We start from the raw sequence: 41,419 nt of genomic DNA on the forward strand, positions 1-41,419 counted from the left end.
ACCGCAGCCTGCAGGAAAACGCCGGCGCGGCCGTGGACGGCGTGATCACCTGCAACCCGGCGATGCAGGCCACCTGCCAACAGATCGCCCGGTTCGCCCGGGCGGACCTGAGCGTGTTGATCGTGGGCGAGAGCGGCACCGGCAAGGAGCTGCTCGCCCGCGGGCTGCACCAGATGGCCGGCGGCACGCGCAAGGGCGAGTACGTCGGCCTGAACTGCGCGGCGATCCCGGAGAACCTGCTGGAAAGCGAGCTGTTCGGCTACGAGAAGGGGGCCTTCACCGGCGCGCACAAGACCAACCCGGGACGGATCGAACAGGCCCAGAACGGCACCCTGATGCTGGACGAACTGGGCGACCTGAGCCTGCCGCTGCAGGTCAAGCTGTTGCGGGTGCTGCAGGAACGCAGTTTCGAGCGGGTCGGTGGGCGCAAGTCGATCCCGTTCGACACCCGCATTGTCTCCGCCACCAACCGGGACCTGACCGCGATGGTGGCCGAGGGCACCTTCCGGGAAGACCTGTATTTCCGTCTGGCGGAAGCGGTCGTCCACGTCCCCGCGCTACGCGAGCGTCCTGAGGATATCCTGCTGATCGCCCAGCACTTCCTGGCGCAGTGGTGCCAGGAGCAGAAATTGGCGGCGCGCAGCTTTTCGGCGGAAGCGCTGGAGGCATTGAACAACCACACCTGGCCCGGCAACGTCCGCGAACTGCAAAGCCGGATCAAGCGCGCGGCCGTCGCGGCCGACCGCGTGATCACGGCGGAAGACCTCGGCCTCGCCGCCGCGCCGGTAATCGACGTCGAGAGCCTGAAGACGATCCGCGGCCGGGCGGAGCGGGAAGCCGTGCGCCGCGCGCTGGCGCAGTCGGAGGGCAACATCTCGGAAGCCGCCCGATTGCTCGACGTCAGCCGGCCAACCCTGTACCAGCTGCTGCGCGAACAGGGGTTGCGTTAGCAAAGCAACCACACTGACCGGCCCGTTGCCGGGTCATGGGCGCGGCTGTAGGGTGACGGCTAACCCCCGTCCCCTGCATGGCCGAGTTCTGCTGGCATGCCCCCTTCCGCCACCATGTCGCCCACCCCCGGCGCCGACGAGCCAATCCCGCTGTTCGACCCGCGCAGGCAATACCAACGCCTGCAGACGGAGATCGACGCGCGGGTCGCGGCGGTGCTGGCGCATGGCGCCTACGTCAACGGCCCCGAAATCGCCGAGCTGGAAGATGCGCTGTGCCGCAGCACCGGCGCGACGGCGTGCGTCGCCTGCGCCAACGGCACCGACGCGCTGGTGATGAGCCTGCTGGCCCACGGGATCGGCCCGGGCGATGCGGTGTTCGTCCCCGCCTTCACCTATGTCGCCACCGCCGGCGCCGTCCGCCTTGCCGGCGCTACACCAGTGTTCTGCGACGTGCTGGAAGCGACCGCGAACCTGGATCCAACCGACCTCGACCGGCAAGCGGCGCGGGTGCGCAAGAGCGGGACCCTGAGACTGCGGGCGGTGCTGCCCGTCGATCTGTACGGCCTGCCCGCCGACTACGCTGGGGTGCAATCGGTCGCCGACGATCATGATCTGCTGGTGATCGCCGACGCCGCGCAGTCGATGGGCGCCGCACGCGAAGGCGTGGCGGTCGGCGCGCTCGCACCCACGACGACAGTCTCCTTCTTCCCGACCAAGCCGCTCGGGTGCGCGGGCGACGGCGGTGCGATCCTGACCAGCGACGGCGCGCTGGCCGAGCGACTACGACTGCTGCGCACCCACGGCACGGATGCCAGTCGCACCGCCGTCGCACTCGGCATGAACAACCGGCTGGACACGCTGCAAGCGGCAATCCTGCTGGCCAAGCTGCCGCATCTGACGACCGAGCGGGCGCACCGCGAGCAGCTTGCCCAACGCTACGACGACCTGCTGGCGAAGGCCGTCGAGCCCGCGCCGCGGGACCCTGGCTGCACCAGCGCCTGGGCGCTCTACACCCTGCGCAGCGAGCGGCGCGACGCCATCCAGCAAGCGCTCTCCGACCAGCAGATCGGGGCGGGCGTCTACTATCATGCGCCCGTGCACCTGCATCCGGCCTACCAGGCGTTCGGCGACGGCCCCGGCAGCCTACCGGTCAGCGAGCGGCTGGCGGCGCGCGTTCTGAGCCTGCCGCTGACCGCCGAGATGACGGAGGCCCAGGTGACGCGCGTCGCCCAGGCGGTGTGCGCGGCGGTGGCCGGTTGACCGCGCGCCGCTATCGGATCGCCGCCATCCCCGGCGACGGCATCGGCGCGGAAGTCGTCGAGGCCGGGCTGGAGGTGCTGCAGGCGCTGGCCACGCGCGACGGCGGCTTTGCCCTCGACGTGACCCGCTACGACTGGGGCAGCGCCCGCTACAAGCAAACCGGGGCGATGATGCCGGCCGACGGCCTCGACCAGCTGCGCGACGCCCATGCCATCTATTTCGGCGCGGTCGGCGACCCGGGGGTGCCGGATCACGTGACGCTGTGGGGCCTGCGGCTCAAGATCTGTCAGGGGTTCGACCAGTACGCCAACATTCGCCCGGCGCGCGTGCTACCGGGCATCACCCCGCCGCTGCGCACCGCAGGCGCGGAAGCGATCGACTGGATGATCGTGCGCGAGAACAGCGAGGGCGAATACGCCGGCGCGGGCGGACGGGTCCATCAGGGCCACCCGGAAGAAGTCGGCACCGAGGTCGCGGTGTTCACCCGCAAGGGCGTCGAGCGGGTGATGCGCCAAGCCTTCGAAATCGCCCGCAACCGCCCAGCGAAACACCTAACCTGCGTGACCAAGTCGAACGCCCAACGCCACGGCATGGTGCTGTGGGACGAGGTGTTCGCGACCGTCGCGGCGGACTATCCGGACGTCGCCACCGACAAGGTGCTGGTCGACGCCATGACCACGCGCATGGTGCTCAAGCCCGCGACGATCGACACGGTGGTCGCGACCAACCTGCAGGCCGACATCCTGTCCGACCTCGCCGCCGCCTTGACCGGCAGCCTGGGCGTCGCGCCGACCGCCAACCTGAACCCGGAACGCGCCTACCCCTCGATGTTCGAGCCGATCCACGGCAGCGGCTTCGACATCGCGGGCCAGGGCATCGCCAATCCGGTCGGCGCCTTCTGGACCGCGGCAATGCTGCTGGAGCATCTGGGCGAGCGCGAGCCCGCGCACGCTCTGATCACCGCCGTCGAACAGACACTTGCGACCGGCGCGGCGTTCACCCCTGACCTGGGCGGCGACGCCACCACGCGTGCCGTCACCGACCGTGTGATCGCCGCGATCCAGGGCGCGAACGCGTGAACGGTTGAGACTGGCGGCGTTGGGGCGCGGGGAGACTTACCTTCGCCCTCACCTCACCTCGGAGCTTCCCTGGTTCTCGGAACCGGACGCAGCCGGCAAATCCGGGTCCAGGATGCCGCGGTTATAGACATAAAACACCGCCGCCTCGGTCCGGTTGGCCAGGCTCAGCTTGTGCAGCAGTGCCCGTAGAGCGGCCTTGACGCGCGCTTCCGAAATGCCGACGGCAAGCGCGATTTCCCGGTTCGACCAGCCGCGCCCCAGCATGCGCAGGATCTGCATGTCGAGCGTGCCCAGCGCCCGGGCCCGCTGCAGACGCTGGCTGGAGAAGGGGTTGCCCACACCCAGCTCACCGGGCATGGCGCAATAGCCCACCATCGCGCAGGCGATCACGTCGAACGCATGGTCCGCCTGGCCGTCGGCGAACAGAAACCCATCGGCCCGTACCAAAAATTCACTTGCGCTGAGCAATTCCGCACGCTCCAGCAGCGCCAGCACAACCGCCCGGCGGGCCGCCCTGTTCAGATCGTTCAGGTAGATTTCGTTGTAGAGCACATGGTCGAGGATGACGGCATCGACCTCATCCGGGCCAGCGCCCTGAAGGGTGCGCACCGGGTCGCCGCGCGACAGGCGGCACCGGGGGTCGTGGCGCAGGCTCATCGCAACTTGCTGCGCCAGCCCCTCGCGCAGCGTCACCAGCACGATTTCGAGCGGACGCTGTTCACCCTCGCCGAACCAGTCCCGACGGCGCGCCGGTTCGGTCCGCGCGCCCCGCCCAGACGACGCACGCTCCTCAGAGCTCGCCAACCCGGGCGGGCCATTGGTCCCTTGGCGGGGGGATTGCATACTTCAGACCTCCTGTCGGCCGGTCACCCGGTACTGCTCGCCCGGTACTACGCGACACGCGAGGTCCCCGCCCGCCAGTCGCTCACAGGGCACGCAAGCCCCATTCACGGAACGCGCCCAGACTGACTCTACTCAGATTTCCTGCGGTAGGCCGTCTGGCATTGGCATAGTCCACCGATTTTGAGGTATTAAACCTTTCGGGCGCATCTCCAGGCGGATACCCCGGTCACTGTGTTGCGGGAGTGTCCGAAACCTTGTGCGTGATCGCCCATACCGCGGCCTGGGTGCGGTTGGTGGCGTGGATCTTCCGCAGGATGTTGCGCAGATGGACCTTGATGGTCGCTTCGGTCAGGTTGTTTTCCTCGGCGATCTGCTTGTTCGACCGGCCAACCGCGAGGGAGGCCAGGATCTGGCGTTCCCGCTTGGATAGCTGCGCCGTCGCCGGGTCGGCCAGGTTTTGGTACACTTCCGGAACCGGCGTGGGGCTGCTGCCCATCCCGGGATCCTTCAGGAGTGCGCCGATCAGGCTGGCCGGAAACACCCGCTCACCCAACGCGACCAGATCTAAACATCCGGCCATCGCCTTACTGGAGATGTTCTTCATCAGACACCCATCCGCGCCGGCCAAGAAACAGGCCAAGGCGTCGTTTGGGGTCTCGGGGTCGGTAAACACGACGATGCGCGTTTCCGGGAAACGCGTGCGCGCAACCTCGAATTCGGTCGCGGGGGCTTCGGCGGTCGCGCTGGCGTCCAGCACGACGATGTCTGGCGTCTCGCCCCCACGCGCCATCTCCGCCAGGCCTTCGACCAACGTGCCTGCGGCGGCAACCACGTTGTAACCGGTATCTTCCAGAACCCGGCTCAACCCCTCTCGCCATAGCCGGTTCGGCTCCAGCAGAAGGATCCGCAAGTGGCGGCTCCCTGTCGTGTCCATCTAGATCATCCTTGATACCGCGGCGGGTCGGGTGGAGCGCGCCGCACGGGTTCCTGCCTGCCCTCTATTATGCGCCCGAGCCGCGCGGGCATTCGTTGATCCGGAGGCCTCCAATCCGCCATCCGGCAGACGCAACTAACCGCCTGAAGCGCGCGGTTCAGGCAGCATCGGTGCGCACCTTGCTATCATTGCGGCAAGCCCGCGTTAGCTGTCGACGGCGCGGGCGGCTAAACTCCAACGCACCCAGCTACGCCACTCATTCTTTTCGGCTGACAATCGATCGAGCCGGCCGTTAACCCTATCGTCGTAAAATGCGTGGATTCAGGGCGTCCCGCCGATACCCGGCGCCGGAGCATACAGCGCGCACAGGCCCTGCATGTCCTCCACATCGAGCCAGGTTGCGAGTGCCCGGCAGTAGTGCCCGCCGGCCCGCGAGGCAGCATCCGCGCTAACCTGTAAATAACGACACGCCGCGCAGGTCCCGAAGGCGCTTTGCCGCCGGGCGGCGGCGACCCAGCAGGTAACCCGCTCGACCGCCCGATCCATCTGACCCCGCAGCGTCTCGGGCAGGTTGGTCAACGCCTCGGTCAGCGCAACCGCCGGGTCCTGAGCAAGCTTCGCCCAACCAGCCTGGCTCAAGTCGATACGGGCACTGCGCGCGTCGCGGCCGAATCTGATGCGGACCAGATAGCCCTTGGATTCCAGGGCCTTCACCGTCTGCGATGCGGCCCCACGGGTGGTCACATTGTAGGCAGCGAACGCCGAGACAGTCCGGGAAAAGCGGTTGGCCTCAGCAAAATAGCGCAGAGCGGTCCACTGGTTGGCGGTCAAGCCTGCCGTGCCAGCCTCCGACTCGCTGAGACGGGCTAAATGCTTCAACGCCGCGGCCAGCGCCCGCGGAGACCGGGTGGGACGACTCGCCATGGCCAAAGCCTACGCGCGTCGATCCATATTGACAACGTGCATACGCGCTGGGATAGTTTTAGACTTAAACCATCCGCAGGACTAAGGAAACGGCGCCATGGTGCTCGATGGACCGTCCCACTGTGCCCTGTCCGTGATGACGCTGATCGCACTGGCGGGCCCCAACGGACCCCGCACCGCCAGGCAGATCGCTGCGGAGTTGGACCTGCCGCACGCCAGAGTTAACCGCGCTCTGCGCGATCTCACCGCCGCCCGGCTGCTGACCATTGACCTGGAGCCGGCACGGGTCGGCTACGCCGCCACGCGTCCCCCCTCCGGGATTACGATCGCCCAGATCATCGAAGCCGCCCACACACAGCAGATGTCGGCGCGCCGGGCCGGATGCGACAGAACCACCTCCGGCACTCTGGAAAACCGGGCTTTCAATGGCCATGAAACCACCGTCGAGTGGGCGCGGCGGGGCCTGCTCACCGCACTCGACCAGATTACCCTGTCCGACGTCCTCCACGCCCAATTCCGTCGGGTCAGCTTCTAGGCGGCAACAAGGCGCGGCTCAGTAGGCCGCGTAGGATTTTTCCTCCTTCAGGCGCGAGCCGGTCAGGTCGTTGATCTCGCGCTTCAGGTCCGCACGGCGGTCGTTCGTCTTGTAGACCGCACGGGCAAGCTCGATGAAGCGCGCACCAAAATCCTGGTTGCGCTCGTGCTCGCGGATCTCGTCCTCGATGTCCCAGAGTTGTTGGTTCACCGCGCGCAGACCATCAACCGCCTGATCGATCCCCGCATTCGACGGCAAATTGGCGTCGCGCGCGGCACGCAGCGTCTCCAATTCCGCCCGGACGTTGGCGAGCTTGCTCGGGTCGGTGAACTTGGCTTCCTTGATCTCCAGAATGGTGATCTTGTCCAGAAGTTCTCCGGCGGCGACCTCGACGGTGATGGCGGACGCACTCATCGGCTGGGCTGTCTCCTCGATTGTCGGTTGGCGGCGGAACCGTACAGGCTGCGCAAGTGCCGCGCGTGGCTTCTGCATACGCCCATGACACACCCGCGCTGATGAACCAAGTCAGAAGCACCGTCGTAGATCATTGTACGATTCAAGAACGGATCAAACGCATGCGTCTGGATCACCAACCATGAGCCTGAGCGACCGCGCCGTTGCGCCCGACACGCGCCTGCCCGCACGGGCATGGCGCGCGGCGGAGGCGTCGCTACTGTTCGTGGTCGCGCCGATCGTCCACGTGGCCTTTTTCGACATACTCGGCGTGTTCGCGCCGCTGGCGGTGGTGACGGCGGCCGGCGTGCTGCTGCTGGCAATCACCCCCGGCTGGCGCTGGCGCGAACTGGTCGCAGTCTCCAGCCTGCGCGGGCATGGCCGGCTGATCCTGGGATTCACGGTGGTGGCGGCGGGCGTGATCTTCGCGCTCGTGTTCGCGTTGATCCCGTATCGCCTGTTCGGCCTGCCGCGCCACATGCCGGAGACCTGGGCGCTGGTCATGGTGTTCTATCCGCTGGTCAGCGTGCTGGGCCAGGAACTGCTGTTCCGCCCGCTGTTCTTCCGGCGCTACGGCGACCTGTTCGCCGGCCCGGTTACCCTGGTGCTCGCCAACGCTGGCGTGTTCTCGCTCACCCACGCGTTTTACCAGAACTGGATCGCGCTGACGCTCACCTTCCTGGGCGGTCTGATCTTTGCCGAGGTGTACCGCCGCAGCCGTTCGTTCCCGCTGGTGTTCGTCCTGCACACGCTGGCCGGTCAACTGATCTTCACCAGCGGCCTGGGCGTCTATTTCTACCACGGGGCGATCCCGCAGTAGCCTACCCCCGCAACCGCTCTTCGAGCGCGGTCAGAAAGGCATGCACGCGGTCGGCGTTGACGCCGAGGTCGGAGATCCCGACCCGGCTTGCCGAGCGGACATCAACGCGCGTGCGCCCATCGTCTGTTTCGGTGATGCGCACGACGATGTCGTCCTTGAAGCCGAACCAGAAACTGGTCGCGGTCGCCTCGATCCGGCCCGCGGCCCGATCGGCCGTGTGCAGCGCCCAACCTTCGGCTTCGACCTGCCGGCGGGCGGCCTCGAACACGCTGTGCGGCGTCCGGTCGACCAGCAGCGGCGTGATCCAGGGATAGGCCTGCTGCTGCCGGGCCGCCGTATCGCCGCCCGGATAGGCCACCTCGTTCATCGCCGCCGCACGCTGGGGGACCACGGCCTGGAACTGCGGCGGCGTTTGCGTGTCGGTGGTGATGTCGTGGATCGCCGGGACACTGCTTGCCTGCTCCAGCAGGGACAGCGGGTAAGCGAGGATCGCCAGACCGACCAGAATGGCCGGTACCGCACGCAGGGCAAGCCGACCTTCCCGCTGCAGCGCCGCGCTCAACAGGCCGATCAGGCTCGCGACCGTGCCACCGGCGCATGCGACCACCGACCACTGCAGGATGGTGAAGCCCGCCTGGAAGCGCCACCAATCCCACCGGCTCCCCAGCCCCGAGAACGCCGCCGCGAGCCCTGCCAGGACGACCACCGCCGCGCCCAGGAAGATCAGGAACCCCGCGACATGAACGCGTCGCGGGTTGTGGTAGGCGGAATCGTCGGGCTGAGACATGGATCAGGTCCGGAAGATCAGTCTATGGAAGGGAAAATTCGCCGCCACGCTCTACCGCCGCCGCGCTCTACCAGTGTCTCAAGCGGCGGCTTCCGCGCGCTTGGCCTCGGCGCGGGCCCTCGCAGCCTCGACAAGGTCCCAGGCCTCGGCGATCCGCTCGGGCGGGGCATCGTCGGCCCGGGTGTGCTCGCTTAAATAGCGGCGGAAGTGGCGCGCGCCCGGTAAGCCGCTGGCCAAGCCCAGCATGTGCTGGGCAACACGCTTGACCTGCACGTCCGCCGCCTGCATCCGCCGGGCGTAGGCGACCATGGCGTCGACCACCTGCCGGCGATCCGCACTCGGTGCCGGGGTGCCGGCGAGCCAGGGATCAGCCTCAGCCAGCATCCAGGGATCGCCATAAGCCGCACGGCCGATCATCGCGCCGTCAATGCCGGCGTCGACCTCCGCACGCGCCCGCGCCAAAGTCTGAAGCCCCCCGTTCAAAATGATCTCGAGCTGCGGCCGGTCGGCCTTCAGCCTATGCACCCGGGCGTAGTCGAGCGGCGGCACCTCGCGGTTCTCCTTCGGGCTCAAACCCTGCAGCCAGGCCTTGCGGGCGTGCAGCGTGAACGAGGTCACGCCGGCCGACGCGACGTGGTCGACGAACGCGAGCAGATGCGCGTAGCTGTCGAGGTCGTCGACGCCGATCCGTGTCTTGACCGTGACCGGCAGGTCGCACGCGCTGCGCATCGCCGCACATGCGGCGCGCACCGTCTCCGGCTCCTTCAGCAGACAAGCCCCGAACCGCCCGGTCTGCACCCGGTCGGACGGGCAGCCGACGTTCAGGTTAACCTCGTCATACCCCCAGGCTTGAGCGATCTCTGCGGACCGCGCGAGCTCGTCGGCGTCGCTGCCCCCCAATTGCAGGGCGATCGGATGCTCGATCCCATCGAACCCCAGCAGCCGTTCGCGCGGGCCGTGCAGCACGGCCCCGGTGGTCACCATCTCGCTGTACAGTAGCGTGTGCCGGGAGATCTGCCGGACCAGATAGCGATAGTGCCGATCCGTGCAGTCCATCATCGGCGCCACCGACAGCCGGCGGTCTAACGGCGGACGTGCGGACAAGGGCTTAACGCTATGCTCGGCGGACACGGTCATGGTGCCTGTCGAGGTAGCGTTTAAGCCCACGCGGTACAAGCCTTGGGCACCGGGCTCGGCGGTTGCGAACGCGCACAAGCACCGAGCGCAGACAGGTGCGTTGCTCCGGCGCCGACCGCGCAGCTAGAGTGCACCGAGCACCCCGGCGCCAAGCAATCGCCGGGATATTAACCCCGCCTGACACAAACGAAGACCTCCCTTGCGCTATCAGTCCACCCGCGGCGACGCTCCCACGCTTGGCTTCGACGACGTGCTGCTGACCGGCCTGGCGCCGGACGGCGGGCTCTACCTGCCAGACCATTGGCCACAGCTGGACCGCGACAGGCTGCTTGGCTTTGCCGGCCGCCCCTATGCCGAGGTCGCGGCCGAGGTGATGCGCCCGTTCATGGCCGGCTCCGCGGCGGTGGAGGCGATCGACCGACTGTGCCGCGAAGCCTACGGCCGGTTCGCGCGCACGGGCACCTGTCCGCTGACACAGATCGACGAGGGCACTTGGCTGCTGGAGCTGTTCCACGGCCCGACGCTCGCCTTCAAGGACGTGGCGATGCAGCTCCTGGGCGATCTGTTCGACCATGTGCTGGCCGCACGCGGCGAGCGGATCACCATCGTCGGCGCGACCAGCGGCGACACCGGCTCCGCGGCGATCGAGGCCTGCCGCGACCGCGACAACGTCGACATCGTGATCCTGCACCCCAAAGGCCGGACCAGCGAGGTGCAGCGCCGGCAGATGACCACGGTGGACGCGGCCAACGTCCACAACGTGGCGGTCGAAGGCACGTTCGACGACTGCCAGGCGTTGGTGAAGGCGATGTTCGCCGACGAAGACTTCCGCCGCGACGTCGGGTTGGCGGCCGTCAACTCGATCAACTTCGCCCGCATCCTGGCGCAAACGGTCTACTACGTGACCAGCGCCGTTGCGCTCGGCGCGCCGGACCGCCCGGTGAGTTTCGCCGTGCCGACCGGCAACTTCGGCAACGTCTTCGCCGGGCACGCCGCGCGCAAGATGGGCGTGCCGATCGAGATGCTGACCGTCGCCTCCAACGCCAACGACATCCTGACCCGCTTTTTCGAGACGGGGCGCATGGAGACGCAGGGCGTGGTCGCCACCCATTCGCCGTCGATGGACATCCAGGTATCCAGCAACTTCGAGCGGCTGCTGTACGAGCTGATGGACGGCGACGGCCATGCGGTCGCGCGGGAGATGCAGCAGTTCAAGCAGACCGGCGCCTTCGCGCTGTCGCAGGGCCAACTGGGCCGGGCGCGTGCCGGCTTCGACGGATTCCGCCTGAACGATCCCGGCACGCTGGAGGAGGTGGCGCGGCAGTACGCCAACACGGGCCTGCTGATCGATCCGCACAGCGCGATCGGCCTGGCTGCCGCACGGGCACGCCGGCCGGACCCGCACGTCCCCACCGTGGCCCTGGCGACCGCGCACCCGGCGAAGTTCCCGGACGCCGTGGCACAGGCGACCGGCCAGCGCCCGTCCTTGCCAGACCGGCTGGCCGACCTGTACGACCGGCCGGAACACTATACCACCCTGCCGAACGAGCTGGCGCGCGTTGAAACGCATGTGCGCGCGGTCAGCCGCCGGGCGGGCGGCGACACGGCAGCTTCCCGCGTCGGCTGTTAGCGCATAGATTCACCTATCGTCACCAACCCCGCAGGCCCGCTTGCCATCGGCGCGGCCTGCGACCCGCCTTTGCGAAGGAGCTTCATGACCGACGACAGCGTGCGCATCACGCGCCTCGACAACGGGCTAACGATTGCCACCGACCACATCCCGCACGTCGAGACGGTGGCGCTCGGCGCCTTCGTCGGTGTGGGCACCCGCCACGAACGGGCTGCGGAGAATGGCGTTGCCCACCTGCTTGAACACATGGCCTTCAAGGGCACCGCAACACGCAGCGCGCGCGACATCGCCGAGGAGATCGAAGCGGTCGGCGGCCTGCTGAACGCCTATACCGGCCGGGAAAGCACCGCGTTCTATGCCAAGGTGCTGAAGGAGCACGCGCCGCTCGCGCTCGACATCATCTCCGACATCCTGCTCAACCCCGCGTTCGACGAACAGGAACTGAAGCGCGAACGGCAGGTGATCCTGCAGGAGATCGGGCAGGCGCATGACACGCCCGACGACATCATCTTCGATCACTTCCAGGAGACCGCCTTCCCCGACCAAGGGGTCGGCCGCCCGGTGCTGGGTCGGCCGGAGATCATCGCCGAGCTCGGCCCCGAAGACCTGCGCAGCTACATGCAGCGGCACTACGGTGCGGGGAACATGGTGATCTCGGCGGCCGGCAAGATCGATCATGACGCCTTCGTCGAGCTGGCCGCCAAGGCGTTCGACGGTCTTGGCCAGGTCGCGGCCGGATCGGCGGAGCCTGCATCCTACGTCGGCGGCGACTACCGCGAAGCGCGGGAGTTGGAGCAGGTCCACGTGATCCTGGGCTTGCCCGGCGTCGGCTACCGCGACCCGGACTACTACGCCAGCGCGGTGTTGGCGACGCTATTGGGCGGTGGCATGTCCTCGCGCCTGTTCCAGAAGCTGCGCGAGGAGCGCGGCCTGGTCTACACGGTGTTCTCCTTCCACAACGCCGCCAGCGACAGCGGGCTGTTCGGTGTCTATGCCGGCACCGGTGCGGACGAGGTCGCCGAGCTGATGCCGGTGGTCTGCGAAGAGATTGCCGACGTCGCGCACACCATCGGCGCCGAGGAACTGGACCGCGCGCGGGCGCAGCTGAAGGCCTCCATCCTGATGAGTCGGGAGAGCACCAGCGGGCGCTGCGAGCAACTGGCCAATAACCTGCTGGTGTATGGCCGCCCACTGGCGACACAAGAAATCGTCAACGCCATCGAAGCGGTCGACGCACCGCAGGTCCAGCGGCTGGCCGCGCGGCTAGCGGCGAGCCGACCGACCCTGACCAGCCTGGGCCCGGTGGCGCAGGTCGAACCGTTCGAAACCGTGGCCAAGCGGTTCGCGGCCTGAACGCCAGCGGGGAGAGGAGGCACGGCAACCCTGTGGCGATGGTGGCCTGATGCTGTCCCTGTTGAAACCGGGTACGCCCGAGGAACCGTTGCTGCGCTACGGCCGCATCTACCTGCGGCCCGCCCGGCACAGCGACTGGCGCGCCTGGGCCGCGCTGCGCCGGGACAGCCGCGACTTCCTGGAACCGTGGGAGCCGACCTGGCCGTACGACGCCCTATCGCGTGCTGCCTTTCGCCGGCGCCTGCAGCAGTACCGCACGGAGATGCGCAACGAAACCGGCTATGCCTTCCTGATCTTCCGCAAGCAGGACGATCACCTGCTCGGCGGGGTGTCGATGTCGAACATCCGCCGCGGCGTGGCGCAATCGGCCAGCCTGGGATACTGGATCGGCCAACCCTTTGCCCGTCACGGTTACATGGCAGAGGCGCTGCAAGCCGTGCTCTCGTTCAGCTTCGAGACGTTGGGCCTACACCGCGTCGAAGCGGCCTGTCTTCCCGCCAACAACGCTTCGCGCGGGCTACTCGCCAAGGCCGGCTTCACGGAAGAGGGTTATGCCCGCGAATATTTGCGTATCAATGGCATCTGGCAAGATCACGTACTGTTCGCCATCTTGCGTCACGATACACGTTGAAACACCCAGAAGCCTTAGAAGTCACACCTTTGGATTGAGGCTCTCTGCCAAACTTATTCTTTTGCACGCTTACCCGTTTGGGTCACGACAATGACCTAAAGTTGTCCCAACCTAAACAACAGGGACAATGCTTGTTTTCATTTCCAGTTCTGGCATCGTCTATGTTACCTGACAAGGGGCGTTATACAGAAGCGGCCGAAAAGATAACCTAAGATAATGAACAAGATATTCCTGACCCCGATGGCCGATGAAAACGACCCGGAAGATCCTCAACACGCGGAACTGTTCCCGCAGGGCACGCAGATCGCCATGCCTGCCTGTGGGCGCGTGCAGGACCTGGCCAGCGACGTCGTCGGGGAAGTCATGCGTGCCTGTCCACGCTGCACAGGTACCGGTCCAGATTGCCTGATCGACCTGATGTACGCCGAGGCCTTTCCGAGCCAGAAACGGCACTAAACGCAACGCGTACCGCAACCGGCACACCACGGACCTGAACCAAAGGCCCGATGCACCACATGCGCCCGGCAAACGTGCGGCTGCCGAGAGCGTCAATCCACCATATAACGCGACGCGCTAGGCGTGGCCGAAATGGCCGGTGAGGCTGAACGGGTCGAAGCCAAGCTTGCCGATCGCCCGCTGCCACTTGTCTTCCAGGTCGGTGTCGAAGATCAGCTGTTCGTCCGGATCAACGTGCAGCCAGCCGTTCGCCTGAATCTCCTGGTCGAGCTGACCGGGACCCCAGCCGGCATAGCCGAGCGCCAGCAGGCTGCGCCGCGGCCCCTGCCCGCCAGCCATGTCGCGCAGGATATCGACGGTCGCCGTCAGCGCGATCTGGGAATCCACCTCCATCGAGCTGTCCTGGCGATAGTCGGTGGAGTGCAGAACGAATCCCCGGCCGGTTTCGACCGGCCCCCCAAAGTGAACGCGGATCTGGTCCGAGACGTCGGCATTGTCGATACCGAGTTGTTCCAGCATCTCCGGAAAGGTGATCTGGTCGACCAACTTGTTGATCATCAGTCCCATGGCTCCGTCTTCGCCGTGGGCGCAAACGTAGATCACCGCACGTTCGAAACGCGGATCGCTCATGTTCGGCATGGCCACCAGCAGATGACCCGCCAGGCTGTTCTCGCTGCTTTCGACGTTGTTCGCGCTGGTCTTGCTATCCGTCATCGCTCGACGTCCGTCCGTGACTGTTGGCCCCTCAGATCCGTCCGCCGCACCGTCAGCTTGCGCCCTCCAACCACGGGCCGCAAGGTGTCAGGTGATGCACTTTCGGGGCGACGCAAGGCCACGGCATCGTGACCTGACGGCGGGCTCCAATCATCCTATATAGGCGCTATCGCCACGAGTTTAACGCCTGCTGAGACACCCTTGTTCGCACGTCCGTACACCAAAACGCCCGCAGCCTCGAACGGGAGAGCCATCAGCCGCCAGACGCGGCCACACGCCAGCGTGTTGGCGCTACTGGCAGTCGCCGCCGCGTGGCTGGCCTGCGCGGCACCAGTCGCAGCCGCCAGCAGCGATTGGGCCAACAACGAACAAGGCCGCGTGCGCCTGATCTCGGCCAGCCAGGGAACCGGTGGCCAGAGCGACCTCCGGCTCGGCCTGCAGTTCAACATGGCCAAGGGGTGGAAGATCTACTGGCGCTCTCCGGGGGAAGCCGGCTACCCGCCGCAGGTCGACTGGAGCGGTTCGGAGAATCTCGCCGATGCCGAAATCCGCTGGCCGGTGCCGCACCGCTTTCAACTGTTCGGGCTGCAGACCTTCGGCTACGGCGGGGAGGTCGTGCTGCCGGTCGACGCGGTCGCCAAGGACCCTGCCAAGCCGGTGCGGGTGCACGCCAAGCTCGACTACCTGACCTGCGCGGAAATCTGCGTCCCGCGTAAGGCAACGCTGGCGATGACGCTGCCCGCAGACACCGGCGGTCCCAGCCAGCAAGCGCACCTGATCGACCGATTCCGATCCCAGGTGCCGGGAGAAGGGGCGGCCGCCGGCCTCGCGCTCACCGCTGTCGACCTGGTGGCCGACAGCAAGCAACCCGTGCTCGAGCTGACGGCCAGCGCCCAACCGCCGTTCGAAGCGCCGGACGCGGTCGTCGAGGGACTGCCGGAGACCAAGTTCGCCAAGCCGGAGGTGACGTTGACCGCAGACGGCCGGGACGCCGTGCTGCGGCTGACCGGGCAACGCGGCAAGCTGGCCGAAGGCACGCTTGCCGGCAAAACGGTGACGATCACGCTGTTCGACGGCAATCGCGGGCTGGAGCGTGAGCTCACGCTGGGCGAGGAGATCGGCGCCGGTGCGCCCGGAGCGCCGGCCGCCTCGAACGGCGGCGGGCTCAGTTGGAGCGGCCCGGGGGTCAGCCCCACCGACTTCGTCGGCATCCTGGGGCTCGCGGTGCTGGGCGGGCTGGTTCTGAACCTGATGCCGTGCGTGCTGCCCGTGCTGTCGCTGAAGCTACTCAGCGTCGTCGGCCAGGGCGGCCGGGAGCGCCGGCACGTGCGCCAGTCCTTCCTCGCCTCCGCGGCAGGGATCGTCGCGTGCTTCCTGCTGCTGGCCGCGGGCGCGGCAGCGCTCAAGGCCGCCGGCATGGCGGTGGGCTGGGGCGTGCAGTTCCAGCAACCGCTGTTCCTGGTGGCGCTGACGCTGATCCTGACGCTGTTCGCCTGCAACCTGTTCGGCCTGTTCGAGGTACGCCTGCCCGGCCGCCTCAACGACGCGCTGGCGCGCGCCGGCAGCGGTGCGGGCGATCCCAGCCACCGCGAAGGACTGGCCGGCCATTTCGCCACCGGCATGTTCGCGACCCTGCTGGCGACCCCTTGTTCCGCTCCGTTCCTGGGCACGGCGATCGGCTTCGCGCTGTCGCGTGGGTTGCTGGAAATCCTGGCGATCTTCCTGGCACTCGGAATCGGGTTAGCACTGCCCTACCTGGCGGTCGCCGCCGTCCCGTCGCTGGCGGCGAGCCTGCCGCGCCCCGGGCAGTGGATGGTCACGGTACGTCGTATCCTAGGCGTCGCGCTGGCGGGCACGGCCGTCTGGCTGCTGACCGTGCTGGCCGCGCAGGACGGACAGGTCACCGCACTGGTCGTCACTGGATTGATGATCGCCCTGGGCGGGCTGATCGCGCTGCGCCTGAAACTGGCCGGGACGCTGCGCAAGGCGGTCCCGGCCGGGGCGGCGATGCTGGCCCTGGCGGCTTTCGCCGCGCCCGTCGCCCTGCCTGGGTCCACGGATGCCGGCAACCGCGATAAGGCCGGCGCCGCGCAACAGGACAGTGCCGACTGGCGCCCGCTGGACGTGGCGGCGATCGATCGAATGGTCGATGACGGCAAGGTGGTGTTCGTCGATGTGACCGCCGACTGGTGTATCACCTGCCAGGTCAACAAGAAGCTGGTGATCGATAGCGATCGGGTGCAGCAACGCCTGAATCAGCCACAGGTCGTGCGCATGCGTGGCGACTGGACCGAGCCGTCCGACCGGATCGCCAACTATCTCGCCAGTTTCGGGCGGTACGGCATCCCATTCAATGCGGTCTATGGTCCGGGGGCACCGGACGGCCTCGTGCTGCCCGAATTGCTCAGCAAATCCGCGGTGATGGATGCGATCGCCCAGGCGAAGGACCAACAGACTGCCGCGCGCTGAACGGCCGTGATGCCTGCGACTGTCCGCGACGGCCACGCCCCTATCCAAAAGACCGCCGGACCGACCTTTTCGTGGGTCCAGGGCTCTCCTATGTTAGCGCCAGATACCCGACCCTCCGGTGCGGTTTCTGGCGCATAGCCGCTGGCGACCCACCGACGACGGCCGCACGCCGGCCGGAAAGCCATCGAAGCAAAGGGGATGAATGAGATGATCAAAGTGGGTGACGAGCTTCCAGACGCGACCCTGCGTAAGCTGGGCCAGGACGGCATCGACGAGGTCACCGCGAAAGACTTCTTCAAGGGACGCAAGGTGGCGCTGATCGGCGTGCCCGGCGCCTACACCCCAACCTGCTCGAACGAGCACCTGCCGGGCTTTGTCGAGAAGGCCAAGCAATTCCACGACAAGGGCGTGGATGAGGTCGCCTGCATGTCGGTGAACGACCCCTTCGTCCTCAAGGCCTGGGGCGAGCATAGCAACGTCGGTGACAGCGTGACCCTGCTGTCGGACGGCAATGCGGAACTGACGCAGAAAATGGGCCTGGAATTCGACGGCAGTGGCGCCGGCCTCGGCACCCGGTGCAAGCGCTTCGCGATGCTGGTCGACAACGGCGTGGTCAAGGCTCTGAACGTCGAGGACAGCCCAGGCTCCGTCGAGGTCACCAACGCCGACAAACTGCTCGCGGAGCTGTAGCCCCCACAGCGATTGATCGCCGGACGTCTGCTGGCCAGTTCCGCAGGCCAAGACGGATAAGGCCGGCAAATACGACTGCGCGCAGCCTACCAACGCCCCTTGGTCCCCGAAGCTCCGCCGCTTGGCGATCCAGGGACCAAGGGGCGGTTACGTTTTAGGCACGCTGAATTTTTTGATTGACCGCACGTCCCTCGGCTCTTGTTTGATGGTGCGCACAAGCAAGGCGTCGGGCCGCTTTTCTTATTCGACCTGATGATTTCTGCACCCTTGCGCGATCACGGCGCCAAACATGAGTCTAGCGCTGAATCTCCCGTCGACCCGCCAAACGGTAAATAAATAATTAACAAAAATAACCCTGCATTCAAGGCAAGCCTTCGCTGTTCTTAACCTCTCTTTGACAATACTATTGCTAGTTGCTTTTTCAGCGCATTCACAGTACCGTCATTTCGTACTGAGTTGCTGGGAACCGGTGTCAGCTTGGCTGGCCGAGGAAGGGAGAGAGGCGGTGGCCGACAAGCCAGTCTCACCGCAGGAAGCGCGCAGGCTGCTTGCGCGGCATCTTGAAAATCTGCGAGAGGCCCCCGGGGCCGCCGCCCGAGCGCAGACAGCGCGCGATGTGGCCAGTGGGCTGAATTCGGGCCACCTGTCGGAGTCCGAAAGCCAGCTCGCGCTGAACATCCTGGAAATGCTGATCTACGACACGGCGACCGCGGTACGCGCGGCGGTTGCCTCCGAACTCGCGCACTCCCCCGCCCTTCCGGAGACCTGGGCGCGGGAACTGGCCTGCGACGTTTCCGAAGTCGCCGTGCCGGTGCTGCGGTACGCCCAGACCCTGTCGGACAACGACCTCATCGCGATCATCGAGTATGCCGAGGCTGAGAAGCTCCAGGTGATCAGCCAGCGCGACCAGGTCAGCCAGCGGGTCAGCGGAGCGCTGATCGAACAGGGCGACCAGGCCACGGTAACGCACCTACTGAACAACGACGGGGCCGAGATCGCCAAACGCTCGCTGGGCTGGGCGCTGTCGCGCTTCCGAAACAGCGAGGACGTGCATCGCGGACTGCTGAACCGGCAACTGCCGCCCCGGGTCCTGGTGGCGCTCGTCAACTGTGCCAGCGAGGATCTGCGGCGCGAGTTGCTGCAACGTCAGGACCTCTCGGCGGCGGTGCGCGACAATGTCATGGCGCTGGGCGAGGAAGCCGCGCTGCACGTCGTGCTCGCTGGCAAGGAAAGCGACGACCCCGCGGAGACCGTGAACACGCTGGTGCAAAGCGGCAAGCTGACCGACCGGCTGTTGCTGCGGGTGCTGCTGGAAGGCCAATTTACGCTGTTTGTGCACGGCCTGGCGGCGCGGGCCGGCGATGCTTACGAAGACGCGGCCCGCAAAATAGAAGCCGGCGATGCCTTTGCCCGCAGCGGCCTCTACCGCGAGGCCGGGATCGCCGAGCGTCTGTTCAATGCCTTTAACGCGGCCTGTTCGGCAGCCCAGCCTTATCTGAAAAGTGGCCGTGCGCTCGACGATGCCTTCCGGGCGAAGGCAATCAACAACATCCGCGCGAGCTATCCGGCCATCACTGGGGATTCCCTCGCAGCGGTCTTGAGCGGCCTGTCCAAGACCACCGCCAGCGCCTGGTAAACGACTTCAGAACATTGCAAATCCGCGTCGAGGCCCCTCCAGATAGGGGTTTTCGGCGTGGACGTCGTTCTTGCCCGGCGCATAGCCCCATAATGCCGCGCGCAACGGTCCCGCCGCCACACGGCTGGGGTGTCGGGCGGCTAGTCGCTCTTGAACAGGCTCTCCGCCCCCTGCATGTAGGCGCGCTTGCGCTGGGCGACCTCGCGGACTTGGTCCAGTTCCCGTTCCAGCTTGCCGGCGTAGGCATCCAGTTCCTCGACCGACAAATCATTGAGCGGTCGCGGTTGATCCAGCCGGACGCTCGGCTCCTCGTCATCACGCATGGCCTGTCTCCTGTCGTCTCGACCGCGCTGGCGCTTGCCCTCGGCGCGCGAGGATACTAGAGCGGTCGGCGCGAGGCGAGAGCCCTGCCGCACAGCCAGGAGAACGCTGATGGCCGACCTGCCGCAGACAATGACCGCGATCGAGATTCCGCAGTCCGGCGGTCCTGAGGTGCTAACCCCGACCGAACGCCCGGTGCCCACACCCGGCCACGACGACGTGCTGATCCGCGTCGAGGCCGCGGGCGTCAACCGGCCCGATGTGATGCAGCGCCAGGGCGGCTACCCGCCGCCGGAGGGCGCCAGCGACATCCCTGGTCTGGAGATCGCGGGCGAAATCGCCGCGCTCGGCGCGAACGCGGGCGACTGGCAGATCGGCGACAAGGTGACGGCGCTCGTCACCGGCGGAGGCTACGCGCAGTACTGCACCGCGCCAGCCGCGCAATGCCTGCCCTGGCCGGCCGGCTTCGACGCCGTGCATGCCGCCGCGATCCCCGAGACATACTTCACCGTCTACTCCAACGTGTTCGACCGCGGCCAGCTGAAGGCCGGGGAATCGTTCCTGGTTCATGGCGGCTCAAGCGGGATCGGCACGACAGCGATCCAGTTGGCGCACGCGTTCGGGGCGCGCGTCTTCACGACCGCCGGCACGCCGAAGAAGTGCCGTGCCTGCACGGAGCTGGGGGCCGACCGGGCAATCAACTACCGCGAGGAAGACTTCGTCGAGGTCGTGAAGAGCCAGACGCAAGGCGGCGTCAACCTGATCCTGGACATGGTCGCCGGCGATTATATCCCGCGCGACATCAAGGCGCTGGCGCCGGAAGGCCGGCTTGTCTTCATCGCCTTCCTGGGCGGGCCGAAGGCGGAGGTCAACTTCGCCCCGGTCATGCTGAAACGCCTGACCATCACCGGTTCAACGCTGCGCGCACGGGAAGTCGCCTTCAAGGCCGACGTGGCGCGGAAACTGCACCGCCACGTCTGGCCCCTGCTGGAGCAGGGTCGCACCAAGGTGCTCGTCCATCAGACCTTTCCGCTCGAAAAGGCGGGGGACGCCCATGCCCTGATGGAAAGCTCGACCCATATCGGCAAGATCGTACTCACAATGTGAGCGCGCGTGTCAGAACGATCACGGGTATCATGGCGATCCTGTGACCTGCCTTTTATCGCGCTTGGTGCATTCCCACCTCTTGAGTGCAGTGAAAGGCTAAGACACGAAGGAGAAGCGATACGATGGCTGAAAGCAAGGACCAGTACAAAGAGCAGCTGAAAGCCAAGATCGACGAATGGAACGCGGAAATCGATAAGCTCCGCGACAAGGCCGATCAGGCAACGGCCCAGGCACGCGAGCAGTACGAAGAGCAGATCGATAAGCTGCGCAAGCAGCAGCAGCAGATGCAGGAGCAGCTCGACACCTTGCGTCGGTCGAGTGAAAGTGCCTGGAACGACGTGAAGAAGGGCATCGACAGCGCCTGGGACAACATGGACAAGGCGGTCAGGGATGCCTGGAGCCGTTTCCGCTAAGCGTTCGGCTAGGCTGTAAAATCAGCCACCGGCGACGGGATCGCAAATTCCCGCCGCCGGTGGCGCGGATCGGCCTTTCTTGCGCGTCCGTTCGCCCTTATATTTGCAACCGGTCACCCGGACATGCCGATGGTGCCGAAGTCGCTCGTGCTGGACGCACGGGCGCTTTTTGGCGTTGACGGCCGCTGAAGCGAGAGGCAACGGCCGCGCGCCGATCGGTTATCGGCCGCACCAAACCGCAAGATGCGCGCCTCTAAGGCGCTCGCGCGCGCTTGGCGTGCGGGATGCTATGGTCGCGCAAGGAGGACGAACGAAATGGCTCAGCCGTTGATGCCCAAAGCCACCGCCGTGTGGTTGGTGGAAAACACCGCGCTTACCTTCGACCAGATCGCCCAGTTCTGCGGCCTGCACCCGCTGGAGGTGCAAGGCATCGCCGACGGCGAGGTCGCCACCGGCATCAAGGGCATGGACCCGATCGCCAACGCCGAGGTGACGCGCGAGGAGATCGAGCGCTGCCAGAAGAACCCCAGCGCCAAGCTGCAGCCCGCGAAAAGCGACTTGCCGAAACCGGTCTCGCGCACCAAGGGGCCGAAATACACCCCAATCGCCAAGCGCCAGGACAAGCCGGACGGCATCGCCTGGATCCTGCGCAACCATCCTGAGGTGAAGGACGCGCAGATCTGCCGGCTGATCGGCACGACCAAGAACACCATCCAGGCGATCCGCGACCGTACGCACTGGAACTCCCCCAACATCCGCCAGCGCGATCCCGTCCTGCTGGGTCTGTGCACGCAGTCCGAACTGAACGAAACGATCGAAACCGCGCGCCGCCAACAAGCCCGCAAGCCGGGCGAGAAACAGGACGCCACGGCCGAGACCGGCGCCGAGACGGCCGCGCAACCGAACGACGACATCCCGGGAGGCGGCGGCGAGGACTACTGAGCCGCGCCCGCCACGGACGGTCGCCTGGAGCACGAAAACGGCGCGATCCGATAGGGTCGCGCCGTTTTCGTATTGAAGGGCCTTCGGCGGGCGGCACGATCTTCAGCACCGCGCCCCATTGGCTCTACGGTCGTCCACCAAGCTCTTGTGCGCGCAAGCTCGGACAAGCGCAGCTTGTCGCTAAGCCTCCTCCGGCGGCGGAACCGTGTAGTTCAGCGCGAGCCGGCCGCCGTCGGGGTAGAGGCACTGGCCGGTCATGTAGCTGGAATCTTCGCTCGCCAGGAACACCGCGACCTTGGCGACCTCATCCGGTTCGCCCAGCCGGCCCATCGGCGTTCGGGACATCAGGCCACGCCATTTTTCCGGGTCGGCGTTCACTTGGCGCACCATATCCGTGCCGATCGACCCCGGCCCGATCGCGTTGGCGCGGATGCCGTGCGGCGCCAGTGCCAGGGATTCCGCCTTGGTCAGTTGATTGATCCCACCCTTGGCCGTGACGTAGGGCGTGATCTGCGGAATCGCGAGCACCGCGTTGACCGAGGACATGTTGATCAGCGTGCCGCCGCCGCCCTGCGCCACCATCTGCTTGGCCGCCGCCTGGCCCAGCAGGAAAACGCCCTTCAGATTGACACGGATCACCCGGTCGAAGTCTTCCTCGGTCAACTCCAGAAACTCGCTGACCGCGACCAGGGCGGCGTTCGCAACGGCCGTGTCGACCCGGCCGTACAGCTCGACGGTCTTGGCGATCAGCGCATCCACCGACGCCTTGTCGCCGGCGTCACAGTGGACATAAGCGGCCTCGCCGCCCGCCTGCCGGATCGCCTCGGCCGCCTGCTCGCCCTCTTGGTCCAGCACATCGGCGAGCACGACCTTCGCGCCTTCCCGCGCGAACCGCTCGGCAATCGCCTGCCCGATCCCACGTGCGGCCCCGGTGATGACGGCGACTTTGTTCTCCAGGCGCATGACGTTGGCTCTCCCTCAGACTGATCGAACAGATACAGACGGCCGGCGTGACGGGAACACCGGATGACGGCTTGAGCATCTTGTCTGCCGAGGGCCGGAGCGTACACCCCTACGCGCGCCGCCCCAGCCAGCATCGAGACATCGGAAAGGCAGGGGCATGCGCGAAGACGTCATCATCCCTATGACCGCGCACATCCCCCAGCTGTTCACGCCCCGCGCCAGGGACCCTGCGAGCGGTTATCCGGGACCTGGGACTGCAGGCTGTCCACCAGGCTCAGGCGGGCCGCCGCCTCGCGCTGGCGCGCCCAAGCGCGCAACAAGAGGCGCAACCCGACAAGCAGGCGGCGGGGACGGCCCGAGCGTTTTCGGCGACGGCGACGCGGCATGGTTAGATTCGAAAGCCCAGGTCCTGCAGGGACAGCTTGATTTCGTCCAGGATCGCCGGATCGTCGATGGTCGGCGGCACCTCGATCTGCTCGCCATCGGCCATCTTGCGCATGGTAGCGCGCAGGATCTTGCCCGAGCGGGTCTTGGGCAGGCGGCTGACCACGGCGACGTGACGGAACGCGGCCACGGGACCGATCTCGTCACGCACCCGCTGCACGCATTCCTTCTGGATATCAGCGTTCGCACGGTCGACACCAGCGGCCAGCACGACAAGGCCGACCGGCAACTGTCCCTTGAGTTCATCGCGCACGCCAACCACCGCGCACTCGGCGACGTCCGGATGCTCCGCCAGCACCTCCTCGACCGCGCCGGTGGAAAGGCGGTGACCGGCGACGTTGATGACATCGTCGGTCCGGCCCATCACGAACAGATAGCCGTCCTCGTCGAAGAAGCCGGCATCGCCGGTTCGGTAATAGCCGGGGAAAGCCTCCAGGTAGGCCTGATGATACCGATCGCGCGCCTGCCACAGGGTAGGCAGCGCCCCCGGCGGCAGCGGCAACTTGCAGACGATTGCGCCGATCTTGCCGCGCGGCATCTCCTGGCCCTCGCCGTCCAGGACGCGGACGTCCCAGCCCGGTACCGGCACGGTCGGCGAGCCGGCCTTCACCTGGAACTGTTCGAGCCCCATCGGGTTGGCGGCGATCGCCCAGCCGGTTTCGGTCTGCCACCAGTGGTCGATCACCGGCACGTTCAGCTTGTTCTGCGCCCAGTACAGCGTGTCCGGGTCGCACCGCTCGCCCGCCAGGAACAGGGTGCGGAACTGCGGCATGTCGTAATCGCCGATCCGCTTGCCGTTGGGGTCCTGCTGGCGGATCGCGCGGAAGGCCGTGGGCGCAGTGAACAGCGAGACGACGCCGTGATCCCGGATCACCCGCCAGAAGGTACCGGCATCGGGCGTGCCGACCGGCTTGCCCTCGAACATCACGGTGGTGTTGCCGTTCAACAGCGGGCCGTAGACGATGTAGGAGTGGCCGACCACCCAACCGACGTCGGAGGCGGTCCACCAGACCTCACCCGGGTCGACGTTATAGACCGTCTTCATCGACCAGGTCAGAGCGACCGCGTGGCCGCCGTTGTCGCGCACGATGCCCTTGGGCTGACCGGTGGTGCCCGAAGTGTAGAGGATGTAGAGCGGATCGGTCGCCGCGATGCTGACGCAGTCGGCGGGGGTCGCCGTGGCCATCGCGTCGTCCCAATCGACATCGCGCCCCGGCGTCAGGTCGCAGCGCTGCGTATCGCGCTGCTTGACGATCACCGTCTCCGGCGCATGCGTGGCTTCCTCCAGCGCGTGCTCGTAAAGCGGCTTGTAGTCCACGATCCGGCCCGGCTCGATGCCGCAGGAGGCGGTTACCATCACCTTCGGCTGCGCGTCGTTGAAACGCTTGGCCAGCTCATGACCGGCGAACCCACCGAACACGACGGAGTGCACCGCGCCCAAACGCGCACAGGCGAGCATGGCGATCGCGGCTTCCGGAATCATCGGCATGTAGATGATCACCCGGTCGCCATGGCCCACGCCCTGGGCCTTCAGCACGCCGGCGAAGCGCGCGACCGCGTCGCGCAGCTCGGCGAAGGTGTACTTGGCGACCTGCCCCGTGACCGGACTGTCCCAGATCAGCGCCAACTGCGCCGCGCGCCCGTTTTCGACGTGGCGGTCAAGGCAGTTGTAAGCGGTGTTCAGCCGGCCACCGGTGAACCAGCGATAGTAGGGAGCATCGCTGTCGTCCAGGACCTTGTCCCAGCGCTTGTCCCAGGCGACCCCTTCGGCCGCCTCCGCCCAGAAGCCGTTCGGATCGTCCAGGGAGCGGCGGAAGGTCTGCTTGTAGTCGCCCATTGCGATACCCCCGTTCGTGTCGTTTTGTCCGGGCCGCGGTCGGTCGGCCTGCTTTTTGTTCATCGGCCAGCATGCGCCATGCCGACCGGCCGTTCAAATCCCGACGTTGGCCTTGCGCGAAAACCATACCGGGCCGACCGCCGACGGCCTTGACGTGGCTCAAGGCAAGCGCGCGTACTCGCGTTGCGCGATCAATCCGAAAACCGGTTCGGCCCACCCCTGGCCGCGCCGCAAACGACGAGCGGGAGGTTTCGAGCAGGCATGAGCGCGGACACCATCTACGAGCGGCATCTGGACAAGACGCCGGCAAACTACGTGCCGCTGACGCCGCTGTCGTTCCTCAAGCGCACGGCCCAGGTCTACCCGGACCACACCGCGATCCGCCACGGCGATTGGTCCTACAGCTGGCGCGAGGCGTACGTCCGCTGCCGCCGGCTCGCCTCCGCGTTGCATCAGCGCGGGATCGGGGTTGGCGATACGGTCGCTGTGATGGCGCCCAACATCCCAGCGATGTGGGAGGCGCACTTTGGCGTGCCGATGACGGGCGCGGTGCTGAACGCGCTTAACGTTCGGCTGGACGCAGCGACGATCGCCTACATTCTGGACCACGGCGAGGCATCGCTCTTGATCACCGACACCGAGTTCGCGCCCACGATCCAGGCTGCGCTCGAGCAAATCGACCGGGATATCCCGGTGGTCGACATCGCCGATCCTCAGGCGGCTAAGCCCGGTGCGCGCCTGGGGTCCATCGAATACGAAGACTTCCTGGCCGGCGGCGATCCCGAGTTCGACTGGCGGATGCCCGAGGACGAGTGGGAGGCGATCACCCTCAACTACACCTCCGGCACCACCGGCAACCCGAAAGGCGTCGTCTACCACCACCGCGGGGCCTATCTGAACGCGGTCGGCAATGTGCTCACCTGGTCGATGGGCGGCCAGCCGGTCTACCTCTGGACCCTGCCGATGTTCCACTGCAACGGCTGGTGCTTCCCCTGGACGGTCGCCGCGATGGCGGGCACCAGTGTCTGCCTGCGCCAGGTGGCGGCCAAGCCGATCTACGACGCGATCGCGGACAAGGGCGTTACTCACCTGTGCGGCGCACCGATCGTGATGCAGATGCTGCTGAACGCCGGCGATGACGAAAAGCGCGACCTGCCACACACCGTCAACGTCATGACCGCCGCGGCCCCGCCGCCAGCCTCGGTCCTCGAACGGATGGAGGGCGAAGGCTTCAAGGTAACCCACGTCTACGGCCTGACGGAGGTCTATGGACCCGCCGTCACCTGTGCCTGGCATAACGACTGGAACGCGCTGCCGATGACGGAGCAGGCCGAGAAGAAGGCCCGTCAAGGCGTCGCCTATCCGGTCCAGGAGGGCGTCATCGTCGCCGACCAGGAAACGATGGAACCACTCCCCTGGGACGGGAAGTCGTTGGGCGAAGTGCTGATGCGCGGCAACGTCGTGATGAAGGGCTACCTGAAGAACCCGGAAGCGACCGACAAGGCGTTCGCCGGCGGCTGGTACCATACCGGCGACCTCGGCGTGACCGAGCCGGACGGCTACATCGCGCTCAAGGACCGCTCGAAGGACATCATCATCTCCGGCGGCGAGAACATCTCGTCGATCGAGGTCGAGAACGTCCTCTACAAGCACCCGGGGGTCACCGCCTGCTCGGTCGTCGCGATGCCGAGCGAGCAATGGGGCGAAACGCCGTGTGCCTTCGTCGAGCTGGCCGACGGCTATGAAGCCACCACGGCCGACGAGTTGATCGCCTTCGCCCGCGAAAACATGGCGAAGTTCAAGGCGCCACGGCACATCGTGTTCGAGGAGCTGCCCCAGACCTCGACCGGCAAGATCCAGAAGTTCCAGCTGCGCGAACGCGCGAAGGAGATCGCGCGGGGTGAGGGGTGAGGGGTGAGGGCTAAGCCCTGGCCCCGCCTGACAGCGAGTCCGGATCGGTCGCGCCGGGCGCTCACGGTTTCGTATGCAGGCGATCTGCGTCGTAACCGCGCGCAGGCGCGCTCGCGTGCAGGCGTCAGCGCGAAAGTCTTGAGGGGACTCCCTGTCCCGCCCTTGCCCTGCGCCCAAGGCTTCCGCTAAGACGCAGGCTTTCAAGCCGCAATATCTCGCCGCAACCTTGGAGCCCGTGCAGCCGTGAGCGAGCAGCAGCCGCCCGTCTACAAGCCCTTTCCCGTCTCCTGGGAGGAACTGCACCGCTATTCGAAGGCGCTCGCCTGGCGCCTGGTCCAAATGGGGCCCTGGAAGGGCCTGATCGCGATCACGCGCGGCGGCATGGTGCCGGCGGCGATCGTCGCGCGCGAACTCGAAATCCGGACGATCGATACGCTGTCGATCGCCTCCTACGACGAGCAGGACCAGGGCAAGCTTCACGTCCTGAAAAACGTCAAGCAGGACGTCGGCGACGGCGAGGGGTGGCTGGTCATCGACGACCTGGTGGATACCGGCAAGACCGCGCGAGCGGTGCGTAAGCTCTTGCCCCAGGCGCACCTCGGCACCGTCTACGCCAAGCCTGACGGCCGGCCGACGGTCGACACCTTCGTCACCGAGGTATCTCAGGACACCTGGATTCTATTCCCCTGGGACACCGAGCCTCAGGCCACCCAGCCGATCTGGAAGACGGTCGAGCGGCCGCGGTAGCCGCTACGCCAGCGCGGCATCCGCGGCGCTGGTGATGAACAGGCCAAGGGTAAAATCGAGGAACGTCAGACCGGCGGCCGGGAGCCCCGCGAGGTTCAGCATCGTCTTGGTCACGTACCACTGGTAAATCAGCACGGCCGCCAGCGCGACCAGCGTGATCAGGGCAGCCCCCTGCACGCCCCCGAAACCAACCGCCGCAAGCAGCGACAGCGGCAGGTAGATCGCAAGCTGGATGACCTTGGACCAGTTGAAGGCGACCACGAAGGGCACCCATCGCTCGGGACGCTGCAGGCCGATGGCGAGGTAGAACATCGCCAGCGGGAAGGCGACCCAGGTCAGCACGTACGCTTCGGTATGGATCAGAAAGGTGGAGATCCAGTCCGCCGAGACGCCGCCGCCCGCCAGGTGCAGGGCAACCAGCACAACATAGCCCGGCGCGACCAGAATCGCGGCGAAGAAGGAATTCCAGAAGCCCTGCGCGTCCGCGCGAAAGCAGGCTTCCGCCTGCTGCGGATCGCGCTTGAGCAGCCGCCAGGCGCCGTAAAGACCGGACAGAACCTCCTGTGCGGGCGGCGCCGGCCACATCGCTAAATGCCGTCCAATAACCGTCTGAGCGCCGCCTCGTAGACGTCGGTCAGGCGATACAGCTCGTCCACACGGGTGTGCTCGTCGACCTGGTGGGCGGTCGCGTTCTTCAGGCCAAGTTCGGCGACCGGGCAGGCATCCTTGATGAAGCGCGCGTCCGAGGTGCCGCCGCCGGTGCCAAGCTCCGGCGGCGCGCCCAGGACCTCGGTGCAAGCACCGACCAGCGCGTCCGACAGGGGCCCCGGCGCGCACAGGAAGGATTCACCGGAAACGCGCATTGACAATTCATTGCGCGGACAGTGACGATCCAGGCGCTCCTGAATCCAACGCTCGATCGCGGCCGAATCCCACAGGTCGTTGAAACGGACGTTCAGCTTCGCCGTCGCTTGGGCGGGAATCACGTTGGTCGCCGGGTTCCCGACATCCACGCTGGTGACCTGTAGGCCCGTCGGCTCGAAATGCTCCGTCCCCTGATCGAACGGCTCGTACGCCAGATCGTTCAGCGCCGCCGCCAAACGATGCACGGGATTGTCGGCATGCTGGGGGTAGGCCGTGTGGCCCTGCGTCCCGTAGACGGTGACGGTCGCGTTCAGGCTGCCACGCCGGCCGATCTTCACGGTATCGCCCAGACGCACGCCACTGGTCGGCTCGCCGACCACGCAACAGCCAAGCGTAATCCCCTGATCGGCCAGCCAATCCAGCACCTTGCGCGTGCCGTTGACCGACGGGCCTTCCTCGTCACCGGTGATCAGCAGTGACAGCGTGCCGGCCTCCAGCGGGATGCGGGAGACGGCCGCGACCCAGGCGGCAATCGCCCCCTTCATATCGACCGCGCCACGGCCGATCAGCGCGCCGTCCACCACCTCTCCCGCGAACGGCGGTACCGACCAGTCCGCCGGATCGCCGACGGGCACGACATCGGTATGCCCGGCGAAGCACACGTTGGGGGCCGGCCCACGGCGTTCGGCGTACAGGTTATCGACCCGCTCGCTCCCGTCCTCCTGGAAAGGCAGGCGCGTGCAGCTAAAGCCTAGCCGCCCCAACATCTCCTGCAGGGTGTCGAGCGCGCCGCCGTCAACGGGCGTCACGCTTTCACAGCGGATCAGGGCCTGCGCACAGGCGATCGGGTCGAGCGGCTGGGTCATGGACAGCTAGGTAGAGCGGGTTCAGGTGCGCAGCAACTCGTTGATCGAGACCTTGTCACGGGTCTGCTGGTCGACCCGCTTGACGATCACCGCGCAGTACAGCCCCGGCCCGGGCGAGCCGTCGGGGAGGTTCTTGCCCGGCATGGTCCCCGGCACGACGACCGAGTAGCTGGGCACCCGGCCACGGTAGATCTCGCCGGTCTCACGGTCGACGATCTTGGTCGACTGACCGAGGTAGACGCCCATCGAGAGGACCGAGCCCTCCTCGACGATCACGCCCTCGGCGACCTCCGCGCGGGCGCCGATGAAGCAGTTGTCCTCGATAATCACCGGATTCGCCTGCAACGGCTCCAGCACACCGCCGATGCCGGCACCGCCGGACAGGTGCACGTTCTGGCCGATCTGCGCGCAGGAGCCGACGGTCGCCCAGGTGTCGACCATGGTGCCGCTATCCACGCGCGCACCGACGTTCACGAAGCTCGGCATCAGCACGACGTTGGGCGCGATGAACGCGGTGCGCCGGACGATCGACCCCGGCACGGCGCGGAAGCCCGCCTCCTGGAAGTGCTTGTCGGTCCAGTCACCGAACTTGCTCGGCACCTTGTCGAACCAGGCCGCCTCACCGAACGCCTGATCCTTGGGACCGCCCAGGATGGTCTTGTTGGGATACAGGCGGAAGGACAGCAGCACCGCCTTCTTCAGCCACTGGTGCACGACCCATTCGCCGTCGACCTTCTCGGCGACGCGATAGGCCCCGGAATCCAGCCCATCGAGGGCGAGTTCCACGGCATCGCGGATCACGCCCGTGGTCTCCGGCGAAATCTCGCCGCGCTGCTCCCAGGCCTGGTCGATCGCCTGCTGCAGGTCTTCGCGGTTCATGGCGGCTTCAAGCTCCGTGGCTGACGTTCGATCTAATGTGCGGGTGGTCGCGCAACGCGCATCCCGGCCGCGCGCCCGCAAATCGGGGCCGCGCCGGGGTCGAAAACCGCGCGGACGATGCGTCAGCCGCGGGGGCCGGTCAAGCTTTCGCGATCCGCCCTGGCGCCTGACCGGCCCGGGCGTCCAACCAGCGGGTCAAATCACGCGTGCGATGGTGCACGAACGGCTCCTCGCCGGTGTATTCCAAACGCGCCCACTCGCTGTCGCTTTCCACCCAGACGGTGGTCATGCCGAGGTCCGCTGCCGGGGCCAGATTACGCGGCATGTCGTCGAAAAAGACGGTGCCGTTCGGATCGACGCCATGCTGAGTCAGCAGCCGGTCGAACGGCTCGCGGTGCGGCTTGGGCGTGAAACGGGCGGCGACGATGTCGAACACCGCCTCGAAGTGGTGCGCGATGCCGAGCTTATTCAGCACGGCGTCCGCATGGCCGGTGTTGGCGTTGGTGTAGATCAGCTTGCGCCCAGGCAGCCGGCCGAGCGCCGCATCGAGCTCTGGCGCCGGGTCGACCGGCGACAGGTCGATCGCGTGCACGTACGTGAGATAACGCTCCGGATCCAAGCCGTGGACCCGCATCAGCCCGGTCAGGGTGGTGCCGTACTCCCGCAGATAGCGCTTTTGCACCGCGCGCGCTTCGACGGCATCCAAACCGAGATAACCGGCAACGAATTCCCCCATCCGCCGGTCGACCTGATCGAACAGGCGGCAGGCGTAGGGGTAGAGCGTGTTGTCCAGGTCGAACAGCCAGACCGGCTCGGCAGCGGGCGGGTCGGCTGATGTCGCGCGGTCGGTCATGGCCTTGCCAGATGCTGCAGCGCAGGGGACGCGCTAGTGCGCCTCGGCCCAGGAGCTGCCGGTGCCGGCCTCGGCGACCAGCGGTACCGCGAGTTCGACGACCGGTTCGGCCGCCTGCTCCATGACCTCGCGCACGCACTTGGAGGTCGCGTCCAGCTCGGCCTCCGGCACCTCGAACAGCAGTTCGTCGTGCACCTGCAAGAGCATCCGCGCCTTCAGGCCGGCGTCGTCGAGCGCGCGCGGAAGGCGGATCATGGCGCGCTTGATGATGTCGGCGGCGGAGCCCTGGATCGGCGCGTTGATCGCCGCACGCTCTGAGAAGGAGCGGCGGCCCGGCTGCTTCGACTTGATCTCCGGCAGGTAGATCCGCCGGCCGAACAGCGTCTCGACGTAGCCGTGCTCCTTGGCGAAGGCCTTCTTGGCGTCCATGAACGCCTTGATCGCCGGATAGCGCTGGAAATAGGTGTCGATGTACTGCTTCGCCGCCGACTGTTCGATACCCAGGTTCTGGGCCAGGCCGAACGGCGAAATGCCGTAGATGATGCCGAAGTTGATCGCCTTGGCCTGGCGGCGGACGCTCGGGTCCATGCCCTCCACCGGCACACCGAACACCTCGCTTGCGGTCATGGCGTGGATGTCGGCGTCGTCGCGGAAGGCCTGCTGCAGGCTCTTCTCCTCGGCCATGTGCGCGGCCAGGCGCAACTCGATCTGCGAGTAGTCGACACTCAGGAGCGTTTGGCCCTTCTCCGCGACGAAGGCCTGGCGGATCTTGCGCCCCTCCTCCGTGCGGATCGGGATGTTCTGCAGGTTGGGATCGCTCGAGGACAGGCGGCCGGTGGAGGCGACCGCCTGCTGGAAAGCGGTGTGCACCCGCCCCGTATCCTTGTTGATCTCGTCCTGCAGCGCGTCGGTGTAGGTCGACTTCAGCTTTTGGATCTGCCGCCAGTCGAGCACGCGCGCCGGCAGGTCGTGGCCCTGGTTCGCCAGCGTCTGCAGCACCTCCGCGTCCGTCGAGTAGGCGCCGGACTTGCCTTTGCGCTGGCCCTGCAGACCCATCTCGTCGAACAGGATCTCGCCCAGCTGCTTGGTCGAGCCGACGGTGAAGCGCTTGCCGGCCAGCTGGTAGATCTGCTCCTCCAGCTGCTCCATGCGCTCGCCGAAGTCGCGGCTCATCTCCTTCAGCACCGCCGGGTCAACCTTGACGCCGGCCCGTTCCATGTCGGTCAGCACCTGGGACAGCGGACGTTCCAGCGTCTCGTACACGCTGACCATCTTCTCCGGCAGCAGCCGCGGCTTGAGCAGCGCGTGCAGACGGAAGGTGATGTCCGCATCCTCGGCAGCGTAATCCAGCGCTTTGTCCAGCGGGACCTTGTCGAACGTGACCTGCGCCTTGCCGGTCCCGGCGACCTCCTTGTAGGCGATCGTCTTGTAGCCGAGGTGGTGCTGAGCAAGCTCGTCCATGCCGTGGCCGTGCTGCCCGCCCTCCAGCACGTAGGACAGCAGCATGGTGTCATCGATCGGCGTGATCTTGAGGCCGTAGCGCGCCAGCACGACCCGGTCGTACTTGATGTTCTGCCCGATCTTGAGCGTGCCCGGGTCTTCCAGGAGCGGCTTCAACGCCTTCAGCGCCGCGTCGAAGTCGACTTGGCTCGGTGCCCCCTTGCCGGAGAGGTCGAGTTCGCCCGCGCCCTCGCCGGTGTGCGCGAGCGGCACGTAGCAAGCGCGTCCCGGTGCGGTTGCGAGCGACACCCCGACCAGTTCCGCACTCAGCGCATCCAGCGAGGTGGTCTCCGCGTCGAAGGCGACCACACCGCGATCGAACGCCTCGGCGATCCAGGCGTCCAGGCGTGCCTGCGTCTGCACCAGCTCGTACTCGGCCTCCGCCGCCTCCGGGGCGGGCTGGTCGGACTTCTCGCCCTCCAGGTCCAGGCGCGCGAGCAGCGAGGTAAAGGCCTGCTCCTCCAGCCAGCCCTTGAGCACCTGCGGGTCGGGCTCGCGTGCCCGCAAATCCTCCAGTCCGTGCGTCAACGTCATGGCGTCGTCGAGCCGGACCAGCTGTCGGGAGATGCGCGCCTGCTCGGCGTAGGTCTCCAGGTTCTCGCGGCGCTTCTTCTGCTTGATCTCGCCGGTCTTGGCGAGCAGCGTCTCGACGTCGCCGTACTGCTGGATCAGTTCGGCGGCGATCTTCTGGCCGATGCCGGGGACGCCTGGGATGTTGTCGACCGAGTCGCCCCACAGCGCCTGTACGTCGACCACCTTCTCCGGCGGCACACCGAACTTCTTCTCGACATCCTCGGGCCCGATCAGACGGCCATCCATCGGGTCCATCATATCGATGCCCGGTCGGATCAGCTGCATCAGGTCCTTGTCGCTCGAGACGATCGTGACCTTGGTGCCCTGCTGCTCGGCCAGTTTGGCGTAGGAGGCGATCAGGTCGTCCGCCTCGTAGCCCTCTTCCTCGATCGAGGGAATGTTGAAGGCACGCACCGCCTCCCGGCAGAGCGGAATCTGCGGCGCCAGATCCTCCGGCATCTCCGGCCGGTTGGCCTTGTAGTCGGGGTAGATGTCGTTGCGGAAGCTGTGCCCGCTGGCATCGAAGATCACCGCGATCGCCTCGCGGTCCCCGATGTCGCGCAACAGCTTCAGAAGCATGTTGATGAAGCCGTAGACGGCGAAGGTCGGCGTGCCGTCAGGGCGCGTCATCGTCGGCGGCAGCTTGTGGTAGGCCCGGAAGATGTAGCCGGAACCGTCGATCAGGTAGAGATGGCGGACGCCGCCTGGAACATCAGCCCCAGACGTGGCCTGGCTCTCCGTGCCCGCCTGCGACGGGGATGGCTTTTCCGCCTGCTGGGCGGGACTCTCACTCGCCATGACGCTTCCCGTGGCTCCACCGGGTGTAAACAAGAGGCGCGCGGCCGTGGCCGTAGATGCCTTAGTGGCCGTGGCCGGCCTTGGCGCCTTCTCTCAGGATGTAACGGCGCCCACAGTAGGGGCAATCCACCTGGCCGCGCCCTTCCATGTTCAGGAACACGCGGGGATGGCCCAGGGCGGGGTTCGGGCCACCGTCGCAGGGGACCGTTTCGGCCTCGACGTAGACCGTCTCGACTGGCTGCATGAAGGCTCGCGTCCTTAACATCGTGAGAGGTGGGCGTCGGCCCGGCTTGCGACCGGCGCATGGCAGCTGCCAGTGGGCGCCGCGCGGGGACCGCGTTGACCGGGCGCGGGGGCGATGATAGCGAAGCGCGGCTTGCGATCAATCGCCGCCGTCGCCCGAGCGCGCCTTGTTGCCCTTATGCGCTTGAAGGCGGCGGCGCGCCGCCCATCTGGTGGACATGCCCCGCGATCACGACACCCAGACAGATAGCCCGCGCCCGACCGGCGACGCCGATACGCCGGTCCAGGGCAACGTTACGCCCCATCCCAGCGCTGTCGCTCCCGGCCAAGCCGGCGCGGCCGACAGCGCCGACCTGCCCGAGGACGCGGTCGAGGTCAAGGCGCTGAACAAAACCTACCGCGCCAGCGGCCAGGGCGAAGCCAAGAAGGCGCTGCGCAGCGTCGACCTGAACATTCGCCGCGGTCAACTGTTCGGCCTGCTGGGCCCGAACGGCGCCGGCAAGTCGACCCTGATCAACATCATGGCCGGCTTGGTCCATAAGACCGACGGCACGATGAAGCTCTGGGGCTACGACATCGATCGCAACCCGCGCCAGGCGCGTTCGGCGATCGGGATCGTGCCGCAGGAGCTCAACATCGACCCCTTCTTCACCCCGCGCGAGCTCCTGGACCTGCAGGCCGGCCTGTACGGCGTGCCGAAGAGCGAGCGGATCACCGACGAGCTGCTGGAGGTCATGGGCCTGAGCGATAAGGCGGAGGCCTATGCCCGGACCCTCTCCGGCGGCATGCGCCGGCGGCTGATGGTTGCCAAGGCGATGGTGCACGATCCACCGATCCTGGTGCTCGACGAGCCGACAGCGGGCGTCGACGTCGAACTGCGCCGGCAGCTGTGGCGGCACGTGCGCCAGTTGAACGCGCGCGGCACCACGATCCTGCTGACCACGCACTACCTCGAGGAAGCCGAGGAACTGTGCGACGAGATCGCGATCATCAACCACGGCCAGGTGATCGCCTGCGACACCACCCCGGAGCTTCTGAAACGCCTCGATACCAAGGCGCTCGCGCTCAACGTCGCCGAGCCGGTGGAGGCCGTGCCGGCGGCCCTGCAGCCCTTCCAGCCAGAGCTGGACCGCCAGGGCCGTCTGGTCTTCCGCTACCGCGCGAGCGAAAGCCCGGTGCCGCAAATCCTGGAAGCCGTCCGCAGCGCCGGGCTCACGATCGTCGACGTCTCCACCGAGGAGACCGACCTGGAGGATATCTTCCTCCAGCTGACCTCGACGGCCGAAGCCGATGACGCCGAACCCGCCAAGGCGGCGTCCTAGGGGATCGGCCGTTGGGCGCCCGGTGCCCGCGGTTGCCGTCCAACGCGCGTGGGCGTGCCGGTCGTGCGTCCCGCTCAGGACCGACAGCTCAGCATGAAGGCGATACTTGAGTATGTCGTCTTCCCGCTGAGCGGGGCGCGCTCCGCGCATTACGCCGGACGTTCGACGGCGAACGTCCGGCGCCTCGTCTCCCTTACCCTGCTGCTGCTTCTCGCTGCCTGCGCGCCGAAGACCGTTCCGCCAGGCGCGGCAACCCAACAGCCGCGGCTGGCTGACGGCGCGCTCGTCATGCCGGACGGTGCGCGCCTGCCGCTCGAAAGCTGGCTACCGGACGACGCCCCCGAGGCGGCCGTGGTCGCCTTGCACGGATTCAATGACTACGCCCACGCCTTCGCCCTGCCGGGACGTTGGTTCGCACAGCACGGCATCGCACTCTACGCCTACGACCAGCGGGGCTTTGGCCGTACGGACCACGCCGGCCTGTGGCCCGGAACGGACGCACTGGTCGCCGACGCGCGCACGGCCGCGCGGCTGATCCGCCAGCGCCATCCGGACACGCCCGTCTACCTGATGGGCGCGTCGATGGGCGGCGCGGTCATTCTGGCCACGGCCGGACGCGGCGATTTGGGCGGAGCCGATGGCGCGGTGCTGGCGGCTCCGGCGGTCTGGGCGATCTCGGAAATGCCGTTCTATCAGCGCGCGGCCCTGTGGCTGACCGCCTACACGGTGCCTTGGATGACCCTCTCGGGGGCGGAATTGGACCGCCTGCCCTCCGACAATATCCCGATGCTGCGCCAGTTCTCCCGCGATCCGCTGGTGATCTCGCAAAGCCGTGTGGATGCGATCTACGGCCTGACCCAACTGATGGGAGAAGCCCTGGCCGCCGCGCCGGCGCTGCAGGTCCCGACCCTGGCGCTTTACGGCCGGCGCGACGAGATCGTGCCGCCGCAACCGACCGAGAAGCTGTGGCGCCGGATTCCCGAGGGACAGACCCGGGCGCTCTATGGCACCGGCTGGCACATGATGCTGCGCGACCTGCACGCCCCCACCGTCTGGCGCGACATCCGCGCTTGGATCGTGCAGGGCGGCCAAGGCCCCCTCCCCTCCGGCGCCGACGCAAAAGCCGAGGCCGCGCTCGAACAGGATGGCCTTCAGTCACGGCCCCGGCCCAAACGCATCCGGGCGGGGGTGGAATAGCGACCCACCCTTCGCAAAAGGCAAGACGGGTATTACCCTTGCACACGCCATGAGCGATCCGGCCGCACAACCACACCTGGACGACGCCACCACGCCCGAACGGCGCGACCACCCGCTGACCTATGCGCAGGCCCGGCGCGGCCGCCGGGCGGATGCGGTCGTCCACCTGTTGGGCGTGCCGCTGGGCCTGATCGCAGCTGCGGTCATGCTGGGCCGCGCGGCGTTGACCCCCGAAGCGGGCGCGCTCACCTGGGTCAGCTTGCTGCTCTACACGGCGACGCTGATCGCCATGCTGGTGTTCTCCGCCACGTACAACATGACCCGGGCCGAACACCGGATCGAGCGGCTGCGCGCGATCGACCACGCCACGATCTTCCTGCTGATCGCCGGCACCTACACGCCGTTCATGCTGGTCAAGGTGGGCGGCGCCTGGGGCGCGGGCTTCACCGCCTTCGTCTGGGTCTGTGCCCTCGCGGGGGCCGCGCTCAAGATCGCCTTCCCGCGCCGGCTGGAACGGGTGTCGATCGCGCTCTACCTGCTGCTCGGGTGGAGCGTGGTGATGACGCTGAACACCCTGATCGAGTCGGTCGCGCCAGCCCCCCTTTGGCTGCTGCTGGCCGGTGGCGTAACCTACACCGCCGGCGTCGGCATCTACCTGATGAAGCACGCCACCTATCACAAGGCGCTCTGGCACCTGTTCGTCCTGGCCGCCGCCAGCCTGCACTACCTCGCCATCAGCCTGTCGGTTCTGGGGTAAGGCACGACAGGGGCGCGGCCAGACGCGACGCGGGCGGATGAGCCGAACAACCAACAAGACGCGATCGATCGGGAGGTCCTGCCCACTATGTCTATCCGCCTGCCCTTCATTGCGCTGCTGCTGGCCGCCCTTACGCAGATCGCCGGCCCCCGCCCGGCGGCCGCCGAACCAGTCCCGGGCCCGCAGACCAGCTACAAGGCGGTTGAGACCGTCGAGGTTCAGGGCGGGCGCAGCCTGCAGGCCACCGTCTACCGGGACGGTCTGCGCGAGCGCCGCGAGATGCACGTGGACGGGCAGACGGTCGCGATCATCACCCGCCCGGCGGACCAAGAGCTGTTGATGCTGATGCCGGGCAGGAACGCCGCGATGAAGATGAAATACGAACGCGCGATGCGCGACCTCGATTCGGGCGACCTGCAGGGCTTCGATGCCGATCCGGTCGCTCAGGAGACGGTGAACGGCCTGGACACCACCAAGTACCGGATCGCCGGCGACAACGGGCGCGGCACCGTCTTCGACGGCCATGCCTGGGTCACCGACGATGGGATCCGCGCGAAGCTGGCCGGCACGGTGCGCTTTTCCGACGGCAGCAGGTCGCCAATCCGGATCACCCTCAAGGAGGTCGTGCGCGGCGACCAGCCGAACGCGCTGTTCACCCTGCCCCAGGGCACCCGCGTGATGGACATGTCAAAGCTGCCCGACTCCATGCAGGGCGGCCCGATGGGCGGCATGATGCGACAGTAGGTCCGCCGGGCACACGGATTGACCGATCGCCCTTGAAACCCGGTTGTCGGGCCGGGGCAGAGGGCTTATGGTCTGGCCCGCGTTGAGACGCAGGACCCGTAGCTCAGCTGGATAGAGCGTCGGCCTCCGGAGCCGAAGGTCGCAGGTTCGAATCCTGCCGGGTCCACCAGCTCTCCCGCGCCCTCGTCTGCAAACGCTAGAAAGTCGGGGCCACCCGCCCCTTGTTGCATGGGTCGCGGTGGGTTTGCCTTGCGCGTGCCCGAATCGTCGTGCCCAATCGCCGGGGCAATATCGTGACCGCCCTTGCCTAACCGCTGCCTCACGGATATCCGTTCGCGCGATGAGCCTCGGTCTTCAAGAAACCCGCATGCGCCGCAAGCGCCAACGGCGCTGGTCGATGATCAAGTGGCTCTTGATCCTCGCCGCGCTGGGGGCTGCCTTCTATTTCGCCTACGAGACCGCCCGGCAGCTCGCTCGAATCGAGGTTGAGCAGCTGGAGGATCGGGTCGCCACCCTGGAAAACCGGTTGCAGGACTCAGGCGAGGAAAAACGCGCTCTGCGCAACGATCTGGAAGCCACCCAGGAAAAGCTCGCCCAGTGGCGTCAGCGCTACCAGCAAGAGGTCCCTGAAGGGGAGCCCGCCGAATTGCTCGACTTGGTCCGCGCGCGCCTGGAAGAGGGCGTCTCGGCCGATCGACTCGGCTTCGTGATTCACAAGGCAAGCACCGAGCGCGAATGCACCGGCGGGCCAGTGACCAAGCGGTTCATCGTCCAGACGCCGCTGTCGACCGGGGCCAGCAGTTCCGTGTCCTTCGCCAGCCGCCGGATCACCGTAACCGCCGGCGGCCCTTCCGCGACCAACGCACAAGGCCAGCCGGAAGCTTGGTACGATCCAAGCGCGGAACTCACCGCGACCTTCTACCGCGTCGGTGGGGAGAACGAGCAGGTCAAGGGCAAGCTGCCGATCAACTACTCGGTGGTGATCGGCGACCAGGAGCACCGCTTCACCATTACCGAGGGCGACAACCGCGCCTTCGCCCGGGTGACATGGGAAAGTTGCGCCTACCCCTAGGCCGCCGCGGCATCTGACGGCCTCTTTACAACGCGCACGTCGGATCGCTACCTGTCCCCGATCATCGTGACGAGCGGGGAGGTCCTGTCATGGCGTCCGGTTCGCAAACGACGCGTTCCAAGCAGACCTGGTTTACCAACACCGATGTCGCCGACGATGCCGGCAACGGGCCAACGGCCGCGTTCGTCGCCGGGCAAGTGGTGATCGCCTTCGTCCTGATGCTGATCGTCACGTTGGCCGAACCAGGGATTTACCTGCGCAGCGCAGCGTTCCTGGGGGCGCATGCACTGGCCGCCGGTATCGCCTATCGTACCCTGGTCGCCCCGCGCCTGCCCGACCAGGATGGCGCGCTGAAGCGTCAGGTCGAGAAGGTCGCTGCCGGCTTCGCCACCTTCGCGGTCGCCAAACACCTGCTGCTGCTGATCCTGGGCCGGCTAGGAACCCTGACCGGCGGTCTTGACCAGGCATTGGTCTGGGCGGTCGACGTCGCCTACCTGAACAGCTCCCTGCTGCCCGACGTCGCGGCGCTGGCGGTGATCGCGCTGACGGTGAACGCCGTCGAGAAGGCTCGCTCCGGGCACATCTAGGCAGCCGCTGCACAGCCCTGCGTTCGCGTTTGGTACACACGGTGCGACTCGGACGACTCGACTCATGACCCTGTTTTGTTCATGATATAGTCCAGTTTCGTACCCGCTCGACTCCGATTCGCCCTGACCGGCGGTTAATCGCTGGCCAGCGATGAAAGCGTGGAACCGACAACAGGGGCTGTCATGGCCGCGCCCGACACCTTCGCTCCGTCCGACTCGTTACCGACCGCACCTGTGGGCGCGTCCGATGACACCGATGAAGAGATCCTCGGCGGGCTGCAGCCGGGTCAGCGGCTGGCGCGCGGCGTTTGCCGGGCGTTCGCGCGCCATGGCTGGGGCACGCTGACCGAGTTCACGCTAAAAGGCGGCCGACGCGCCGATGTCATTGCGCTCGACGGCCAGGGCGGGATCACGATCGTGGAGGTCAAGTCCTCGCGCGCTGACTTCCGCGCCGATGCCAAGTGGCAGACGTATCTCGAATTCTGCGACCGCTTCTACTTCGCGGTCCCGCCCGACTTCCCGCGCGATCTGCTGCCGCAGGACTGCGGCATCCTGGTGGCCGATCCCTACGACGCGCAGACGGTGCAATCGCCTACCGAATCGAAGCTTCACGCCAGCCGTCGCCGCGCGGTGACCCTGCGCTTCGCCCAGGTCGCCAGCCAGCGCCTGTTGCGCGCCCAGGACCCGACGGCGTTCGCCGGGGATGTTTAGCCCGCTTTTCTCACCAGGGCTTCTGAGCCGTCGTCGTGGGGTGCAGTCGACGGTTGCTGTGTGATCCAGAGCGACGCAGGCATGCCTGATCCTTGCGCCGCGTGGGCGCTACCAGGTCAGTTCGGGTCCAGCGTTGTTGATTGGCGGGTGACGGTAGCGCGGGTCGCGCGGATCAACGGCACAATCGGGCGTGCGCCAGGGCGAACTCCTCAGCATAGGGGCAGGCGGAGGCCATGGCGACGCGGATGCGACGAACGGTGACCGTTACCTGCGCGCCGATCTTCATGAGCTTCAGGCGCAGCGACCCGCAGGTCGCCTTCTCCAGCTGGGTGTGCGCGAGTGCGATCCGGCGCAGGGCCGCGAGCAGGACGTAGGCGATCGACGCGAACCATAGGCGGAGCTGGTTGGCCTTCATGGTCGCCGCGCTGGTGCGGTCGGCGAACATATCCAGCTGACATTCCTTGATC

The 41,419-nt window shown here is 66.9% G+C and carries 41 protein-coding genes and 1 tRNA gene (1 of these 42 only partly in view); 25 read left to right on the plus strand and 17 right to left on the minus strand.

Annotation, left to right across the window (positions count from 1 at the left end; all coding sequences use genetic code 11):
• From prsR to RHOSA_RS0119195, 3 genes are all read left to right on the plus strand, one after another.
• Positions 1-950, plus strand: the 3' portion of a protein-coding gene (gene prsR / locus RHOSA_RS0119185; protein WP_027289922.1) for a PEP-CTERM-box response regulator transcription factor. Its footprint begins 397 nt before the window's first position; 950 of the gene's 1,347 nt are visible here — the last part of the coding sequence; its start codon lies beyond the left edge, outside the window; the stop codon is at positions 948-950.
• Positions 951-1,046: 96 nt separating this feature from the next.
• Positions 1,047-2,210, plus strand: a complete 1,164-nt coding sequence (locus RHOSA_RS0119190) for a DegT/DnrJ/EryC1/StrS family aminotransferase (protein ID WP_081728871.1) — start codon at positions 1,047-1,049, stop codon at positions 2,208-2,210.
• On the plus strand, positions 2,207-3,289 hold the full coding sequence (locus RHOSA_RS0119195; protein WP_037259218.1) for a tartrate dehydrogenase: 1,083 nt from the start codon (positions 2,207-2,209) through the stop codon (positions 3,287-3,289). The genes RHOSA_RS0119190 and RHOSA_RS0119195 overlap by 4 nt, the downstream gene beginning before the upstream one ends.
• 48 nt (positions 3,290-3,337) lie before the next feature.
• Here RHOSA_RS0119195 and RHOSA_RS24530 read toward each other — a convergent pair whose 3' ends face one another.
• The 3 genes from RHOSA_RS24530 to RHOSA_RS23805 form a co-directional block, all read right to left on the minus strand.
• Positions 3,338-4,132: a response regulator transcription factor gene (locus RHOSA_RS24530; protein ID WP_027289925.1), complete on the minus strand. Its 795-nt coding sequence runs from the start codon at positions 4,130-4,132 to the stop codon at positions 3,338-3,340.
• A gap of 226 nt (positions 4,133-4,358) precedes the next feature.
• Positions 4,359-5,066, minus strand: a complete 708-nt coding sequence (locus RHOSA_RS0119205; protein WP_027289926.1) for a LuxR C-terminal-related transcriptional regulator — start codon at positions 5,064-5,066, stop codon at positions 4,359-4,361.
• Between the two features lie 321 nt (positions 5,067-5,387).
• Positions 5,388-5,990, minus strand: coding sequence for a MarR family winged helix-turn-helix transcriptional regulator (locus RHOSA_RS23805; protein WP_156092860.1), 603 nt, complete (start codon positions 5,988-5,990; stop codon positions 5,388-5,390).
• Positions 5,991-6,087: 97 nt separating this feature from the next.
• On the opposite strand from RHOSA_RS23805, the gene RHOSA_RS0119215 reads away from it, so the two are divergent.
• Complete coding sequence (locus tag RHOSA_RS0119215) at positions 6,088-6,525, plus strand: Rrf2 family transcriptional regulator (RefSeq protein ID WP_027289927.1); 438 nt, start codon at positions 6,088-6,090, stop codon at positions 6,523-6,525.
• Between the two features lie 18 nt (positions 6,526-6,543).
• On the opposite strand, the gene RHOSA_RS0119220 is transcribed toward RHOSA_RS0119215, so the two are convergent.
• A complete protein-coding gene (locus tag RHOSA_RS0119220; RefSeq protein WP_027289928.1) occupies positions 6,544-6,939 on the minus strand; it encodes a DUF6165 family protein in 396 nt (131 codons plus the stop codon).
• Between the two features lie 181 nt (positions 6,940-7,120).
• On the opposite strand from RHOSA_RS0119220, the gene RHOSA_RS0119225 reads away from it, so the two are divergent.
• Complete coding sequence (locus RHOSA_RS0119225; protein WP_081728872.1) at positions 7,121-7,798, plus strand: CPBP family intramembrane glutamic endopeptidase; 678 nt, start codon at positions 7,121-7,123, stop codon at positions 7,796-7,798.
• 1 nt (position 7,799) lies between these two features.
• Here RHOSA_RS0119225 and RHOSA_RS23810 read toward each other — a convergent pair whose 3' ends face one another.
• Complete coding sequence (locus RHOSA_RS23810) at positions 7,800-8,585, minus strand: DUF1499 domain-containing protein (RefSeq protein ID WP_037256686.1); 786 nt, start codon at positions 8,583-8,585, stop codon at positions 7,800-7,802.
• 78 nt (positions 8,586-8,663) lie between these two features.
• On the minus strand, positions 8,664-9,722 hold the full coding sequence (gene dusA, locus RHOSA_RS0119235) for a tRNA dihydrouridine(20/20a) synthase DusA (RefSeq protein ID WP_081728873.1): 1,059 nt from the start codon (positions 9,720-9,722) through the stop codon (positions 8,664-8,666).
• A 199-nt stretch (positions 9,723-9,921) separates the two neighbouring features.
• Between dusA and thrC the strand changes: the two genes are divergently transcribed.
• The 4 genes from thrC to RHOSA_RS0119255 all read left to right on the plus strand — a co-directional run bounded on the left by thrC (position 9,922) and on the right by RHOSA_RS0119255 (position 13,792).
• A complete protein-coding gene (thrC, locus tag RHOSA_RS0119240; RefSeq protein WP_027289931.1) occupies positions 9,922-11,352 on the plus strand; it encodes a threonine synthase in 1,431 nt (476 codons plus the stop codon).
• A gap of 84 nt (positions 11,353-11,436) precedes the next feature.
• A complete protein-coding gene (locus RHOSA_RS0119245; protein ID WP_037256688.1) occupies positions 11,437-12,705 on the plus strand; it encodes a M16 family metallopeptidase in 1,269 nt (422 codons plus the stop codon).
• Positions 12,706-12,754: 49 nt separating this feature from the next.
• Positions 12,755-13,336, plus strand: coding sequence for a GNAT family N-acetyltransferase (locus RHOSA_RS0119250; RefSeq protein WP_027289933.1), 582 nt, complete (start codon positions 12,755-12,757; stop codon positions 13,334-13,336).
• A gap of 216 nt (positions 13,337-13,552) precedes the next feature.
• Positions 13,553-13,792: a hypothetical protein gene (locus RHOSA_RS0119255; protein ID WP_027289934.1), complete on the plus strand. Its 240-nt coding sequence runs from the start codon at positions 13,553-13,555 to the stop codon at positions 13,790-13,792.
• A gap of 117 nt (positions 13,793-13,909) precedes the next feature.
• On the opposite strand, the gene RHOSA_RS0119260 is transcribed toward RHOSA_RS0119255, so the two are convergent.
• Complete coding sequence (locus RHOSA_RS0119260; protein WP_027289935.1) at positions 13,910-14,506, minus strand: YqgE/AlgH family protein; 597 nt, start codon at positions 14,504-14,506, stop codon at positions 13,910-13,912.
• Between the two features lie 282 nt (positions 14,507-14,788).
• Here RHOSA_RS0119260 and RHOSA_RS0119265 point away from each other — a divergent pair, with 282 nt between their 5' ends.
• The 3 genes from RHOSA_RS0119265 to RHOSA_RS0119275 all read left to right on the plus strand — a co-directional run bounded on the left by RHOSA_RS0119265 (position 14,789) and on the right by RHOSA_RS0119275 (position 19,301).
• Positions 14,789-16,975, plus strand: coding sequence for a protein-disulfide reductase DsbD family protein (locus tag RHOSA_RS0119265; protein WP_437123681.1), 2,187 nt, complete (start codon positions 14,789-14,791; stop codon positions 16,973-16,975).
• A gap of 207 nt (positions 16,976-17,182) precedes the next feature.
• Entirely contained in the window at positions 17,183-17,665 is a 483-nt protein-coding gene (locus tag RHOSA_RS0119270) for a peroxiredoxin (RefSeq protein ID WP_037259226.1), read from the plus strand.
• 505 nt (positions 17,666-18,170) lie between these two features.
• On the plus strand, positions 18,171-19,301 hold the full coding sequence (locus RHOSA_RS0119275; protein ID WP_027289938.1) for a DUF2336 domain-containing protein: 1,131 nt from the start codon (positions 18,171-18,173) through the stop codon (positions 19,299-19,301).
• A gap of 140 nt (positions 19,302-19,441) precedes the next feature.
• Here the strand turns inward: RHOSA_RS0119275 and RHOSA_RS23815 are convergent, their stop codons facing one another.
• Entirely contained in the window at positions 19,442-19,624 is a 183-nt protein-coding gene (locus RHOSA_RS23815) for a DUF1192 family protein (protein ID WP_037256691.1), read from the minus strand.
• A gap of 109 nt (positions 19,625-19,733) precedes the next feature.
• Between RHOSA_RS23815 and RHOSA_RS0119285 the strand changes: the two genes are divergently transcribed.
• The 3 genes from RHOSA_RS0119285 (at position 19,734) to RHOSA_RS23820 (ending at position 22,084) form a co-directional block, all read left to right on the plus strand.
• Positions 19,734-20,729, plus strand: coding sequence for an NAD(P)H-quinone oxidoreductase (locus RHOSA_RS0119285; protein WP_037256693.1), 996 nt, complete (start codon positions 19,734-19,736; stop codon positions 20,727-20,729).
• Positions 20,730-20,851: 122 nt separating this feature from the next.
• Positions 20,852-21,142 carry a sll1863 family stress response protein gene (locus RHOSA_RS0119290; RefSeq protein WP_027289940.1) on the plus strand — a complete coding sequence of 97 codons (291 nt, stop codon included), beginning with the start codon at positions 20,852-20,854 and terminating at the stop codon, positions 21,140-21,142.
• A gap of 315 nt (positions 21,143-21,457) precedes the next feature.
• Complete coding sequence (locus RHOSA_RS23820) at positions 21,458-22,084, plus strand: DUF1013 domain-containing protein (protein WP_081728874.1); 627 nt, start codon at positions 21,458-21,460, stop codon at positions 22,082-22,084.
• Between the two features lie 180 nt (positions 22,085-22,264).
• On the opposite strand, the gene RHOSA_RS0119300 is transcribed toward RHOSA_RS23820, so the two are convergent.
• Both RHOSA_RS0119300 and RHOSA_RS0119305 read right to left on the minus strand, forming a co-directional pair.
• Positions 22,265-23,047 carry an SDR family NAD(P)-dependent oxidoreductase gene (locus tag RHOSA_RS0119300; protein WP_027289941.1) on the minus strand — a complete coding sequence of 261 codons (783 nt, stop codon included), beginning with the start codon at positions 23,045-23,047 and terminating at the stop codon, positions 22,265-22,267.
• 388 nt (positions 23,048-23,435) lie between these two features.
• Positions 23,436-25,391, minus strand: coding sequence for a propionyl-CoA synthetase (locus RHOSA_RS0119305; RefSeq protein WP_081728875.1), 1,956 nt, complete (start codon positions 25,389-25,391; stop codon positions 23,436-23,438).
• 198 nt (positions 25,392-25,589) lie between these two features.
• Between RHOSA_RS0119305 and RHOSA_RS0119310 the strand changes: the two genes are divergently transcribed.
• The gene (locus RHOSA_RS0119310; RefSeq protein ID WP_027289943.1) at positions 25,590-27,239 is read left to right on the plus strand and encodes an acyl-CoA synthetase; all 1,650 of its coding nucleotides are present in this window, start codon (positions 25,590-25,592) and stop codon (positions 27,237-27,239) included.
• Between the two features lie 243 nt (positions 27,240-27,482).
• The gene (gene gpt / locus RHOSA_RS0119315) at positions 27,483-27,986 is read left to right on the plus strand and encodes a xanthine phosphoribosyltransferase (RefSeq protein WP_027289944.1); all 504 of its coding nucleotides are present in this window, start codon (positions 27,483-27,485) and stop codon (positions 27,984-27,986) included.
• A 3-nt stretch (positions 27,987-27,989) separates the two neighbouring features.
• On the opposite strand, the gene RHOSA_RS23830 is transcribed toward gpt, so the two are convergent.
• The 6 genes from RHOSA_RS23830 to RHOSA_RS0119345 form a co-directional block, all read right to left on the minus strand.
• Positions 27,990-28,571: a hypothetical protein gene (locus RHOSA_RS23830; protein ID WP_051432363.1), complete on the minus strand. Its 582-nt coding sequence runs from the start codon at positions 28,569-28,571 to the stop codon at positions 27,990-27,992.
• 2 nt (positions 28,572-28,573) lie between these two features.
• Positions 28,574-29,716 (minus strand): succinyl-diaminopimelate desuccinylase, encoded by a 1,143-nt coding sequence (gene dapE, locus RHOSA_RS0119325; RefSeq protein ID WP_037256705.1) that lies wholly within the window; start codon positions 29,714-29,716, stop codon positions 28,574-28,576.
• A gap of 21 nt (positions 29,717-29,737) precedes the next feature.
• Entirely contained in the window at positions 29,738-30,595 is an 858-nt protein-coding gene (gene dapD / locus RHOSA_RS0119330; protein ID WP_027289946.1) for a 2,3,4,5-tetrahydropyridine-2,6-dicarboxylate N-succinyltransferase, read from the minus strand.
• A 139-nt stretch (positions 30,596-30,734) separates the two neighbouring features.
• A complete protein-coding gene (locus RHOSA_RS23835; RefSeq protein WP_051432364.1) occupies positions 30,735-31,448 on the minus strand; it encodes a pyrimidine 5'-nucleotidase in 714 nt (237 codons plus the stop codon).
• Between the two features lie 33 nt (positions 31,449-31,481).
• Positions 31,482-34,319: a DNA polymerase I gene (gene polA / locus RHOSA_RS0119340; RefSeq protein WP_027289947.1), complete on the minus strand. Its 2,838-nt coding sequence runs from the start codon at positions 34,317-34,319 to the stop codon at positions 31,482-31,484.
• 61 nt (positions 34,320-34,380) lie between these two features.
• The gene (locus RHOSA_RS0119345; RefSeq protein WP_027289948.1) at positions 34,381-34,563 is read right to left on the minus strand and encodes a zinc-finger domain-containing protein; all 183 of its coding nucleotides are present in this window, start codon (positions 34,561-34,563) and stop codon (positions 34,381-34,383) included.
• 217 nt (positions 34,564-34,780) lie between these two features.
• Here RHOSA_RS0119345 and RHOSA_RS23840 point away from each other — a divergent pair, with 217 nt between their 5' ends.
• The 8 genes from RHOSA_RS23840 to RHOSA_RS23855 all read left to right on the plus strand — a co-directional run bounded on the left by RHOSA_RS23840 (position 34,781) and on the right by RHOSA_RS23855 (position 40,952).
• Positions 34,781-35,884 (plus strand): ABC transporter ATP-binding protein, encoded by a 1,104-nt coding sequence (locus RHOSA_RS23840; protein ID WP_081728876.1) that lies wholly within the window; start codon positions 34,781-34,783, stop codon positions 35,882-35,884.
• Between the two features lie 93 nt (positions 35,885-35,977).
• A complete protein-coding gene (locus RHOSA_RS23845; protein ID WP_081728877.1) occupies positions 35,978-37,081 on the plus strand; it encodes an alpha/beta hydrolase in 1,104 nt (367 codons plus the stop codon).
• Positions 37,082-37,130: 49 nt separating this feature from the next.
• A complete protein-coding gene (gene trhA / locus RHOSA_RS0119360; RefSeq protein WP_051432365.1) occupies positions 37,131-37,838 on the plus strand; it encodes a PAQR family membrane homeostasis protein TrhA in 708 nt (235 codons plus the stop codon).
• An 87-nt stretch (positions 37,839-37,925) separates the two neighbouring features.
• Positions 37,926-38,582 carry a hypothetical protein gene (locus tag RHOSA_RS0119365; RefSeq protein ID WP_027289950.1) on the plus strand — a complete coding sequence of 219 codons (657 nt, stop codon included), beginning with the start codon at positions 37,926-37,928 and terminating at the stop codon, positions 38,580-38,582.
• Positions 38,583-38,674: 92 nt separating this feature from the next.
• Positions 38,675-38,751 (plus strand) — tRNA-Arg (locus RHOSA_RS0119370).
• Between the two features lie 198 nt (positions 38,752-38,949).
• Positions 38,950-39,654, plus strand: a complete 705-nt coding sequence (locus RHOSA_RS23850) for a coiled-coil domain-containing protein (protein ID WP_156092862.1) — start codon at positions 38,950-38,952, stop codon at positions 39,652-39,654.
• A gap of 89 nt (positions 39,655-39,743) precedes the next feature.
• Entirely contained in the window at positions 39,744-40,241 is a 498-nt protein-coding gene (locus tag RHOSA_RS0119380) for a hypothetical protein (RefSeq protein ID WP_027289951.1), read from the plus strand.
• Between the two features lie 183 nt (positions 40,242-40,424).
• Positions 40,425-40,952, plus strand: a complete 528-nt coding sequence (locus tag RHOSA_RS23855) for an MmcB family DNA repair protein (RefSeq protein WP_081728879.1) — start codon at positions 40,425-40,427, stop codon at positions 40,950-40,952.
• Positions 40,953-41,124: 172 nt separating this feature from the next.
• Here the strand turns inward: RHOSA_RS23855 and RHOSA_RS23860 are convergent.
• Positions 41,125-41,419, minus strand: a 295-nt coding sequence (locus tag RHOSA_RS23860) for a transposase (protein ID WP_211234262.1), incomplete at its 5' end; no start/stop codon positions are given.

The sequence above is a fragment of the Rhodovibrio salinarum DSM 9154 genome (genome assembly GCF_000515255.1).
Lineage (GTDB): Bacteria > Pseudomonadota > Alphaproteobacteria > Kiloniellales > Rhodovibrionaceae > Rhodovibrio > Rhodovibrio salinarum.

Bases quoted from the DNA above. Each gene is read 5' to 3' on its own strand.
- RHOSA_RS0119190 (WP_081728871.1), top strand. From the start codon at position 1,047: ATGCCCCCTTCCGCCACCATGTCGCCCACCCCCGGCGCCGACGAGCCA.
- RHOSA_RS24530 (WP_027289925.1), bottom strand. From the start codon at position 4,132: ATGCAATCCCCCCGCCAAGGGACCAATGGCCCGCCCGGGTTGGCGAGC.
- RHOSA_RS0119205 (WP_027289926.1), bottom strand. From the start codon at position 5,066: ATGGACACGACAGGGAGCCGCCACTTGCGGATCCTTCTGCTGGAGCCG.
- RHOSA_RS23805 (WP_156092860.1), bottom strand. From the start codon at position 5,990: ATGGCGAGTCGTCCCACCCGGTCTCCGCGGGCGCTGGCCGCGGCGTTG.
- RHOSA_RS0119215 (WP_027289927.1), top strand. From the start codon at position 6,088: ATGGTGCTCGATGGACCGTCCCACTGTGCCCTGTCCGTGATGACGCTG.
- RHOSA_RS0119220 (WP_027289928.1), bottom strand. From the start codon at position 6,939: ATGAGTGCGTCCGCCATCACCGTCGAGGTCGCCGCCGGAGAACTTCTG.
- RHOSA_RS0119225 (WP_081728872.1), top strand. From the start codon at position 7,121: ATGAGCCTGAGCGACCGCGCCGTTGCGCCCGACACGCGCCTGCCCGCA.
- RHOSA_RS23810 (WP_037256686.1), bottom strand. From the start codon at position 8,585: ATGTCTCAGCCCGACGATTCCGCCTACCACAACCCGCGACGCGTTCAT.
- dusA (WP_081728873.1), bottom strand. From the start codon at position 9,722: ATGACCGTGTCCGCCGAGCATAGCGTTAAGCCCTTGTCCGCACGTCCG.
- RHOSA_RS0119245 (WP_037256688.1), top strand. From the start codon at position 11,437: ATGACCGACGACAGCGTGCGCATCACGCGCCTCGACAACGGGCTAACG.
- RHOSA_RS0119250 (WP_027289933.1), top strand. From the start codon at position 12,755: ATGCTGTCCCTGTTGAAACCGGGTACGCCCGAGGAACCGTTGCTGCGC.
- RHOSA_RS0119255 (WP_027289934.1), top strand. From the start codon at position 13,553: ATGAACAAGATATTCCTGACCCCGATGGCCGATGAAAACGACCCGGAA.
- RHOSA_RS0119260 (WP_027289935.1), bottom strand. From the start codon at position 14,506: ATGACGGATAGCAAGACCAGCGCGAACAACGTCGAAAGCAGCGAGAAC.
- RHOSA_RS0119270 (WP_037259226.1), top strand. From the start codon at position 17,183: ATGATCAAAGTGGGTGACGAGCTTCCAGACGCGACCCTGCGTAAGCTG.
- RHOSA_RS23815 (WP_037256691.1), bottom strand. From the start codon at position 19,624: ATGCGTGATGACGAGGAGCCGAGCGTCCGGCTGGATCAACCGCGACCG.
- RHOSA_RS0119285 (WP_037256693.1), top strand. From the start codon at position 19,734: ATGGCCGACCTGCCGCAGACAATGACCGCGATCGAGATTCCGCAGTCC.
- RHOSA_RS0119290 (WP_027289940.1), top strand. From the start codon at position 20,852: ATGGCTGAAAGCAAGGACCAGTACAAAGAGCAGCTGAAAGCCAAGATC.
- RHOSA_RS23820 (WP_081728874.1), top strand. From the start codon at position 21,458: ATGGCTCAGCCGTTGATGCCCAAAGCCACCGCCGTGTGGTTGGTGGAA.
- RHOSA_RS0119300 (WP_027289941.1), bottom strand. From the start codon at position 23,047: ATGCGCCTGGAGAACAAAGTCGCCGTCATCACCGGGGCCGCACGTGGG.
- RHOSA_RS0119305 (WP_081728875.1), bottom strand. From the start codon at position 25,391: ATGAACAAAAAGCAGGCCGACCGACCGCGGCCCGGACAAAACGACACG.
- RHOSA_RS0119310 (WP_027289943.1), top strand. From the start codon at position 25,590: ATGAGCGCGGACACCATCTACGAGCGGCATCTGGACAAGACGCCGGCA.
- RHOSA_RS23830 (WP_051432363.1), bottom strand. From the start codon at position 28,571: ATGTGGCCGGCGCCGCCCGCACAGGAGGTTCTGTCCGGTCTTTACGGC.
- dapE (WP_037256705.1), bottom strand. From the start codon at position 29,716: ATGACCCAGCCGCTCGACCCGATCGCCTGTGCGCAGGCCCTGATCCGC.
- dapD (WP_027289946.1), bottom strand. From the start codon at position 30,595: ATGAACCGCGAAGACCTGCAGCAGGCGATCGACCAGGCCTGGGAGCAG.
- RHOSA_RS23835 (WP_051432364.1), bottom strand. From the start codon at position 31,448: ATGACCGACCGCGCGACATCAGCCGACCCGCCCGCTGCCGAGCCGGTC.
- polA (WP_027289947.1), bottom strand. From the start codon at position 34,319: ATGGCGAGTGAGAGTCCCGCCCAGCAGGCGGAAAAGCCATCCCCGTCG.
- RHOSA_RS0119345 (WP_027289948.1), bottom strand. From the start codon at position 34,563: ATGCAGCCAGTCGAGACGGTCTACGTCGAGGCCGAAACGGTCCCCTGC.
- RHOSA_RS23840 (WP_081728876.1), top strand. From the start codon at position 34,781: ATGCCCCGCGATCACGACACCCAGACAGATAGCCCGCGCCCGACCGGC.
- RHOSA_RS23845 (WP_081728877.1), top strand. From the start codon at position 35,978: ATGAAGGCGATACTTGAGTATGTCGTCTTCCCGCTGAGCGGGGCGCGC.
- trhA (WP_051432365.1), top strand. From the start codon at position 37,131: ATGAGCGATCCGGCCGCACAACCACACCTGGACGACGCCACCACGCCC.
- RHOSA_RS0119365 (WP_027289950.1), top strand. From the start codon at position 37,926: ATGTCTATCCGCCTGCCCTTCATTGCGCTGCTGCTGGCCGCCCTTACG.
- RHOSA_RS23850 (WP_156092862.1), top strand. From the start codon at position 38,950: ATGCGCCGCAAGCGCCAACGGCGCTGGTCGATGATCAAGTGGCTCTTG.
- RHOSA_RS0119380 (WP_027289951.1), top strand. From the start codon at position 39,744: ATGGCGTCCGGTTCGCAAACGACGCGTTCCAAGCAGACCTGGTTTACC.
- RHOSA_RS23855 (WP_081728879.1), top strand. From the start codon at position 40,425: ATGGCCGCGCCCGACACCTTCGCTCCGTCCGACTCGTTACCGACCGCA.